The sequence below is a fragment of the Kineococcus anabasis genome, from assembly GCF_054590795.1.
This window is the reverse complement of the sequence record NZ_BAAIHU010000009.1, coordinates 286,583-337,373: the sequence shown is the minus strand read 5'-3', so window position 1 is coordinate 337,373 and position 50,791 is coordinate 286,583. Positions and strand designations below refer to the sequence as shown.

The following is a 50,791-nucleotide window of genomic DNA, read 5'->3' as shown; positions in this document are numbered from 1 at the left end:
GGGGGGGGGGGCCCCCGCCCCCAGTGCGTGCGGCTCCGGTGACGGCGGATTTCTCCCCGGCCGCCGCGCTCGTGCATACTGGTGCTGCCGAAGACCGCCGGTCGTCACCCTCGGGTGGCAGAAGGTCCCGTTCTCAGGGCGACCCGCGCAGGCACGATGCTCCAGGCAGGCTTCCAGTCCTGCCCGACGCCCCGTGCGCATGCGCCGGGGCGTTCTCTGCGTCCCGGGGCCGGCCGGCTTCCCCCGAGAAGCGGAAGGAGGGCCCATGGCACGGCCCGACAAGGCAGCCGCCGTCAAGGAGATCGCAGACCTGCTGCGCGCCTCCAACGCGGCTGTGCTCACCGAGTACCGGGGGTTGACCGTCTCGCAGCTCACCTCGCTGCGGCGCTCGCTGGGTGTCACCACCACCTACGCGGTGCTCAAGAACACGCTGACCACCATCGCGGCCAAGGAGGCCGGCGTCACGGCCTTCGAAGGCCAGCTCGTCGGACCGACCGCCATCGCCTTCGTCAAGGGCGACCCGGTCGAGGCGGCGAAGGGTCTGCGTGACTTCGCGAAGACCAACCCCCAGCTGGTCGTCAAGGGCGGGATGCTCGAGGGGCGCGCGATCAGCGCCTCCGACGTCGCCGCCCTCGCCGACCTGGAGTCCCGCGAGGTGCTGCTCGCCAAGGTCGCAGGCGTCCTCAAGGCGTCGCAGAGCAAGGCCGCAGCACTGTTCAACGCTCCGCTCTCCAAGGCCGTCCGCACCGTGGACGCGCTGCGCGAGAAGGTCGCGGCCGGTGCTCCTGCCGCCCCGGCCGCCGGGGAGCCCGCGGACGCCTGACGGCGCCCGCCCGGGCTGCTCACCGAGCACCCGGATCCGCAGCCGTGCGCAGCACGGTGGCGGGGTGGCTGCGCGGAGCGCAGTCGCACACGGCCGTGCGGAGCACAGCTGTGACCAGGACTGGACCGTGGCGCGACGCCACGGGACGACGATGAGGAAGGACGCCACCATGGCGAAGCTCAGCACCGCGGAGCTGCTCGACGCGTTCAAGGAGATGACGCTGATCGAGCTCTCCGAGTTCGTGAAGCAGTTCGAGGAGACCTTCGACGTCACCGCCGCCGTCGCCGTGGCGGCCGCCGCCCCCGGTGGCGCCGGTGGCGGCGCCGCCGCCGAGGCCGAGGAGGAGAAGGACGAGTTCGACGTCGTCCTCGAGGCCGCCGGCGACAAGAAGATCGGCGTCATCAAGGAGGTGCGCGCCCTCACCAACCTCGGCCTGAAGGAGGCCAAGGACCTGGTGGACGGCGCCCCCAAGCCGGTCCTGGAGAAGGTCAACAAGGAGGCCGCCGAGAAGGCGAAGGCGGCCCTCGAGGGCGCCGGCGCCACCGTCACCCTCAAGTGACCTCCCGGCACGGCACCCGCGGGTGCCGTGCCGTCGGGCACTGCTCCCCGCGAGGGGCGCGCGGGCACGACGCCCGGGCGCCCCTCGCGGCGTTCCGGCCGCCACCCCGGCCGGGGCCGTCGCAGCCGGTGCTCCGCGGCGGGTGCCGCGACCCGCGCGGCAGCGGGCGCCGGGGCCGGCACGGCGGCCGGCGCGGGAGGTCGCCCGCGTCCCGCGCCGTGATCCGCCGGGGAGGCCCGAGCCGTAGCGTGCGCGCACCGGACGGCGGGTCCACCTTGACGGCGGCGCGTGCGGCGGTCATTCTCGTCACCGGCTCGACAGCCACCCCGGCAGTGCCGCCGGCGGGGGAGCGGAGCCGGGCGACCACCCCGGCAGCAGGGGTGTGGACAACCATGTCTTCCGCGGGTATGCTGCTGTTTTGCGCTGCCCAGAGCCATATGGCCGGTCGTCTTCGACCGAGTGGGGCCGGGACAGTGCTCAAACGTTCGCAGGCCCGTGGAAGGACCCCTCTTTGGCCGCCTCGCGCACAGCGTCCGCATCCGGCACCACTTCGGCCCTGACCACCTCCGGTCGCTACTCCTTCGGCAAGATCCGCGAGCCCCTCGAGGTTCCCGACCTGCTGGCTCTGCAGACCGAGAGCTTCGACTGGCTCCTCGGCAACGAGCGCTGGCAGCAGCGGGTCGAGGCCGCCCGCTCCGGCGGGCTCGACGTGCCGACCACCTCCGGTCTGGAGGAGATCTTCGAGGAGATCTCCCCGATCGAGGACTTCTCCGGCTCCATGTCCCTCTCGTTCCGCGACCACCGGTTCGAGCCGCCCAAGTACTCGCTCGACGAGTGCAAGGAGCGGGACATGACCTACGCGGCTCCGCTGTTCGTCACCGCGGAGTTCATGAACACGACCACCGGCGAGATCAAGAGCCAGACCGTCTTCATGGGCGACTTCCCGCTCATGACCGAGCGCGGCACCTTCGTGATCAACGGCACCGAGCGCGTCGTCGTCTCGCAGCTGGTCCGCTCGCCCGGCATCTACTTCGAGCGCGTCGCCGACAAGACGTCCGACCGGGACGTCTACACCGCGAAGATCATCCCCTCGCGCGGTGCCTGGCTCGAGTTCGAGATCGACAAGCGCGACATGGTCGGCGTCCGCATCGACCGCAAGCGCAAGCAGTCGGTGACGGTGCTGCTCAAGGCGCTGGGCTGGAGCGAGTCGCAGATCCGCGAGGAGTTCGCCGACTACGAGTCGATGATCTCCACGCTGGAGAAGGACCACACCGCCGGCGTCGAGGACGCGCTGCTCGACATCTACCGCAAGCTGCGCCCCGGTGAGCCGCCGACGCAGGAGGCCGCGCGCAACCTGCTCGACAACCTCTACTTCAACCCCAAGCGCTACGACCTCGCCAAGGTCGGCCGCTACAAGGTGAACAAGAAGCTGGGGCAGGAGCGGCCGCTGTCCAACAGCGTGCTCTCCGTCGACGACATCGTCTCGACGATCAAGTTCCTCGTGCGCCTGCACGCGGGTGAGATCTCCATGCCGGGCACCCGCAGCGGTGAGCCGGTCGAGGTCCGCGTCGAGGTCGACGACATCGACCACTTCGGCAACCGCCGCCTGCGCAGCGTCGGGGAGCTCATCCAGAACCAGGTCCGCACCGGCCTGTCCCGGATGGAGCGCGTCGTGCGCGAGCGCATGACGACCCAGGACGTCGAGGCGATCACGCCGCAGACGCTGATCAACATCCGTCCCGTCGTGGCCTCCATCAAGGAGTTCTTCGGGACGAGCCAGCTGTCGCAGTTCATGGACCAGACCAACCCCCTGGCCGGGCTGACGCACAAGCGCCGCCTGTCCGCGCTGGGCCCCGGTGGTCTCTCCCGCGAGCGCGCCGGCATGGAGGTCCGCGACGTCCACCCGTCGCACTACGGCCGCATGTGCCCGATCGAGACGCCCGAGGGCCCGAACATCGGCCTGATCGGCTCGCTGTCCTCCTACGGGCGCATCAACCCGTTCGGGTTCATCGAGACGCCGTACCGCAAGGTCGTCGACGGCATCGTCAGCGACGATGTGGACTACCTCACCGCGGACGAGGAGGACGGCTTCGTCATCGCCCAGGCCAACGCGCCGCTCGCCGCGGACGGCAGCTTCGCCGAGGCGCGCGTCCTGGTGCGCGCCAAGGGCGGGGAGGCGGAGTTCGTCCCGCGCGAGGACGTCGACTACATGGACGTCGCCGCCCGGCAGATGGTCTCCGTCGCCACCGCGATGATCCCGTTCCTCGAGCACGACGACGCCAACCGCGCGCTCATGGGCTCCAACATGCAGCGCCAGGCCGTGCCGCTGGTGCGTTCCGAGGCCCCGCTCGTCGGCACCGGCATGGAGTTCCGCGCCGCCGTCGACGCCGGGGACGTCATGACCGCGACGAAGGCCGGCGTGGCCACCGAGGTCTCGGCGGACTCGGTGACGGTGTCCAACGACGACGGCACCTCCACCACGTACCGCGTGGCGAAGTTCCGCCGCTCCAACCAGGGCACCGCCTACAACCAGCGCGTGCTCGTGGACGAGGGCGCCCGCATCGAGGTCGGCACCGTCCTGGCGGACGGGCCGAGCACCGACGGCGGGGAGATGGCGCTCGGGCGCAACCTGCTCGTGGCGTTCATGCCCTGGGAGGGCCACAACTACGAGGACGCGATCATCCTGTCGCAGCGCCTCGTGCAGGACGACGTCCTGTCCTCGATCCACATCGAGGAGCACGAGGTCGACGCCCGCGACACCAAGCTGGGCCCGGAGGAGATCACCCGCGACATCCCCAACGTCGCGGAGGAGGTCCTCGCCGACCTGGACGAGCGCGGCATCATCCGCATCGGCGCCGAGGTCGTGCCCGGCGACATCCTCGTGGGCAAGGTGACGCCCAAGGGCGAGACCGAGCTCACCCCGGAGGAGCGCCTCCTGCGCGCGATCTTCGGCGAGAAGGCCCGCGAGGTGCGCGACACCTCCCTCAAGGTGCCGCACGGCGAGACGGGCACCGTCATCGGCGTCAAGGTCTTCGACCGCGACGAGGGTGACGAGCTGCCCCCGGGCGTCAACCAGCTCGTGCGGGTCTACGTCGCCCAGAAGCGCAAGATCACCGACGGTGACAAGCTCGCGGGCCGGCACGGCAACAAGGGCGTCATCTCCAAGATCCTCCCGGTGGAGGACATGCCGTTCCTCGAGGACGGCACCGCGGTCGACGTCATCCTGAACCCGCTCGGCGTGCCGAGCCGGATGAACGTCGGCCAGGTCCTGGAGCTGCACCTGGGCTGGGTGGCCTCACAGGGCTGGGAGATCGAGGGCGCCCCGGACTGGGCGAGCCTCATCCCCGAGGAGATCCGCCAGGCTCCGGGCGGCACGCGTGTCGCCTCGCCCGTCTTCGACGGTGCGCGTGAGCAGGAGATCACCGGTCTGCTCGCCTCGACCCGTCCCACGCGGGACGGTGAGCGCCTGGTCGGGGGCGACGGCAAGGCGCGGCTGTTCGACGGCCGCAGCGGCGAGCCGTTCCCGGACCCGGTGTCCGTGGGCTACATGTACATCCTGAAGCTGCACCACCTGGTCGACGACAAGATCCACGCGCGCTCGACCGGCCCCTACTCCATGATCACGCAGCAGCCGCTGGGTGGTAAGGCGCAGTTCGGCGGCCAGCGGTTCGGCGAGATGGAGGTCTGGGCCCTCGAGGCGTACGGCGCGGCCTACGCCCTGCAGGAGCTCCTGACCATCAAGTCGGACGACGTGCTGGGCCGGGTGAAGGTCTACGAGGCGATCGTCAAGGGCGAGAACATCCCCGAGCCGGGCATCCCCGAGTCCTTCAAGGTGCTCATCAAGGAGATGCAGTCGCTGTGCCTGAACGTCGAGGTGCTCTCCAGCGACGGCATGTCCATCGAGATGCGTGACAGCGACGAGGACGTCTTCCGGGCGGCCGAGGAGCTGGGCATCGACCTGTCCCGGCGGGAGCCGAGCAGCGTCGAAGAGGTCTGACGGACCGCGGGGGGCCGCACACGCGGCGGCCCCCCGCACCGCCGGCCAACGGATCGATCCCGTCAGACCCACGGACACTGAAGAGAGAGAAGGGCACGTTGCTCGACGTCAACTTCTTCGACGAGCTGCGCATCGGGCTGGCCACGGCGGAGGACATCCGCACCTGGTCGCACGGTGAGGTCAAGAAGCCCGAGACCATCAACTACCGCACCCTCAAGCCCGAGAAGGACGGCCTCTTCTGCGAGAAGATCTTCGGGCCGACCCGGGACTGGGAGTGCTACTGCGGTAAGTACAAGCGCGTCCGCTTCAAGGGCATCATCTGCGAGCGCTGCGGCGTCGAGGTCACCCGCGCCAAGGTGCGCCGCGAGCGGATGGGCCACATCGAGCTCGCCGCGCCCGTGACGCACATCTGGTACTTCAAGGGCGTCCCGAGCCGTCTGGGGTACCTGCTCGATCTCGCGCCGAAGGACCTGGAGAAGGTCATCTACTTCGCCGCCTACATGATCACGTGGGTCGACGAGGAGGGCCGCCACCGCGACATGTCGTCGCTGGAGGCCCAGATCGAGGTCGAGAAGAAGGAGATCGAGAACCGCCGCGACGCGGACGTCGACGCGCGCGCCAAGTCCCTCGAGGCAGACCTGGCCGAGCTGGAGGCGGAGGGCGCCAAGTCCGACGTCCGCCGCAAGGTGCGCGAGTCCGCCGAGCGGGAGATGGCGCAGATCCGCCGGCGCGCCGACACGGAGATCGACCGCCTCACGACGGTCTGGGACCGCTTCCGCAACCTCAAGGTCCAGGACCTCGAGGGTGACGAGGTGCTCTACCGCGCCATGCGCGAGCGCTTCGGCATGTACTTCGAGGGCGGGATGGGTGCCGCGGCCCTGCAGAAGCGGCTGCAGAGCTTCGACCTCGAGGCCGAGGCCGAGAGCCTGCGCGAGACCATCGCCACCGGCAAGGGCCAGCGCAAGACCCGCGCCCTGAAGCGGCTGAAGGTGGTCTCCGCGTTCCTGACCACGCGCAACTCCCCGCAGGGCATGGTCCTGGACTGCATCCCGGTCATCCCGCCGGACCTGCGCCCGATGGTGCAGCTCGACGGCGGCCGGTTCGCGACGTCCGACCTGAACGACCTGTACCGCCGCGTGATCAACCGCAACAACCGCCTCAAGCGGCTCCTCGACCTCGGTGCGCCCGAGATCATCGTGAACAACGAGAAGCGGATGCTCCAGGAGGCCGTCGACGCGCTGTTCGACAACGGCCGCCGCGGTCGTCCGGTCACCGGCCCGGGCAACCGGCCGCTGAAGTCGCTGTCCGACATGCTCAAGGGCAAGCAGGGGCGCTTCCGGCAGAACCTGCTCGGCAAGCGCGTCGACTACTCGGGCCGCTCGGTCATCGTCGTCGGCCCGCAGCTGAAGCTGCACCAGTGCGGTCTGCCCAAGCAGATGGCGCTGGAGCTCTTCAAGCCGTTCGTGATGAAGCGCCTGGTCGACCTGAGCCACGCGCAGAACATCAAGTCGGCCAAGCGCATGGTCGAGCGCGCCCGCCCGGTGGTCTGGGACGTCCTGTCCGAGGTCATCACCGAGCACCCGGTGCTGCTCAACCGCGCGCCCACGCTGCACCGCCTGGGCATCCAGGCCTTCGAGCCGCAGCTCGTCGAGGGCAAGGCCATCCAGATCCACCCGCTCGTCTGCACCGCGTTCAACGCGGACTTCGACGGTGACCAGATGGCCGTGCACGTGCCGCTGTCGGCGGAGGCGCAGGCCGAGGCCCGCATCCTCATGCTGTCCAGCAACAACATCCTCAAGCCGGCCGACGGGCGGCCCGTGACCATGCCCACCCAGGACATGATCATCGGTCTGTACCACCTGACCAGCGACCGCGACGACGTCGCGGGCACGGGGCGCAGCTTCTCCTCCGTCGCCGAGGCGATCATGGCGTTCGACGCCCGGTCCCTCGACCTGGCGGCGAAGGTCCGCATCAAGCTCTCCGACGTCGTGCCCGACGAGAGGATGTCGGCGTCCCTGCCCGAGGGCTGGCAGCAGGGCGACGACCTGGTCGTCGAGACGACCCTGGGCCGCGCCCTGTTCAACGAGGCCCTGCCGGCGGACTACCGCTTCGTCGACGCGGTCGTGGACAAGAAGCGGCTCTCGGCGATCGTCAACGACCTCGCCGAGCGCTACCCGAAGGTCCAGGTGGCCGCGACGCTGGACGCCCTCAAGGAGGCCGGGTTCCACTGGGCCACCCGCTCCGGCACCACGGTCTCCATCGCGGACGTGGTCTCCCCGCCGAACAAGCAGGAGATCCTGGAGCGCTACGAGGCCAAGGCGGAGAAGGTCCAGCAGCAGTACGAGCGCGGCCTGATCACCGACGACGAGCGCCGCCAGGAGCTCATCGAGATCTGGACCCAGGCCACCAACGAGGTCGCCCGCGACCTCGAGCAGGCGATGCCGACGCACAACACCATCCACCGCATGGTGTCCTCCGGGGCCCGTGGTAACTGGATGCAGATGCGCCAGCTCGCCGGCATGCGCGGCCTGATGGCCAACCCGAAGGGCGAGATCATCCCGCGCCCGGTCAAGGCCAGCTTCCGCGAGGGGCTGACCGTGCTGGAGTTCTTCATCACCACCCACGGTGCGCGCAAGGGTCTGGCCGACACCGCGCTGCGCACCGCGGACTCCGGCTACCTGACGCGTCGCCTCGTCGACGTCTCCCAGGACGTCATCGTCCGCGAGGAGGACTGCGGCACCGAGCGCGGTCTGGTCATGCCGATCGCCGTCAAGGGTGCCGACGGCAGCCTGCGGCGCCACGACGACGTCGAGACCAGCGTGTACGCGCGGGTCCTGGCCTCCGACGTGGCCGTCGACGGCGAGGTGGTGCTCGCCGGCGGCGAGGACCTCGGCGACGTCGTGATCGACCGCCTGGTCGCCCTCGGCGTGCAGCAGCTGAAGGTGCGCTCGGTCCTGACGTGCGAGTCGCGCGTCGGCACGTGCGCCAAGTGCTACGGCCGCTCCCTGGCCAGCGGCAAGCTCGTCGACATCGGCGAGGCGGTGGGCATCGTGGCGGCCCAGTCGATCGGTGAGCCGGGCACGCAGCTGACGATGCGCACCTTCCACACCGGTGGTGCGGCGTCCGAGTCCGGCGACATCACGCACGGTCTGCCGCGTGTGGTCGAGCTGTTCGAGGCGCGCACCCCCAAGGGTGTCGCCCCGATCTCGGAGGTCGCCGGCCGGGTGACCATCGAGGACACCGACAAGGGCCGCCGCGTCCTCATCACCCCGGACGACGGGGCCGAGGAGGTCGCCTACCCGGTGAGCAAGCGCTCGCGCCTGCTCGTGGCGGACGGCCAGCACGTGGAGGTGGGGGAGAAGCTCATCCAGGGCGCCATCGACCCCAAGCAGGTGCTGCGCATCCTCGGTCCGCGCCAGGTGCAGATCCACCTCGTGGACGAGGTCCAGGAGGTGTACCGCAGCCAGGGTGTGTCGATCCACGACAAGCACATCGAGGTCATCGTCCGCCAGATGCTCAAGCGGGTGACGATCATCGAGTCCGGCGACGCGGAGCTGCTGCCGGGCGAGCTCGCGGAGCGGGCCCGCTTCGAGGAGGAGAACCGGCGCGTCGTGGCCGAGGGCGGTCAGCCCGCCTCCGGGCGCCCGGAGCTCATGGGGATCACGAAGGCGTCCCTGGCGACGGACTCGTGGCTGTCGGCGGCCTCCTTCCAGGAGACGACGAGGGTCCTGACGAACGCCGCCATGGAGGGCCGCAGCGACCCCCTGCTGGGCCTGAAGGAGAACGTCATCATCGGCAAGCTCATCCCGGCCGGTACGGGCCTGCCCCGCTACCGCAACGTCCGGGTGGAGCCCACCGAGGAGGCCAAGGCGACGATGTACTCGGTGCCCGGCTACGACGACGTCGACTACGCGCAGTTCGGGTTGGGCAACGGCCAGGCCGTCCCGCTCGAGGAGTTCGACTACGGCAGCAGCGACTACCGCTGACGCCGGCGCGGGTGCGGCGGGGACCCTCCCACGGGGTCCCCGCCGCGTCACGCGCAGCACAGGGGGCCGTTTTGACCCCCTTCACCACAACGGGTAGCCTCGTTTGCGCTTGGGCCCACCGCGCCCGCTGCGCCCATCGTGGAGATGTGGCACAGAGGGCACAGGTCCGGGCGACACGCCCGACCTCGTGGGTCGGCGCTGGCTACCGCAGCCGCCACCCAGGACGGGTGGCGCTAGCCGAAGATCCCGCACAGAGAACACGGAGACAGGGTGCCCACGATCCAGCAGCTGGTCCGCAAGGGCCGGGAGGACAAGGTCGTCAAGACCAAGACGCCCGCGCTCAAGGGCAGCCCGCAACGGCGCGGCGTGTGCACCCGCGTCTACACGACGACGCCGAAGAAGCCGAACTCGGCGCTGCGCAAGGTCGCGCGCGTGCGCCTGACGAGCGGCATCGAGGTGACCGCCTACATCCCGGGCGTCGGCCACAACCTGCAGGAGCACTCCATCGTGCTCGTCCGCGGCGGCCGCGTGAAGGACCTCCCCGGTGTGCGCTACAAGATCGTCCGCGGCTCGCTCGACACCCAGGGCGTGAAGAACCGCAAGCAGGCTCGCAGCCGCTACGGCGCGAAGAAGGAGAAGAGCTGATGCCGCGCAAGGGCCCCGCCCCCAAGCGTCCCCTCGTGGTGGACCCCGTCTACCAGTCGCCGCTGGTGACGCAGCTCGTCAACAAGGTGCTCCTGGACGGGAAGAAGTCCGTCGCCGAGAGCATCGTGTACGGCGCCCTCGAGGGTGCCCGCACCAAGTCCGGTGCGGACCCCGTCGTGACGCTCAAGCGTGCGCTCGACAACGTGAAGCCGGCCCTGGAGGTCCGCTCCCGCCGCGTCGGCGGCTCGACCTACCAGGTGCCGATCGAGGTCCGCCCCAGCCGCTCCACGACCCTGGCGCTGCGCTGGCTCGTCAGCTACTCCCGCCAGCGCCGGGAGAAGACGATGACCGAGCGGCTCATGAACGAGATCCTCGACGCCAGCAACGGCCTCGGTGCCGCGGTCAAGCGCCGTGAGGACACCCACAAGATGGCCGAGTCGAACAAGGCCTTCGCGCACTACCGCTGGTGACCCAGCGCTGAGCGCGCACTGTGGTCCGGACGCCCCGGACGCGACCCCGCCGAGCCCAGGGAAGAGGCAGTAGAACGTGGCACTCGACGTGCTGACGGACCTCAACAAGGTCCGCAACATCGGCATCATGGCGCACATCGACGCCGGCAAGACGACGACGACCGAGCGGATCCTGTTCTACACGGGCATCAACTACAAGATCGGCGAGGTCCACGAGGGCGCCGCCACGATGGACTGGATGGAGCAGGAGCAGGAGCGGGGGATCACCATCACCTCCGCCGCCACCACCTGCTTCTGGAACAACAACCAGATCAACATCATCGACACCCCCGGCCACGTCGACTTCACCGTCGAGGTCGAGCGCTCGCTGCGCGTCCTCGACGGCGCGGTCGCCGTCTTCGACGGCAAGGAGGGTGTCGAGCCGCAGTCCGAGACGGTGTGGCGCCAGGCCGACAAGTACGACGTGCCGCGCATCTGCTTCGTCAACAAGATGGACAAGCTCGGCGCCGACTTCTTCTTCACGGTCAACACGATCGTCGACCGCCTCGGTGCGGAGCCGCTGGTCATGCAGCTGCCCATCGGCGCGGAGAACACCTTCATCGGTGTCGTGGACCTCGTCCGCAACAAGGCCCTGACCTGGCGCGGCGAGGTGCAGAAGGGCGAGGACTACACGGTCGAGGAGGTCCCGGCCGAGCTCGCCGAGCAGGTCGAGGAGTACCGGCACAAGCTCGTCGAGCGCATCGCCGAGTCCGACGAGACCCTGCTGGAGAAGTACCTCGGTGGCGAGGAGCTGACGGAGGCCGAGATCAAGGCGGCCGTCCGCAAGCTGACGATCGCCAGCGAGGTCTACCCGATCTTCTGCGGCTCCGCGTTCAAGAACAAGGGCGTGCAGCCCATGCTCGACGCGGTCATCGACTACCTGCCCTCGCCGCTGGACGTCAAGCCGATGGTCGGGCACAAGGTCGGTGACGAGGACACGGAGATCATCCGTCGCCCCGAGGCCTCTGAGCCCTTCTCCGCCCTGGCGTTCAAGATCGCCTCGCACCCGTTCTTCGGCAAGCTGACCTACGTCCGGGTGTACTCGGGCAGGGTCGCCTCCGGCTCGCAGGTCGTGAACTCGACCAAGGGCAAGAAGGAGCGCATCGGGAAGCTCTTCCAGATGCACTCCAACAAGGAGAACCCGGTCGAGGACGCCAGCGCGGGTCACATCTACGCGATGATCGGCCTGAAGGACACCACCACCGGCGACACGCTCTGCGACCCGCAGGCGCAGGTCGTGCTGGAGTCCATGACCTTCCCCGCGCCGGTCATCTCGGTGGCCATCGAGCCGAAGACCAAGGGTGACCAGGAGAAGCTGGGCACGGCGATCCAGAAGCTCGCCGAGGAGGACCCGACCTTCCAGGTCCACCACGACGAGGAGACCGGCCAGACGATCATCGCCGGCATGGGCGAGCTCCACCTGGACATCCTGGTGGACCGCATGCGCCGCGAGTTCAAGGTCGAGGCGAACGTCGGAAAGCCGCAGGTGGCCTACCGCGAGACGATCCGCCGGGCGGTCGAGAAGCTGGACTACACCCACAAGAAGCAGACCGGTGGGTCCGGCCAGTTCGCCAAGGTGCAGGTCAGCATCGAGCCCCTGGACACCGCCGACGGCGAGATGTACGAGTTCCAGAACAAGGTCACCGGTGGCCGCGTTCCGCGCGAGTACATCCCCAGCGTCGACGCGGGCATCCAGGACGCCATGCAGATGGGTGTCATCGCCGGCTACCCCCTCGTGGGCATCCGGGCCACCCTCCTCGACGGTGCGGCGCACGACGTCGACTCCTCCGAGATGGCGTTCAAGATCGCCGGCTCGATGGTGCTGAAGGAGGCCGTCCGCAGGGCGGACCCCGTGCTCCTGGAGCCGGTCATGGCGGTCGAGGTGCGCACCCCGGAGTCCTACATGGGTGACGTCATCGGCGACCTGAACTCCCGCCGCGGGCAGATCCAGTCCATGGAGGACGCCAGCGGCGCCAAGGTCGTCCGCGCCCAGGTCCCGCTGTCCGAGATGTTCGGGTACGTCGGTGACCTGCGCTCCAAGACCCAGGGCCGCGCGGTCTACTCCATGCAGTTCGACTCCTACGCCGAGGTTCCCCGGAACGTGGCGGAGGAGATCATCAAGAAGGTCCGCGGGGAGTAGTCCCCCGACCGAGCCGTACGACGGCCCGTCTGGCAAGCTGGAGTCCAGCGTCTGTTCAGACGGGCCCACCGGCCACCCGCCCGATCCACCGGGTCGGGGAAGACATCCAGTCCCGAGGAGGACCCCCAGTGGCGAAGGCGAAGTTCGAGCGGACTAAGCCGCACGTCAACATCGGCACCATCGGTCACATCGACCACGGGAAGACGACGCTGACTGCGGCCATCACCCGGGTGCTGCACGACAAGTACCCGAACCTGAACCAGGCTTCGGCGTTCGACCAGATCGACAAGGCTCCCGAGGAGCGTCAGCGCGGTATCACCATCTCCATCGCGCACGTCGAGTACCAGACCGAGGCGCGCCACTACGCGCACGTCGACTGCCCTGGTCACGCCGACTACATCAAGAACATGATCACGGGTGCTGCGCAGATGGACGGCGCCATCCTGGTCGTGGCGGCGACCGACGGCCCGATGCCGCAGACGAAGGAGCACGTCATCCTGGCCCGCCAGGTCGGCGTCCCCTACATCGTCGTGGCGCTCAACAAGGCCGACATGGTCGAGGACGAGGAGCTCCTCGAGCTCGTCGAGATGGAGGTGCGCGAGCTCCTCTCCAGCTACGAGTTCCCGGGCGACGACGTCCCGGTCGTGCGCGTCTCGGCGCTGAAGGCGCTCGAGGGCGACGCCGAGTGGGGCGCCAAGCTGCTCGAGCTCATGGACGCGGTCGACACCGCCATCCCGGAGCCGGCGCGCGAGGTCGACCTCCCGTTCCTCATGCCGATCGAGGACGTCTTCACGATCACCGGGCGCGGCACCGTCGTGACCGGCCGCATCGAGCGCGGCATCCTCAAGGTCAACGAGACCGTGGAGATCGTCGGCATCCGCGAGAAGTCGCAGTCGACGACCGTCACCGGCATCGAGATGTTCCGCAAGCTGCTCGACGAGGGCCAGGCCGGCGAGAACGTGGGTCTGCTGCTGCGCGGTCTCAAGCGCGAGGACGTCGAGCGCGGGCAGGTCGTCTGCAAGGCCGGCTCGATCACGCCGCACACGGAGTTCGAGGCGAACTCCTACATCCTGTCCAAGGACGAGGGTGGCCGTCACACGCCGTTCTACAACAACTACCGTCCGCAGTTCTACTTCCGGACCACGGACGTGACCGGCGTCGTGTCGCTGCCCGAGGGCACCGAGATGGTCATGCCCGGTGACAACACCGAGATGATCGTCAACCTCATCCAGCCGATCGCGATGGAGGAGGGCCTCAAGTTCGCGATCCGCGAGGGCGGCCGCACCGTCGGCGCCGGCCGGGTGACGAAGATCCTGAAGTGACCTGAGCGGCGTCAGCCGCTCCGGACGCTCGACAGAACGGGGTGGGCCGAGCAACACGGTCCACCCCGTTCTGCTGGGGCCTGGAAAGCCCTGGATTAGCCAAGGGACACCCGTCTCTGGCAGACTGTTCACGTTGCTGCGCGCCGTTGATGCGGTGGGTTCTGCCCAACGCCAGGTGAGCGGGTGCCGAGAGGTCCTCCTCAGGGAGTGGCTCTGCGGTCAGGACCAGGACAAGACCACACCAGGTAACCGACGTGGGCGTAGTGCGCTCGCAGAGCGCGACACGCCCGACCTCGGGGGTCGGGGTAGGGGAACCAGCCCCGCGCCGCACACGAGTCAGTAGCGGTACGAAGAGAGAGAGTCAGACGACGCCATGGCGGGACAGAAGATCCGCATTCGGCTCAAGGCCTACGACCACGAGGTCATCGACAGCTCGGCGCGCAAGATCGTCGACACGGTGACCCGTACTGGCGCCTCCGTCGCCGGGCCCGTGCCGCTGCCGACCGAGAAGAACGTCTACTGCGTGATCCGCTCGCCGCACAAGTACAAGGACAGCCGCGAGCACTTCGAGATGCGCACGCACAAGCGCCTCATCGACATCATCGACCCCACGCCGAAGACGGTCGACTCGCTCATGCGTCTCGACCTCCCCGCGGGTGTCGACATCGAGATCAAGCTCTGAGGGACTGCACACGATGAGCGACAGGCAAGTGCGAGGGGTGCTCGGCACCAAGCTCGGTATGACCCAGGTGTGGGACGAGGCCAACCGCCTCGTGCCGGTCACCGTGGTCCAGGCCGCGCCGAACGTCGTCACCCAGGTCCGCACCACCGAGAGCGACGGCTACGAGGCCGTCCAGCTGGCCTTCGGGGCCATCGACCCGCGCAAGGCCAACAAGCCGGCCGCCGGGCACTTCGCCAAGGCGGGCGTCGCGCCGCGCCGGCACCTGGTCGAGCTGCGCACGACCGATGCGTCGGGCTACACCGCGGGCCAGGAGGTCACGGTGGAGATCTTCTCCGCCGGGCAGGTCGTCGACGTCGTGGGCACCACCCGCGGCAAGGGCACCGCCGGCGTGATGAAGCGTCACGGCTTCGCGGGTGTGAGCGCCTCCCACGGCGCGCACCGCAACCACCGCAAGCCGGGCTCCATCGGCGGTTGCTCGACGCCGGGCCGCGTGTTCAAGGGTCTGCGCATGGCCGGCCGCATGGGCGCCGAGCGTCAGACCACCCAGAACCTGAAGGTGCACGCCGTCGACGTGGAGAAGGGTCTGCTGCTGATCGCGGGCGCCGTCCCCGGTCCCCGCGGTGGCGTGGTGCTCGTCAAGAACGCCGCCAAGGCGCGCGTCAAGGAGGCCTGAGCTCATGACCGCGACGACCGAGGCCACTGCGCCCCTCACCGTGGACGTGCGGACCGCCGGTGGCGGCACCGCCGGCACCGTGGAGCTGCCGGCCGAGCACTTCGGCGTGCAGACCAACATCCCGCTGATCCACCAGGTCGTGGTGGCGCAGCTCGCCGCCGCCCGCCAGGGCACGCACGACACCAAGAACCGCGGCGAGGTCCGGGGTGGTGGCAAGAAGCCCTACAAGCAGAAGGGCACCGGCCGCGCCCGCCAGGGCTCGCTGCGTGCGCCGCAGTTCACCGGCGGTGGCGTCGTGCACGGCCCGACCCCGCGCAGCTACGTGCAGCGCACCCCGAAGAAGATGAAGGCGGCCGCCCTGCGCGGGGCCCTCTCGGACCGGGCGCGCCACGGGCGCATCCACGTGGTCGACAGCCTCGTCGGCGGGGACGCCCCCTCGACCAAGGCCGCCGTGAACCTCCTCGCCGGGGTCACCGACCGCCGGCACGTGCTCGTCGTCATCGCCCGTGGCGACGACGTGGCGAGCAAGAGCCTGCGCAACGTCGACCGGGTGCACCTGCTGCCCGCCGACCAGCTCAACACGTACGACGTCCTCGTCTCCGACGACGTGGTCTTCACGCGCGCCGCGCTCGAGGCCTTCGTGGCCGGGGCCCCCAGGGGCCGCGGTGCGACCGCGGTGGCGACCGAGTCCGAGGCCGCCGCGCTCGCGGCCTCCGAGGGGAGTGCCCAGTGAGCAACGTCGGCAACGCGCACAAGGACCCGCGCGACATCCTCCTCGCTCCGGTCGTCTCGGAGAAGAGCTACGGCCTGATCGACGAGGGCAAGTACACGTTCATCGTGGACCCCGCGGCGAACAAGACCGAGATCAAGATCGCGGTCGAGCGGATCTTCGGTGTGAAGGTGGCTTCGGTGAACACCGCCAACCGCCAGGGCAAGACCCGGCGCACCAAGTTCGGCACCGGCAAGCGCAAGGACACCAAGCGCGCCATCGTGACGCTGCGCGAAGGCACCATCGACATCTTCGGCGGCTCGGCCGCCTGAGGCGACCGGACCGCAGAAACTATCGAGTCGAGGACGAACTCACATGGGAATCCGCAAGTACAAGCCGACGACGCCTGGCCGGCGCGGCGCCAGCGTCGCCGACTTCGTCGAGGTGACGCGCACGCAGCCGGAGAAGTCGCTCGTCCGCCCGCTCTCCAAGAGCGGCGGCCGCAACAACACCGGCCGGGTGACCACCCGTCACCACGGTGGGGGGCACAAGCGCGCCTACCGGGTCATCGACTTCCGTCGCAACGACAAGGACGGCGTGCCGGCGAAGGTCGCGCACATCGAGTACGACCCCAACCGCACCGCCCGCATCGCGCTGCTGCACTACGTGGACGGCGAGAAGCGCTACATCATCGCGCCGAACCGCCTGAAGCAGGGTGACCAGGTCGAGAACGGGCCCGGTGCCGACATCAAGCCCGGCAACAACCTGCCGCTGCGCAACATCCCCGTCGGCACCGTGATCCACGCCATCGAGCTGCGTCCGGGCGGTGGCGCCAAGATCGCCCGCTCGGCCGGCGCGAGCGTGCAGCTCGTGGCCCGTGAGGGTGCCTTCGCCCAGCTGCGCATGCCCTCCGGCGAGATCCGCAACGTCGACGTGCGCTGCCGCGCCACCGTCGGCGAGGTCGGCAACGCCGAGCAGTCGAACATCAACTGGGGCAAGGCCGGGCGCATGCGCTGGAAGGGCCGCCGCCCCACCGTCCGCGGTGTCGCCATGAACCCGATCGACCACCCGCACGGTGGTGGTGAGGGCAAGACGTCCGGTGGTCGTCACCCCGTGAGCCCCTGGGGCCAGCCTGAGGGCCGCACCCGGCGTCCGGGCAAGGAGAGCGACAAGCTCATCGTCCGTCGCCGTCGTACCGGCAAGAAGCGCTGATAGGAGCACCGGCCACCATGCCTCGCAGCCTGAAGAAGGGTCCCTTCGTCGACGACCACCTCCAGAAGAAGGTGGACGACCAGAACGAGAAGGGCACCCACAACGTCATCCGCACGTGGTCGCGTCGTTCGATGATCACGCCGGAGTTCCTCGGACACACCATCGCGGTGCACGACGGCCGCAAGCACGTCCCCGTCTTCGTGACCGAATCCATGGTGGGGCACAAGCTCGGTGAGTTCGCCCCCACGCGGACCTTCAAGGGCCACGAGAAGGACGACCGCAAGGGTCGTCGCCGCTGACGGCAGCCGCCCCGCCCCCAGGGCGGGGCGCTGGCGCCGAGCGCCCACCACGCAGTGACGAGATCTGAGACAGAAGGCAGGACAGGATGGAAGCCAAGGCGCAGACGCGGTACCTCCGCGTCACGCCCCAGAAGGCGCGCCGAGTCGTCGACCTGATCCGGGGCAAGCAGGCCACCGAGGCGGTCGCCGTGCTGCAGTTCGCCCCCCAGGCGGCGGCGGAGCCGGTCCGCAAGCTCGTGCAGAGCGCGATCGCGAACGCCCGGTTCCTGGCGGACAAGCACTCGCAGGCCTTCGATGAGCGTGACCTCGTCGTGCAGACGGCCTACGTGGACGAGGGGCCGACCATGAAGCGGTTCCGTCCGCGTGCGCAGGGGCGCGCCGGCCGGATCCTGAAGCGCACCAGCCACATCACGGTGGTCGTCGCCCCGCCGGCCGACGGCGCCAAGAAGACGAGGAGGACCCGCTAGTGGGACAGAAGGTCAACCCGCACGGGTTCCGGCTGGGCATCACGACCGACCACAAGAGCCGGTGGTTCGCCGACTCCACGCGTCCCGGTCAGCGCTATGCCGACTACGTGAAGGAGGACGTGGCGATCCGCCGCCTCATGTCCAAGGGCATGGAGCGCGCCGGCATCTCCCGCGTAGAGATCGAGCGCACCCGCGACCGCGTGCGCGTCGACATCCACACCGCCCGGCCGGGCATCGTCATCGGCCGTCGTGGCGCGGAGGCCGACCGCATCCGCGGTGAGCTCGAGAAGCTCACCGGCAAGCAGGTGCAGCTGAACATCCTCGAGGTGAAGAACCCCGAGGTCGACTCCCAGCTCGTCGCCCAGGGCATCGCCGAGCAGCTCGCCAGCCGCGTCTCCTTCCGGCGCGCCATGCGCAAGGGCATGCAGACGTCCCTGCGCTCCGGCGCCAAGGGCATCCGCGTGCAGTGCTCCGGCCGCCTCGGCGGCGCCGAGATGAGCCGCTCGGAGTTCTACCGCGAGGGTCGCGTGCCGCTGCACACCCTGCGCGCGAACATCGACTACGGCTTCTACGAGGCCCGCACCACCTTCGGCCGCATCGGCGTGAAGGTGTGGATCTACCACGGCGACGTGACCAGCCGAGAGCTGGCCCAGTCCCAGGCGACCGCGCCGGGCCGTGCGCCCCGTCGCGGCGAGGGCGGCCCCCGCGGGGCGGGCGCCCGTCGTCCCCGCACCCAGGCGCCCGAGACGTCCACCGCTCCCGCTGCCGAGGCGACCGCGCCGGGTGGCGACGCGGGGGTCGTCACGGAGCAGCCGGCCACCGGCAAGAGCCCGAACGCAACGGAGGCCTGACCGTGCTGATCCCACGTCGTGTCAAGCACCGCAAGCAGCACCACCCGCGTCGTACCGGCGCCGCCACCGGCGGCACCCGGGTGACGTTCGGTGAGTACGGCATCCAGGCGGTCGAGGGCGGCTACATCACCAACCGGCAGATCGAGTCGGCCCGTATCGCGATCACGCGTCACATCCGCCGTGGCGGCAAGGTGTGGATCAACATCTACCCCGACCGCCCGCTGACCAAGAAGCCGGCCGAGACCCGCATGGGTTCCGGCAAGGGCTCGCCGGAGTGGTGGATCGCGAACATCAAGCCCGGACGCGTCATGTTCGAGCTGTCGTTCCCCAACGAGAAGGTCGCTTCGGAGGCGCTGACCCGCGCCATCCACAAGCTGCCGGTGAAGTGCCGGATCGTCCGGCGCGAGGGTGGTGAGGCGTGATGGCAGTCGGGACCAAGGACCTGGCGCCGGAGAAGCTGCGCGATCTGGACGACGCGCAGCTGCTCGAGGAGCTCCGGAAGGCGAAGGAGGAGCTCTTCAACCTGCGCTTCCAGTCCGCCACCGGGCAGCTGGAGAACAACAGCCGGCTGCGGGCCGTCAAGCGTGACATCGCGCGCATCTACACCACCATGCGGGAGCGCGAGCTCGGGATCACCGAGGCGCCCGCCACCAAGGACGCCGAGGAGGCCAAGTGAGCGAGAGCACCGCGCAGGGCCCCGCGACCGGCGAGGCACGTGGCTACCGCAAGACGCGCCGCGGCTACGTCGTGAGCGACAAGATGCAGAAAACCGTGGTCGTCGAGGTCGAGGACCGCGTCAAGCACCCGCTGTACGCCAAGGTCATCCGCCGGACCACCAAGGTCAAGGCGCACGACGAGGTCAACACCGCCGGTGTGGGGGACCTCGTGCTGATCGCCGAGACGCGCCCGCTGTCCGCCACCAAGCGCTGGCGGGTCGTCGAGGTGCTCGAGCGCGCCAAGTGACCGACGGTGGCCCCCGGGCCGCCGTCACGACGTCCACATCAGTTCGGCCAGGCTCGCTCCCCGGCCCCCGGGCCGGGGAGCGAGAACCAGCACGACGAAGGAGTAGAGAGTGATTCAGCAGGAGTCGCGGCTCAAGGTCGCCGACAACACGGGTGCCAAGGAGATCCTCTGCATCCGCGTGCTCGGCGGCTCGGGCCGCCGCTACGCGGGTATCGGCGACGTGATCGTCGCCACCGTGAAGGACGCCATCCCCGGTGGCAACGTGAAGAAGGGCGACGTGGTCAAGGCCGTCATCGTCCGCACCAAGAAGGAGAACCGTCGTGCGGACGGCTCCTACATCCGCTTCGACGAGAACGCCGCGGTGATCCTCCGCAACGACGGCGACCCGCGCGGTACCCGCATCTTCGGGCCGGTCGGCCGGGAGCTGCGCGAGAAGCGCTTCATGCGGATCATCTCGCTGGCTCCGGAGGTGCTCTGACCATGGGGAAGATGCGGATCAAGAAGGGTGACCTCGTGCAGGTCATCACCCGCGTCCGCGGCCGCCGCGACGCGGACGGCAACAAGACGTCGGACCTCGGCAAGCAGGGCAAGGTGCTCGACGTCTTCCCGGACACGCAGCGCGTCCTGGTCGAGGGTGTCAACCAGATCAAGCGCCACACCAAGGCCGGGCCGGGCACCGACGGTGCTGGCGGCATCGTGGTGCGCGAGGCCCCGATCCACGTCAGCAACGTGCAGCTGGTCGACCCGGAGACGAACAAGCCCACCCGCGTGGGCATCCGGACGGAGACGGTGGACAAGAACGGCGTGAGCCGGGTCCAGCGGATCCGCGTCGCCAAGCGCTCGGGTAAGGACATCTGAGATGACTGAGACCATCGAGACCGCGCGCCCGCTGCCGCGCCTGAAGCAGCGCTACCGCGAGGAGATCCGCGGCTCGCTGCAGGAGCAGTTCGGGTACCCGAACGTCATGCTCATCCCCGGCCTGACCAAGGTCGTGGTGAACATGGGTGTCGGCGAGGCCGCCCGCGACTCCAAGCTCATCGACGGCGCGGTCCGCGACCTCACGATCATCACGGGCCAGAAGCCGCAGGTCACCAAGGCACGCAAGTCCATCGCGCAGTTCAAGCTGCGCGAGGGCATGCCCATCGGTGCCCACGTGACGCTGCGCGGGGACCGGATGTGGGAGTTCCTGGACCGCCTGCTCGCGCTGGCGCTCCCGCGCATCCGCGACTTCCGCGGCCTCTCGCCGAAGCAGTTCGACGGCAACGGCAACTACACCTTCGGTCTCACGGAGCAGTCGATGTTCCACGAGATCGACCAGGACCGCATCGACCGCGTGCGTGGCATGGACATCACGGTCGTGACCACAGCGAAGAACGACGAGGAGGGCCGGGCGCTGCTGCGTCTCCTGGGCTTCCCGTTCAAGGAGGCCTGACCGTGGCGAAGACGGCTCTTGTCAACAAGGCGGCGCGCAAGCCCAAGTTCGCGGTGCGCGCCTACACCCGGTGCCAGCGCTGCGGCCGGCCGCACTCGGTCTTCCGCAAGTTCGGCATCTGCCGGATCTGCCTGAGGGAGATGGCCCACCGCGGCGAGCTGCCCGGTGTGACCAAGAGCAGCTGGTGAGTCCCGTGCGGCTCCCGGTGAACGATCTCGTAGTGACGACGCCGCAGGTCCGCTCCGCTGTCCGCGGTGCGGAAACCCCGGCGAGGAAGGGCGGGCGAGCCCGATGACGATGACCGACCCCATCGCGGACATGCTGACGCGTCTGCGCAACGCCAACTCGGCGTACCACGACAGCGTCTCCATGCCGTACAGCAAGCTGAAGTCGCACATCGCGGAGATCCTCCAGCAGGAGGGCTACATCGAGAACTGGAAGGTCGAGGACGCGGAGGTCGGCAAGAAGCTGACCATCGGTCTGAAGTTCGGCCCCAACCGGGAGCGCTCCATCGCGGGCGTGCGCCGGGTCTCGAAGCCGGGTCTGCGCGTGTACGCGAAGTCGACGAACCTGCCGCGGGTGCTCGGCGGCCTGGGCGTGGCGATCCTGTCCACGTCGTCGGGCCTGCTCACCGACAAGCAGGCTTCCAAGAAGGGCGTGGGTGGGGAAGTCCTCGCCTACGTCTGGTGAGAGGGGAGGACAGCTCATGTCTCGCATCGGTCGACTCCCCGTGCCCGTGCCCGCCGGCGTGGATGTGACCATCGACGGTCGCACGGTCACGGTCAAGGGCCCCAAGGGGACCCTCACGCACGACGTCGTGGAGCCCATCGCCGTGGACCGTGCCGAGGACGGCACGATCCAGGTCAGCCGGCCCAACGACGAGCGCGCCGCCAAGGAGCGCCACGGCCTCACCCGCACCCTGATCAGCAACATGGTCGTGGGTGTGACGGAGGGCTACACCAAGCGCCTGGAGATCCACGGCACCGGCTACCGCGTCACCGCGCGGGGCTCGGACCTGGAGTTCGCGCTCGGCTTCAGCCACCCCGTGGTCATCGCGCCCCCGGCGGGCATCACCTTCGCGGTGGAGAACCCGACCCGCTTCTCGGTGCAGGGCATCGACAAGCAGCTGGTCGGCGAGGTCGCCGCCAACATCCGCAAGCTGCGCAAGCCCGACCCGTACAAGGGCAAGGGCGTGCGTCTCGCCGGCGAGGTCATCCGCCGCAAGGTCGGGAAGGCTGGTAAGTAGTCATGTCCCTTGCTACGAAGCGGACCCAGAAGGGCAGCGCGGCCGCCCGTGCGCGTCGCCACACCCGCGTGCGCAAGAAGGTCGTCGGCACCGCCGAGCGGCCCCGCCTGGTCGTGACCCGTTCCGCGCGTCACGTCTTCGTCCAGGTCGTCGACGACAGCGCCGGCAGGACCGTCGCGTCGGCCTCGACCATGGAGGCGGACCTGCGCGCGTCCGGCGACGACAAGTCGGCCAAGGCCCGTCGCGTCGGCGAGCTCGTCGCCGAGCGCGCCAGGGCTGCCGGCATCGAGGCCGTGGTCTTCGACCGCGGCGGCAACCGCTACGCCGGCCGCGTGGCGGCCATCGCCGACGGCGCCCGCGGCGCCGGGCTGGCACTGTGAGCACCGAGCGAGAGATGAGGAACGCCTGATGCCTGGACCCCAGCGCCGCGGCGCCGGCGCCGGTGCGGCCGGTGGCGGCGACAACAACCGTCGTGACGGTCGCCGTGACGGCGGCCGTGACAACCGTCGCGGTGAGAGCGCGGAGCGCAGCAACTTCGTCGAGCGCGTGGTGACCATCAACCGCGTCGCCAAGGTCGTCAAGGGCGGCCGTCGCTTCAGCTTCACCGCCCTCGTGGTCGTGGGCGACTCCGACGGCACCGTCGGTGTCGGCTACGGCAAGGCCAAGGAGGTGCCCGCGGCGATCGCCAAGGGCGTCGAGGAGGCCAAGAAGAACTTCTTCAAGGTGCCGCGCATCCAGGGCACCATCCCGCACCCCATCCAGGGGGAGAAGGCGGCCGGCGTGGTCATGCTGCGTCCCGCCTCCCCGGGTACCGGTGTGATCGCCGGTGGCCCGGTGCGCGCGGTGCTCGAGTGCGCGGGGATCCACGACGTGCTCAGCAAGTCCCTGGGCAGCGACAACGCCATCAACATCGTCCACGCGACGATCGCGGCGCTGCGCGGCCTGGAGCGGCCCGAGCAGGTCGCGGCCCGCCGTGGGCTGCCCGTGGACGCCGTGGCCCCGGCCGCGCTGCTGCGGGCCCGCGCGGAGGGGGCGTCCTGATGGCTCAGCTGAAGGTCACCCAGATCCGCTCGGAGATCGGCGGCAAGCAGAACCAGCGCGACACCCTGCGCAGCCTCGGGCTGCACCGCATCGGGGACGTCGTCGTCAAGGAGGACCGCCCCGAGTTCCGCGGGATGGTCCGCACGGTGGCCCACCTGGTCACCGTCGAGGAGGTTGACTGACCATGGCGAACGAGCACGTGCTCAAGGTGCACCACCTGCGCCCGGCACCGGGCGCCAAGACGGCGAAGACCCGCGTCGGCCGCGGTGAGGCCAGCAAGGGCAAGACCGCCGGGCGCGGCACCAAGGGCACCAAGGCCCGCTACCAGGTGCCCGAGGCCTTCGAGGGCGGGCAGATGCCGCTGCACATGCGGCTGCCCAAGCTCCGCGGCTTCAAGAACCCGTTCCGCGTCGAGTACCAGGTTGTCAACCTGGACAAGCTCGCCTCGCTCTTCCCGGACGGGGGGACGGTGACCGTGGAGGACCTCGTCGCCAAGGGCGCCGTCCGTGCGGGCCACCTCGTCAAGGTGCTCGGCACCGGCGAGGTCGGCGTGGCGCTGCAGGTGAGCGCGCACCGCTTCTCGGCCAGCGCCGAGCAGAAGATCACCGCGGCGGGTGGCAGCACCACCCAGCTCTGACGGCCGGCCGGACGCGGCGGCAACGGACAGCACGACGCAACGGTCCGTTGCCGCCGCGTTCCCGTTCCCGCACGGGGTAGGGTCGATGCGCCGGAGGCGGGGTCGTCACCGGCGGGGTCAGTCCCCGCACCACCGACAGGCACCACCCATCAGCGTCAGCACTCCGCCCTCACGGCGGTGCAGGAGGTCACGTGCTCACCGCTTTGGCTCGGGCGTTCCGGACGCCGGACCTGCGCCGGAAGCTCCTCTTCACGCTCGGCATCATCGTGATCTTCCGGGTGGGCTCCTTCATCCCCACTCCCGGGGTCAGCTACACCGCCGTGCAGGAGTGTCTGGAGCAGGCCAGGACCAGCAGCAGCCTCCTCGGGCTGGTCAACCTCTTCAGCGGCGGAGCGCTCCTCCAGCTGTCCGTCTTCGCGCTCGGGATCATGCCGTACATCACGGCGAGCATCATCGTGCAGCTGCTCACCGTGGTCATCCCGCGCTTCGAGGAGCTGAAGAAGGAGGGGCAGACGGGCACCGCGAAGCTGACGCAGTACACGCGGTACCTCACCATCGCCCTGGCCATCCTGCAGTCGACGACGTACGTGTCCATCGCGCGCGAGCCCTCGCGGCTCTTCGGCGCGCAGTGCACGGCGCAGGTGGTGCCCGACCAGAGCGTCCACATCCTGGCGCTGATGGTGCTCGTGATGACCGCCGGTACCGGCCTGATCATGTGGATGGGCGAGCTGATCACCGAGCGCGGTGTCGGCAACGGCATGTCGCTGCTCATCTTCACGTCCATCGCCGCGACCTTCCCGACCTCGATCTGGGCGATCGGCCGGGAGAACGGCTACGGGATCATGGCGGCCGTCATCTTCATCGGCCTCTTCGTGGTGGCCGCGGTCGTGGCCGTGGAGCAGTCGCAGCGCCGCGTGCCGGTGCAGTACGCCAAGCGCATGATCGGCCGGCGGATGTACGGCGGGACGAGCACGTACATCCCGCTGAAGGTCAACATGGCCGGCGTCATCCCGATCATCTTCGCCTCCTCCCTGCTGTACCTGCCCGCGCTGGTGGCGCAGTTCAACGACCCGCGCGCGGAGTGGGTGCTGTGGATCGACCGGTACCTGGTGCGCGGCGACCACCCGCTCTACATGGCCCTGTACTTCCTGCTCATCATCTTCTTCGCGTACTTCTACGTGGCGATCACGTTCAACCCGGACGAGGTCGCGGAGAACATGCGCAAGTACGGCGGCTTCATCCCCGGGGTGCGGGCCGGGCGGCCGACGGCCGAGTACCTTGACTACATCCTCACTCGCATCACGCTTCCCGGCGCGCTCTACCTGGGTCTGGTCTCCCTGATCCCGCTGATCGCACTGGTGCTCTTCAACGCCAACCAGAACTTCCCCTTCGGGGGTACGTCGATCCTCATCGTGGTCGGCGTGGGTCTGGAGACGGTGAAGCAGATCGAGTCCCAGTTGCAGCAGCGGAACTACGAAGGATTCTTGCGATGACCCGTCTCGTCCTCCTGGGCCCGCCCGGCGCGGGCAAGGGCACGCAGGCCGCGCGGCTCGCCGCGCGCCTCGGCGTGCCGGCCATCTCCACCGGCGACATCTTCCGGGCCAACGTCGCCCAGGGGACAGAACTGGGGGTGACCGCCAAGGAGTACATCGACGCGGGCAAGTACGTCCCCGACGAGGTCACCAACGCGATGGTGCGCAGCCGGCTGGCCGAGGCGGACGTGGTGGACGGCTTCATCCTCGACGGCTACCCGCGGACCACCGACCAGGTGCGCGAGCTCGACACGATGCTCTCGGAGGCGGGGCTGCAGCTCGCCGCGGTCGTGGAGATCACGGCCGATCGCGACGAGCTGGTGCGCCGGCTGCTGGCGCGCGCCGGCGAGCAGGGCCGCAGCGACGACACCGAGGACGTCATCCGCGAGCGGCAGCGCGTCTACGCCGAGCAGACGGCCCCGCTGGTGGAGGTGTACGCCGAGCGCGCCCTGCTGCGCCGGGTCGACGGCCTCGGGCCGATCGACGAGGTGACCGCGCGCATGCTGGCCGCTCTCGGGCAGGAGCCCTCCTGAGGGCAGCGGCCGCCCGGGTCCCGGTGTGAGCGTCTTCTCCCGGGACCGGATCGAGTGGAAGACCCCGGAGCAGGTGCGCCGCATGCGCCGCGCCGGGGTCCTCACCGCAGGCGCCCTGGAGCGGGTCCGCGCGGAGCTGCGGCCGGGCGTGACGACGGCGGACCTGGACGCGGTGGCGGCGGAGGTGATCCGCTCCGGTGGCGGCACCTCCTCCTTCCTGGGCTACCACGGCTACCCGGCGACGCTGTGCGTGTCCGTCAACGAGGTCGTCGTCCACGGCATCCCCGGGGACCGGGTGCTCCGCGAGGGGGACGTCGTCTCGGTGGACTGCGGCGCGGTCGTGGACGGCTGGCACGGGGACTCCGCGTTCACCGCCGTCGTGGGCGAGCCCGCCGACCCAGGTGACGCGGAGCTGGTCGAGGTGACCCGCCGCGCGCTCTGGGCGGGCATCGCGGCGCTGGACGGCCGCGGCCGCCTCGGGGACGTGGGGGCGGCGGTCGAGGACTGCGTCGACGGGCGCCTCGGCATCGTGGACGGCTACACGGGACACGGCATCGGCACCCAGATGCACCAGGCGCCGGAGGTGCTGAACTACCGGGTGCGCGAGCGCGGGCCGAAGGTGCGGCCCGGGCTGTGCGTGGCCGTGGAGCCCATGTGCACCCGTGGTGGCGAGGACACCGCCGTGCTCGAGGACGAGTGGACCGTCGTCACGACCGACGGCTCCCGCGCGGCGCACTGGGAGCACACGGTGGCGGTGCTGGAGGACGGGCTGTGGGTCCTGACGGCACCCGACGGGGGAGCGGCCGAGCTGCGCGAGCGCGGCGCGCGGCTGTCGGCGCTGGCGGCGCAGGGTTGAGACCCGCCGGCCCGGTTCCCGCGGCGTTCCCGCGATTTCGTTCCACGTCCACAGTCCACTAGAATCGATCCTCGGTCCGCCCTGCCTACCGTTCGATCGGTACGCCTGCTCCTCGGCGCAGGGGTGTGTCCGGCCCACAGCACCTCGAGAGCCCTGACGGAAAAGCGGAGGACATGCCGAAGAAGGACGGCGTCATCGAGATCGAAGGCACCGTGATCGAGGCCCTGCCGAACGCGATGTTCCGCGTCGAGCTGAGCAACGGTCACAAGGTGCTCGCCCACATCTCGGGGAAGATGCGGCAGCACTACATCCGCATCCTCCCCGAGGACCGGGTCGTCGTCGAGCTCAGCCCCTACGACCTGTCCCGCGGGCGCATCGTCTACCGCTACAAGTGACAGCCGCCGCAGGTCCCGCACGTCCACCCGGGCGCATGCGGGTGCCCGCACGACCGGAGACGTGATGAAGGTCAAGCCCAGCGTCAAGAAGATCTGCGACAAGTGCAAGGTGATCCGCCGCCACGGGCGCGTGATGGTCATCTGCGACAACCTGCGCCACAAGCAGCGCCAGGGCTGAGCCACCGGCGGACCGCGGTAGCGGACCGCTGACGGTCCAGCACCCCAGAGCGCAGCACCTCCCCGGCCGCCGAGCCGGGGGACACCCCCGGTCGGAGGCCGGGGACCCGCCCCACGGGGCGGGAGCGGTGCTGCGGCAGACCTCCGTGATGGAAGAGGAACAACCACATGGCACGTCTCGTCGGCGTGGACCTGCCCCGCGAGAAGCGGGCGGAGATCGCGCTCACCTACATCTTCGGCGTCGGCCGCACCCGTGCGAAGGAGACGCTGGCCGCGACCGGCGTCAGCCCGGACACGCGGGTGCGCGACCTCTCGGACGACGAGCTCGTCCGGCTGCGCGACCACATCGAGGGCAACTACCGGGTCGAGGGTGACCTGCGCCGCGAGGTGGCCGCCGACATCCGCCGCAAGGTGGAGATCGGGAGCTACGAGGGCCTGCGTCACCGCCGGGGCCTGCCCGTGCGCGGGCAGCGCACGAAGACCAACGCGCGCACCCGCAAGGGACCGAAGCGCACCGTCGCCGGCAAGAAGAAGCCGGGCCGCAAGTAACACCCGGCGGCCTCGCCGCCTCTCCCGCGAGCGCCCCGCTCGCAGCGCCCCGAGGTCACGCCGCCGGTGCGGACCTGCCACGTCGTTCCCTGGAGTTCACCGCATGCCCCCCAAGAGCCGCACGGCCACCGGCGCGCGCAAGCCGCGCCGCAAGGAGAAGAAGAACGTCTCCCACGGCCACGCCCACATCAAGAGCACGTTCAACAACACGATCGTGTCGATCACCGACCCGACGGGCGCCGTCATCGCCTGGGCCTCCGCCGGCCAGGTCGGCTTCAAGGGCTCCCGCAAGTCGACGCCCTTCGCCGCGCAGATGGCGGCCGAGGCCGCTGCCCGTCGTGCGCAGGAGCACGGCATGCGCAAGGTCGACGTGTTCGTCAAGGGTCCGGGTTCCGGCCGTGAGACGGCCATCCGCTCGCTCCAGGCCACCGGCTTGGAGGTCGGCGCGATCCAGGACGTGACCCCCAGCCCGCACAACGGCTGCCGTCCGCCCAAGCGCCGCCGCGTCTGACGCCGCCGGCGTGCTCCGCGCCGCGCCGGGCCCCTGGTCACACCGGGGGCCCGGCACCGGTGCGAGAACACGCGGGAGCCCTCCACCGAGGAGGCCGGCTCCCAGCAGTCGTGAAGGACCCCGCCGGTGGACCGATGCCGACGGGTTCGCGGGACGTCATATGGCGGACGTCCGCGGGAAGGAGATGCAGTGCTCATCGCACAGCGCCCCACGCTCACCGAGGACGTCATCGGTGACTACCGCTCCCGGTTCGTGATCGAGCCGCTGGAGCCGGGCTTCGGCTACACCCTGGGCAACTCGCTGCGCCGCACGCTGCTCTCGTCCATCCCCGGCGCGGCGGTCACGAGCATCCGCATCGACGGCGTGCTGCACGAGTTCACGAGCGTGCCGGGCGTCAAGGAGGACGTGACCGAGCTCGTCCTCAACATCAAGAACCTCGTCGTCTCCAGCGAGCACGACGAGCCGGTCGTGATGTACCTGCGCAAGCAGGGACCCGGCGTCGTCACCGCCGCCGACATCGCCCCGCCCGCCGGGGTGGAGGTCCACAACCCCGAGCTGCACATCGCCACGCTCAACGCCAAGGGCAAGCTCGAGCTGGAGCTGACCGTCGAGCGCGGTCGCGGCTACGTCTCGGCGCAGCAGAACAAGACCGGTGAGCAGGAGATCGGCCGCATCCCGGTCGACTCCATCTACTCGCCGGTGCTGAAGGTGACCTACAAGGTCGAGGCCACGCGCGTGGAGCAGCGCACGGACTTCGACCGGCTGGTCGTGGACGTCGAGACGAAGCGCTCGATCCCCCCGCGCGACGCCGTCGCCTCCGCCGGCAAGACGCTGACGGAGCTGTTCGGCCTGGCCCGGGAGCTCAACGTCGACGCCGAGGGCATCGACATGGGCCCCTCGCCCACCGACGCCGCCCTGGCGGCCGACCTCGCGCTGGAGATCGAGGCGCTGGACCTCACCGTCCGCTCCTACAACTGCCTCAAGCGCGAGGGCATCCACAGCGTCGGGGAGCTGGTCTCGCGCAGCGAGGCCGACCTCCTCGACATCCGCAACTTCGGGCAGAAGTCCATCGACGAGGTCAAGGCGAAGCTCGCCGGGATGGGTCTGCACCTGAAGGACAGCCCGCCCGGGTTCGACCCGAGCGCCGTCGTCAACGACTTCGAGGAGGACGACACGTCCTTCGCCGAGGACGAGCAGCTCTGACCGACCGGCCGTGGCGCCCCTGACCCGGGCGCCACGGCGACCACCCCGAGGAGATCGACAACCATGCCCACCCCCACCAAGGGTCCGCGGCTCGGCGGCGGGCCGGCGCACGAGCGGCTCATCCTCGCGAACCTCGCGACCCAGCTCTTCGAGCACCGCAGCATCACCACCACCGAGGCCAAGGCCAAGCGCCTGCGCCCGCTGGCGGAGCACCTCATCACCAAGGCCAAGCGCGGTGACCTCGCCAACCGTCGCCGGGTCATGCAGACCATCCGCGACAAGAGCGTCGTGCACTTCCTCTTCACCGAGATCGCCCCGGCCATGTCGGAGCGCCAGGGTGGCTACACCCGCATCGTGAAGATCGGCCCGCGCAAGGGCGACAACGCCCCCATGGCGGTCATCCAGCTCGTCATGGAGCCGGTGAGCGCCAAGCAGGCCACCGTCCGCGAGGCGGAGCGGGCCGCGGCCGCCGCCGCGCCGGTCGCGACCACCGGTGAGCTGGCGGCCGAGGGCACGACCGAGGCGACGCAGCCCAGCGCCGCCACGCACGAGGGCGACGCGATCGCCGAGGACACCGGCACCCTCACCACCGCCGACGTCGAGCCGGGCGTGGAGGGCGGCGAGACCGCCCAGCAGGCCGACGGCGGCGAGGCCGACCAGCCCGCCGACGGCGAGGGCAAGGCCTGAGCGACCTCAGGCCCGTGCGCGGTCCCGAGCCCGCCCTCCCCGACCAGGGGAGCGGCGGGCTCGGCCGCGTCCCGGCGCAGGAGACGCTGCGCGTACGCCTGGACCTGGGCTACGACGGCACCGGCTTCTCCGGCTGGGCCGCCCAGCCCGGCCTGCGCACCGTCGAGCAGACCCTGGCCGAGGGGCTGCAGCGCGTGCTGCGCCTCCCGGCGCCCCCGCGGCTCGTCGTGGCCGGGCGCACCGACGCCGGGGTGCACGCCCGCGGGCAGGTCGCCCACGCCGACGTGCCCGCCGCGGCGTGGAGCGCGCTGCCGGGCCGCTCCGACCGGCCCCCGGCCCAGGCCCTCGTGCGGCGCCTGGCGGGGGTGCTGCCGCCCGACGTGCGGGTGCACGCCGCGTCGCAGGCCCCCGCGGGTTTCGACGCGCGCTTCTCCGCCGTGCAGCGCCGCTACGCCTACCGCGTCAGCGACCACCCCGCCGGGGCGGAGCCGCTGAGGCGCCACGACGTGCTCGCGTGGCGGCGCCCCCTCGACGCGGGCGCCATGGACGCCGCGGCGGCGCGGCTGGTGGGACTGCACGACTTCGCGGCCTTCTGCCGGCCCCGCGAGGGGGCCACCACCATCCGCACGCTGCTGCGCTACTCCTGGCGGCGCGCGGAGGACGGGCTGCTCGTGGCCGACGTGCAGGCGGACGCCTTCTGCCACTCCATGGTGCGCGCGCTCGTCGGGGCGCTGCTGCCCGTGGGGGAGGGCCGTCGCGAGGAGGCCTGGCCCGCGCAGGTCCTGGGCGCACGCCGCCGCGACGGGGCGGTCGCGGTGGTCCCGCCGCACGGGCTGACCCTGGAGGAGGTGTCCTACCCGCCGCCGCAGGAGCTGGCGCTGCGGGCACGCCAGGCCCGCGCCGTGCGGGAGCTGCCGGCACCCTGAGGCGCGGGCGGCGCGGTGAACCCGGCGAGCGGGCCACGGCGGGCGGCCGGTTCGGGCAGTCTGTGCGGATGCCCACGCTCGTCGTCGTCCGTCACGCCAAGGCCGCCAGCCCCGCAGGCCTCCCCGACTTCGACCGCCCCCTGTCGCCCCGGGGCAGGCGGGACGCGGTCGCCGCGGCGCAGTGGCTGCGGGAGAACGTGCCCGCCCCGGGACTGGTGGTGACCTCCCCGGCCCGGCGCGCCGAGGAGACCACCAACGCCCTGCTCACCGCGTGGGACCCCGCGCCGCCGGTGGTGACCGAGGAGCGGGTGTACGAGGCGTCCCTGGGCGACCTGCTGCTGGTGGTGCGCGGCCTCGACGAGCCGGGGGCGGTCGTGCTCGTCGGGCACAACCCCGGCCTCAGCGTCCTCGTGGAGGACCTCGCCACCGAGGTCCTGGAGCTGGCCACGACGGGGATCGCGGTGGTGGAGGTGCCGGGGGACTGGGCGGACGCCGGCCCGCACGGGTGCACCGTCACCCGCGTGCACACCGCGCGCGCCCCGCACGACCCCGACGAGCTGTTCTGAGGCGCGCCCCCGTCGCGTGCGCGCGGGGCGGGGACGGGGTGCGTCAGCGTCCCCGCTCGCCGCGCAGCCGCCGCTGCTCGCGGGCGATGGTCTTCCACCGGCGCAGCTGCTCCGTCCGCAGCCGCTGGTCGGTGCGCGCAGCGGTGTGCGCCTCCTCCCGCTGCAGCCGGCGGTAGCTGTCGAGCCGGCGCTGCGGCAGGCCCCCGTCCGCGACGGCCTCCAGCACCGCGCAGCCGGGCTCGACGGTGTGCCCGCAGTCCGCGAAACGGCAGCCGGCGACGAGATCCGTGACGTCGGAGAAGGTCCGCGCCAGGCCGTCGGCGCCCTCGGGCACCCCGACGGCCCGCAGCCCGGGGGTGTCGACGAGGACGCCCCCGCCCGGCAGCGGCAGCAGCTCCCGGCGCACGCTGGTGTGCCGGCCCTTGCCGTCGACGCCGCGCACGGCCCCGACGGCCACGGCGTCGTACCCGAGGAGGGCGTTGGCGACGCTGGACTTGCCGGCGCCGGAGGGCCCGACGAGCACGGCGGTGCCCGTCACGGCCGCGGCGAGCCCGGCCAGGCCCTGGCCGGTCAGCGTGCTCACCGCGACGACGTCCGCACCGGGCGCGGCGGCCGCGACCTCCTCCACCTCCGGGGCGGGGTCGTCCACGAGGTCCGTCTTCGTCAGGACCACGACGGGCCGCGCGCCGCTGTCCCACGCCAGGGTGAGCAGGCGCTCCACCCGGCCCAGGCGCAGCCGCACGTCGAGGGGGACGGTGACCAGCACGACGTCGACGTTGGCGGCGAGGACCTGCGGCAGCGAGCGCCCGCCCGTGTCGGGGCGCAGGAGCGCGCTGCGGCGGGGCAGCACCGCCTCCAGCCGGGGCCCGCTGCCGGCGCCGTCGCCGAGCGCGACCCAGTCGCCGGTGGCGGGAGCGGTGGAGGGGTCGGCGGCCAGCGCGGCCGGGACCGCCGCGCGCACGGTGCCGGAGGCGGTCAGGACGTCGCACGCGTCCCGGTCCCGGCGGGCGACGCGGCCGGGGACCCGGCGGGGGAGGCCGGCGCCGGGGGCAGAGGCGCAGGTGGCCTCCCAGACGGCCGCCCACGTCCCGTCCCAGCCGTAGCGGGCCAGGACGGTGTCCGGCTGCCCGGAGGTGCCCCCGGGCTCCTGGAGGGCCTCCAGCGGCGCCGGGGGGCCCGGTGGCGGGGTCTGCGGGGTGGCCCCCGGGGTGGTCTGCGGGGTGGGCCGGGACGTGGTCTGCGGGGTGGGGCTGGACTGCTGGTGCACTTCGGGCTCCTGGCGGGTTGCCCCGCCGGGCTCTCAGCGGCGGCGGGTGCGGGGGAGGGGGCTCAGGACGTGCTGCACGACGGTCACGGTCCCCACCTCCTCCTCGTCCCGCCGGTGGCACCGGCGCTGTGCCGGGAACGCTAGTCCCCGGCGGCCGGGCGCGGCACGGGGTTTTCCGCGGGTGCGGGTGGAGCCGGCGGGCGGGGGAATGCCGGTGCGCGCGGCGGCGCGGGGGCGGCACACTCCGTGCGTGGGCTTCCTCGACCTCCAGGACGTCGGCTACGAGCTGCCCGACGGGCGGCCGCTGCTCGACGCGGTGTCCTTCCGCGTGCCCGAGGGGGTGACCACGGCCCTCGTCGGACCCAACGGGACCGGCAAGACGACGCTGCTGCGGCTCGTCGCGGGGGACCTGCCCTCCCAGGCGGGGTCGGTCGCCCGCACCGGCTCCCTGGGCGTGATGCGGCAGTTCGTCGGGTCGGTGCGCGACGACACCACGGTGCGGGAGCTGCTGGCCTCCGTGGCGCCCCCGGCGCTGCGCGCGGCCGCCGCGGCCGTGGACGCCGCGGAGACGGCGATGCTGGAGCGCGACGAGGAGCGCGAGCAGATGCGCTACGCGCAGGCCCTGGCCGACTTCGCCGACGCGGGCGGCTACGAGGCGGAGGTCGTGTGGGACGAGTGCACCACCGCCGCGCTCGGCGTCGCGTTCGACCGCTGCCAGCACCGCCTCGTGCGCACCCTCTCCGGCGGCGAGCAGAAGCGCCTGGTGCTGGAGGCCCTGCTGCGCGGCGACGACGAGGTGCTGCTGCTCGACGAGCCGGACAACTACCTCGACGTGCCGGGCAAGCGGTGGCTGGAGGAGCAGCTGCGCGCCACCACCAAGGCCGTGCTGCTGGTCAGCCACGACCGGGAGCTGCTGGCGTCGGCGGCGGACCGCATCGTGACGCTGGAGCCGGGTCCGCTCGGGGCGGTGGCGTGGGTGCACGGCGGCTCCTTCGCCACGTACGCCGCGGCGCGCGCGGCGCGCACCGAGCGGCTGGAGGAGCTGCGCAGGCGCTGGGACGAGGAGCGGGTGAAGCTGCGCACCCTGGTGGTCACGCTGCGGGAGAAGTCGAAGTTCAACGACGGCATGGCCTCGCGCTACGCCGCGGCGCAGACCCGGCTGCAGCGCTTCGAGGAGGCCGGCCCGCCGCAGGCCCCGCCCGTGCCGCAGCAGGTGCGGATGCGGCTGCGCGGTGGGCGGACCGGCAAGCGGGCGGTGGTCTGCGAGCGGCTGGAGCTGACCGGCCTGATGCGCCCGTTCGACGCGGAGGTCTGGCTCGGGGACCGCCTCGCGGTGCTGGGGTCCAACGGCTCGGGCAAGTCGCACTTCCTGCGCCTGCTCGCGGCGGGCGGCTCGGACCCCTCCCCGGAGCACCGGCCGGTCTCGGAGGCGCCGGTGTCGCCGGTGGAGCACTCGGGGACGGCGCGGCTGGGGGCGCGGGTGCGGCCGGGCTGGTTCGCGCAGACCCACGAGCAGCCCCGGCTGGTGGGCCGCACGCTGCTGGACGTGCTGCACCGCGGGGACGAGCACCGCGGCGGCCTGGAGCGGGAGGCCGCCTCCCGGGCGCTGGACCGCTACGGCCTGGCCGGGGCGGCGGAGCAGCGCTTCGAGCAGCTCTCCGGGGGGCAGCAGGCGCGGCTGCAGATCCTGCTGCTGGAGCTGTCCGGCGCGACGCTGCTGCTGCTCGACGAGCCGACGGACAACCTGGACCTGTACTCGGCCGAGGCGCTGGAGCAGGCGCTGGCCGCGTTCGAGGGGACGGTGGTGGCGGTCACGCACGACCGCTGGTTCGCCCGCGGCTTCGACCGCTTCCTCGTCTTCGGCGCGGACGGGCGGGTGCGGGAGGAACCGGAGCCGGTGTGGGAGGAGACGAGGGTCGCGCGGGCCCGCTGAGGCGCCGGCGCGTCGTGCGCCGTTCGCCCGCGGTGCACCGCGTTTTGACCCCCGAGGTGCACGCCCGGTATCGTCGTGTGCCGTTGTGCCCTCATGTGCGGAACCGTCCAGGTCCCCGCGGGCGCGCCCCCCGATGACCACATCGAGAACGAAGGCCAGGCCTGTGCGCACGTACACCCCGAAGCCCGGCGACGTCGAGCGTCGCTGGCACGTCATCGACGCGGAAGACGTCGTGCTCGGCCGCCTCGCGTCCCAGAGCGCCATCCTCCTGCGCGGCAAGCACAAGCCGACGTTCGCGCCGCACGTCGACGGCGGTGACTACGTCATCATCGTCAACGCCGCGAAGGTCGCCCTGACGGGCTCCAAGCGCGACCAGAAGATCGCCTACCGGCACTCCCAGTACCCCGGCGGCCTCAAGGCCACGAAGTACACGGACCTGCTGGAGAAGAGCCCGGAGAAGGCCGTGGAGAAGGCGATCCGCGGCATGCTCCCCAAGAACACGCTGGGCCGCCAGATCCTGAAGAACCTGAAGGTCTACGCCGGTCCCGAGCACCCGCACGCGGCGCAGCAGCCGCAGCCGTACCAGCTGACCCAGGTCGCGCAGTGAGCCACTCCGCGCCCGCTGCGAACTGACTGAGGAGAACAGTGTCCGAGATCACGACCGACGACGTCGAGGACGTCACCGAGTCCGACGACTTCACCGGCACGTACACCACCGAGTCGACCCAGCCGCGCACCGGCGGGTCGAGCATCATCGCCCCCGGTGCGGCCACCGGCCGCCGTAAGGAGGCCGTCGCCCGCGTGCGCATCGTCCCCGGCTCCGGCCGCTGGACGATCAACGGGCGCGACCTGGAGTCGTACTTCCCGAACAAGGTGCACCAGCAGCTGGTCGCCGAGCCGTTCCGCGTCACCGAGCTCGAGGGCTCCTTCGACGTCATCGCCCGCATCCACGGCGGCGGTGTCTCCGGCCAGGCCGGCGCGCTGCGCCTCGGGGTGGCCCGCGCGCTGAACGGGATCGACGCCGAGGCCAACCGCCCCGCGCTGAAGAAGGCCGGGTTCCTCACCCGTGACGCCCGGGTCATCGAGCGCAAGAAGGCCGGTCTGAAGAAGGCCCGCAAGGCGCCTCAGTACAGCAAGCGCTGATCCCACCGCACCGGCTGCCCGGTCCCGCCGGGACCGGGCACCCGCCCACCCGGGCAGGTGCCGCCGGTGTGCGTGCAGACGACGAACGGCCCCGGGGGACCCCGGGGCCGTTCGTCGTGCGGGACACCATCGAGGGAGGACGAGAGTGGGACGACTCTTCGGGACCGACGGCGTGCGGGGACTGGCCAACGTGGACCTGACCGCGGAGACGGCCCTGGGCCTGGCCGTCGCCGGCGCGGAGGTCCTCGGCGCCGGCTCCGGCCCCCGGCCCCGGGCCGTCGTGGGACGCGACCCGCGGGCCTCCGGGGAGTTCCTCACCGCCGCCGTCGTCGCAGGGCTCGCCAGCGCCGGGGTGGACGTGGAGGACGTGGGGGTCCTGCCCACCCCGGCGCTCGCGCACCTCGTCGCGGCCCGTGGCGCCGCCTTCGGCGTCATGCTCTCCGCCTCCCACAACCCCATGCCCGACAACGGCATCAAGTTCTTCGCCCGCGGCGGCGCCAAGCTCGGCGACGACGTCGAGGACGAGATCGAACAGCACCTCGCCGCCGGGCCCGCGCACCGGCCCACCGGTGCCGGTGTCGGTCGGGTGATCCGGGGCCCGCAGGTCGAGGAGGACGCCGCCGCGGAGTACGTGCGGCACGTCCTGGCCGCCGTCCCCACCCGCCTGGAGGGCCTGCACGTCGTCGTCGACTGCGCCAACGGTGCCGCCAGCTCCGTCGCCCCGCGCGTGCTGGAGGCCGCCGGTGCCCGCGTCACGGCGATCTGCGCCGAGCCGGACGGGCTGAACATCAACGACGGCTGCGGCTCCACCCACCTGGGGCCCCTGCGCGCCGCGGTGCGCGAGCTCGGGGCGGACGCCGGGATCGCCCACGACGGCGACGCCGACCGCTGTCTCGCCGTCGACGCCGCCGGGGAGGTCGTGGACGGCGACCAGATCATGGCGGTGCTCACGCTGGCGATGCTGGAGTCCGGCACCCTCACCGACCGCACCCTCGTCGCGACGGTCATGAGCAACCTCGGCCTGCGCCTGGCGATGGAGCGCGAGGGCGTCCGGCTGGTCGAGACGGCCGTGGGGGACCGCTACGTCCTGGAGGCGCTCAACGCCGGCGGCTACAGCATCGGCGGGGAGCAGTCCGGGCACGTCGTGCTGCCCGCGCACGCCACCACCGGCGACGGGGTGCTCACCGCGCTGCTGCTGCTGGCCCGGATGGCGGCCACCGGGCGCAGCCTCGCCGACCTCGCCGGGGTCGTGCAGCGCCTGCCGCAGGTCCTGGTGAACGTGCGCGGGGTGGACAAGTCGCGTGCCGCTTCCGACGAGGCCGTCGCCGCGGCCGTCGCCGCGGCGGAGGAGGAGCTGGGCGGCACCGGGCGCGTCCTGCTGCGCCCCTCGGGCACCGAGCCGCTGGTGCGGGTCATGGTGGAGGCGGCCGGCTCCGAGCACGCCCAGCAGGTCGCCGACCGCCTCGCCGACGTCGTGCGCGAACGCCTCGCCCTGGACCGCGTGGGCTGAACCTCCGCCCCGGCGCGGGCGGCGCCGTGCGCGAGGCGGTGCGGCTCAGAGCTTGCGCAGCATGACCTTGCGCACGGAGTGGTCGGGCCCCTTGCCGAGCACGAGGGTGGCGCGGCTGCGCGTGGGCAGCACGTTCTCCAGCAGGTTCGGCTCGTTGATGTCGTGCCACACGCGGTGCGCGAACTGCACCGCCTCCTCGTCCGTCAGGCCCGCGTAGCGGTGGAAGTACGACTCCGGCCGGCTGAACGCCGTCTGCCGCAGGCGCAGGAACCGCTCGGCGTACCACTGCCGGACGTCCTCGGTGCGGGCGTCGACGTAGACGGAGAAGTCGAAGAAGTCGCTCACCGAGAGCCCCTGGGTGCCGTCGGCCCGCGCGCGGGAGGGCTGCAGCACGTTGAGGCCCTCCACGATGAGGACGTCCGGGCGGCGCACCACGATCTGCTCGCCCGGCACGATGTCGTACACCAGGTGCGAGTAGACCGGCGCGCGCACCTCCGGGGCACCGGACTTCACCGCGGTGAGGAACCGCAGCAGCGCCCGGCGGTCGTAGGACTCGGGGAACCCCTTGCGCCCCATCAGCCCGCGGCGCTCCAGCTCGGCGTTGGGCAGCAGGAAACCGTCGGTGGTGACCAGCTCCACGCGCGGGGTCTCGGGCCAGTGCGACAGCAGTTCCCGCAGGACGCGCGCCGTGGTGGACTTGCCCACCGCCACGGACCCGGCGATGCCGATGACGAACGGGGTCCGCGCGCCGCTGTCCCCGAGGAACGTGGACGTCGCCGCGTGCAGGCGCCCCACCGCCCGGACGTACAGGGTGAGCAGGCGGGAGAGCGGCAGGTAGACCTGCTCCACCTCGCGCAGGTCCATCCGCTCGCCCAGGCCCTGCAGGCGCGCCAGGTCCGCGGCCGTCAGCGTCATCGGCGTCGAGGCCCGCAGCTGGCTCCACGCCTCCCGGTCCAGCACCACGTACGGCGACAGCGGCCCGGCCGCCTCCCTGGCGGGGGCGGGGCGTGGCGGGGACGGCCACGGAGCGGTCGCGCGAACCGGGTTCACGTCGGAACGGTACCCGTTGCCCCGGGCGCCAACCGTGGCGCCGGGGAGCAGGCGCCCTCCCGGCCGGGCGCGAGCGGGAGGGCGGGCCCCGGCACCCGGGCCGCGGCGGCCCGGCGGGCACGTACCCTCGGTGTCCATGTGCGGCATCGTCGGATTCGTCGGGACCAGCCCGGGCACCACCGCGGGAGGACACGCGGGTGGACCTGCGGGGGGACACGCGGGTGGACGTGGGACGGGGGAGGGGGCGGACGGCACCGCCGTCGTCCTGGCCGGGCTGCGGCGCCTGGAGTACCGCGGCTACGACTCCGCCGGCATCGCCGTGCTGGAGAGCGCCGCCGACGGCGTCTCCGGCGGCGCCGTCAAGGGGGCCGTCGCCGTCCGCAAGCGCGCCGGCAAGCTCGCCAACCTCGTCCAGGCCCTCACCGACGAGCCGCTGCCGGCCTCCGGCACCGCCATCGGCCACACCCGCTGGGCGACGCACGGTGGCCCCACCGACGCCAACGCCCACCCCCACCTCGACGCCACGGGCCGCGTCGCCGTGATCCACAACGGCATCGTGGAGAACTTCGCGGTGCTCAAGGCGCAGCTGCTCGAGGACGGCGTGACCTTCGCCAGCGAGACCGACACCGAGGTCGTCGCGCACCTGCTGGGGCGGGCGTACCAGCAGGCGGGGGACCTCACCGAGGCGATGCTGCAGGTGTGCGGCCGCCTGGAGGGGGCCTTCACGCTGCTGGCCGTCCACGCCGACGTCCCCGGCACCATCGTCGGTGCCCGCCGCAACTCCCCCCTCGTCGTGGGCCTCGGCTCCGGGGCCAACTACCTCGGCTCCGACGTGGCCGCGTTCATCGAGCACACCCGCGACGCGCTGGAGCTCGGCCAGGACCAGGTCGTCACCATCACCGCCGACGAGGTGTCGGTGCGCTCCTTCGACGGCTCGCCCGTCCAGGGCCGCCGCTTCCACGTCGACTGGGACGCCGCCGCCGCCGAGAAGGGCGGCTACCCCTCCTTCATGGCCAAGGAGATCCACGACCAGCCCAAGGCGGTCGCCGACACCCTGCTCGGCCGCACGGACGCGGCCGGGCGGCTCGTGCTCGACGAGATGAAGCTCGACGAGTCGGAGCTGCGCAGCATCGACAAGATCGTGGTGGTGGCCTGCGGGACCGCCGCCTACGCCGGGCAGGTCGCCAAGTACGCCGTCGAGCACTGGTGCCGCATCCCGGTGGAGGTGGAGCTCGCCCACGAGTTCCGCTACCGCGACCCGGTGGTGAACCGGCGCACCCTCGTCGTGGCGATCTCCCAGTCCGGGGAGACCATGGACACGATCATGGCGGTGCGGCACGCCCGGGAGCAGGGCGCGCGGGTGCTGGCCATCTGCAACACCCACGGCTCCACCATCCCGCGCGAGTCCGACGCCGCCCTGTACACCCACGCCGGCCCGGAGATCGCCGTCGCCTCCACCAAGGCGTTCCTCGCCCAGATCACCGCCTGCTACCTCCTGGGGCTCTACCTGGCCCAGATCCGCGGCAACAAGTTCGCCGACGAGATCGCCGCCGTCCTGGCGCAGCTGCAGGAGATCCCCGACAAGCTCCGGCAGGTCCTCGACGGGCTGGAGCAGGTGCGCGCCATCGCCCGGTACATGTCCGACACCCGCTCGGTGCTGTTCCTCGGCCGCCACGTCGGCTACCCCGTGGCGATGGAGGGGGCGCTGAAGCTCAAGGAGCTGGCCTACATCCACGCCGAGGGCTTCGCCGCGGGGGAGCTCAAGCACGGGCCGATCGCGCTCATCGAGCCCGGCCAGCCGGTGTTCGTCGTCGTGCCCTCCCCGCGGGGGCGGGACTCCCTGCACGCCAAGGTCGTCTCCAACATCCAGGAGATCCGGGCCCGCGGCGCGCGCACCCTCGTCATCGCCGAGGAGGGCGACACCGACGTCGAGCCGTACGCCGACACCGTCATCCGGGTCCCGCAGACGTCCACGCTGCTCTCGCCGCTGCTGACGGTCGTGCCGCTGCAGGTGTTCGCGTGCGAGCTGGCCACCGCCAAGGGCCTGGACGTGGACCAGCCGCGGAACCTGGCCAAGTCCGTCACCGTCGAGTGAGGCACCGTGGGACGGGGCACCGCCCAGGGAGCCACCCCCGCTGACCGGCCCCGGGAGCCGCGTGCCACGCTGGCGGCGCCCGGGTGCCGTGCGGAGGGGTGGCCAGTGATCGTCGGAGTGGGGATCGACGTCGTCGACATCGCGCGTTTCGTGCGGCAGGTCGAGCGGACCCCGCGGCTGCTGGACCGCCTCTTCGGCGACGGGGAGCGCGGCCTGCCCGCGGCCTCCCTCGCCGCGCGGTTCGCCGCGAAGGAGGCCGTCGCCAAGGCCCTCGGCGCGCCGGTGGGGCTGCGCTGGACGGACGTGGTGGTGGTGCGCGAGGACGGCGGGCGCCCGCGCGTGGAGGTCTCCGGCAGCGTCGCCGCGCGTGCCGCGGAGCTGGGCGTGGAGCGCTTCCACCTCTCCCTGTCCCACGACGCCGGGATCGCCTCCGCGATGGTCGTCGCCGAGGGCGCCTGAGCACCGCCGAGGGCGCCTGAGCACCGCCGAGGGCGCCTGAGCACCGCCGAGGGCGCCTGAGCACCGCCGAGGGCGCCTGAGCACCGCACCGCCCGTCCCGCCGAGCAGCGCAGGGAGCCGCAGCCGTGATCGAGTCGCACCTGGTCGCCGACGTCCGTGCCGCCGAGGCCGCCGCCCTGGCGGGGCTGCCGGAGGGCACCCTCATGCAGCGGGCCGCCGCGGCCCTGGTCACCGCCTGCGCCGAGGAGCTGCGCCGGGCCACCGGCGGGCTCTACGGGCGCTCGGCCGTCGTCCTGGCCGGCTCCGGCGACAACGGCGGGGACGCGCTGCTGGCCGGGGCGCTGCTGGCCCGCCGGGGCGTGCAGGTCCTCGCGCTCACCACGGCCGCCACCGCCCACGCCGCCGGTCTCGCCGCGCTGCGCGCCGCGGGCGGGCGGGTGCGTCCCTGGGACGGGTACGGCCCGGCGTACTGCCTCGCGGCCGACCTGCTCCTCGACGGCGTGGTGGGCATCGGCGGGAGCGGCGGGCTGCGCGCGCCCCTGGACGTGCTGCCCGCGCGGCTCGCCGCCGCGGGCGCGGCCCGGCCCGTCGTGGTCGCCGTGGACCTGCCCAGCGGGATCGACGCCGACACCGGTGTCGTCGACGGGCCGGTCATCGCGGCGGACCGCACCCTGACGTTCGGCACCGCCAAGCCGGGTCTGCTGCTGCCCCCGGCGTGCTCGCGCACCGGCCGCCTCGACGTCGTCGACATCGGGATCGGCGGGCACCTCCCCGCCCCGGCGGTGCTGCGCGTGGAGGAGCCCGACGTGGCCGCCCGGTGGCGCCGCCCCGGTCCGGGGGACGACAAGTACTCCCGCGGCGTGGTGGGCGTCGTCGCCGGTGGGCCGTCCTACACCGGTGCCGCGCTGCTCGCGGTGGAGGGCGCCGTGCGGGCCGGTGCCGGCATGGTCCGCTACCTCGGCCCGGAGCACCCCACCGAGCTCGTGCGCCAGCGCCGTCCCGAGGTGGTGCCCGGCGCGGGCAGGGTGCAGGCGTGGGTCCTCGGCCCGGGGGTCGACCCGGACGACGAGGCGCAGGGCCGCCGGATCCGCGAGGCGCTGGAGTCCGGGGAGCCGGCAGTCGTCGACGCCGGGGCGCTGCCCGCGCTGCCCGCCCGCACCGACGGCACCCGCGTCCTCACCCCGCACGCGGGGGAGCTGGCCCGGCTCCTCACCGCCCGCGGCCGCGACACCGAGCGCACCGCCGTGGAGGCCCGTCCGCTGGAGCACGCCCGCGCGGCGGCCGGGCTGACCGGGGCGACGGTGCTCCTCAAGGGCGCCACCACCGTCGTCGTCGGCTGCGACGGCACCGTCCGCACCGCCGCCTCGGCCACGCCGTGGCTCGGCACCGCCGGGGCGGGGGACGTCCTGGCCGGGATCCTCGGCGCGCTCCTGGCCGCCCGCGCCGACGACGTGCAGGCCGAGCCGGGGATCGCGGGGGCGCTGGCGGCGGACGCGGCCGTGCTGCACGGCCGGGCGGCGACGCTGGCGAGCGCGGGCGGGCCCGTCGCGGCGCTCGACGTGGCCGAGGCCGTCCCCGCGGCGCTGACCAGCCTGCCGGGCTGGCACGAGACCGACGGCACCGGCGCCTGAGCCGCGGCGCCGCCCGCACCGGCGCCGTTCCGCCGCGGCGCTGCGCCGGTGGGCGCCGGGTAGGGTCGGACGGTGGACGCAGCGCCCGGAGCGGAACCCTTCGCGGAGGCGGTCGTCGACCTCGCGGCGGTGCGCGCCAACGCGGCGGCGCTGCGGGCGGCCGCCGGAGGCGCGGCCCTGATGGCCGTGGTCAAGGCGGACGCCTACGGGCACGGCCTCCTGCCCTGCGCGCGCGCCGCGCTGGCCGGCGGGGCCACGTGGCTCGGGGTCGCCCAGCCCGCCGAGGCCCTCCAGCTGCGTGCCGCCGGGATCACCGCGCCCCTGCTGGCGTGGCTGTTCCCGCCCGGGACCGACCTCGCGCCGCTCGTGGGGGCCGACGTCGACGTCTCGGTGTCCTCGCGGTGGGCGCTGCGGGACGCGGTGGCGGCCGCGCGCGCCACCGGCCGCACCGCCCGCGTGCACCTCAAGATCGACACGGGCCTGTCCCGCAACGGGTGCGCGCCCGCCGGCTGGCCGGACCTGCTGCGGGCGGTGGCCGAGCACGCCGCGGAGGGCGCCGTCCACGTGGCGGGGGTGTGGTCGCACTACGCCAGCGCCGACGTGCCGCAGGACCCCTCGAACGCGGCGCAGACCACCGCGTTCGAGGACGCGCTGCGCGTGGCCGCCGGGCACGGTGTCACCCCGGACGTGCGGCACCTGGCCAACTCCGCCGCGACCGTGACGAACCCGGCCGCCCGCTACGACCTCGTGCGCTGCGGCATCGCGCTGTACGGGCTGTCCCCGGCGCCGGACGTCGCCGGGCCGCGGGAGCTGGGGCTGCTGCCGGCGATGACGCTGAGCGCGCGACTGGCCCTGGTGAAGGACGTGCCCGCGGGCAGCGCCGTGTCCTACGGCGGCACGTACACCACCGCCCGGGACACCACTCTGGGCCTGGTGCCGCTGGGGTACGCCGACGGCATCCCGCGGCACGCCTCGGGCACCGGTCCCGTCCTGGTCGCCGGGCGGCGCACGACCGTCGCCGGGCGGGTGTGCATGGACCAGTTCGTCGTCGACCTCGGGCCCGCCGGGCCGGGCGCTGCGGCGGGGGAGCGGGTGGTCCTGTTCGGTGCCGGGGCCGCGGCCGGGCGCCCGGAGGAACCCACGGCGCAGGACTGGGCGGAGGCGGCGGGGACCATCTCCTACGAGATCGTCACGCGCCTCGGCTCCCGGGTGCCCCGGCGCTGGACCGGGGAAGCGGTCGGTCAGGTGCAGGCCGGGGGACCGGTCGGTCAGGTGCAGGCCGGGGGACCGGTCGGTCAGGTGCAGGCCGGGGAAGCGGTCGGTCAGGTGCAGGCCGGGGCGGCGCGGTGAGGCGGGTCGGTCTCGGCCTGGTGGTCGTCGGCGCGGGGGCGGCGGCGATGGCCGTCGACCGCGCCCTGAACCACGGCCTGCCTCCGGGCCTGCGCTCGGCGCGGCGGCGGGCCCGCGCCGACGACGACCGGGGCGGCCCCGACGAGTACGGCAGCCTGCGCGGGGAGCCGGTCGAGGTCCTCGCCTCCGACGGCACGCGCCTGCACGTGGAGGTCGACGGCCCGGCGGACGCCCCCGGCCCCACCGTCGTCCTGAGCCACGGCTACGGGCTGAACCTCGACGCCTGGCACTTCCAGCGAGCCGCGCTGCGCGAGCGGTACCGGACGGTGCTGTGGGACCACCGCGGGCACGGGCGCTCGGCGCGCGGGCCCGCGGGCTCGGGGAACATCCAGCAGGTGGGCGACGACCTGCACCGCGTCCTCGCCGCGGTGGCGCCGTCGGGACCGCTGGTCCTGGTGGGGCACTCGATGGGCGCGATGGCCGTCATGGCGCTGGCTGCGGCGCACCCCCGCCTGGTGGCGGAGCGGGTCCGCGGTGTCGCGTTCATCGCCACCAGCGCCGGCGACCTCGCCTCCGTCGACCACGGTCTCGGGGTCGTGGGGCCGTGGGTGGCGCGCGCCGCCCCGTACGCCCTGGCGGCGGCCGCCCGGCGCGCGGGCCTGGTGGAGCGGGGACGGCAGCTGACCAGCCAGGTGGAGCAGCGGCTGGTGCGGCACTGGTCCTACGCCTCCCCGGTCTCCGACGAGCTGGCGCGCTTCACCGCCCGCATGATCGCGAGCACCCACGTGGAGGTGATCTCCGACTTCCTGCCCGCGTTCAGCGCCCACGACGAGCGGGCCGCGCTGACGGCGCTGGCCGGGCGGGAGGTGCTGGTGCTGGCCGGGGAGCGTGACCTCATGACGCCGGCCTCGCACAGCGAGGAGATCGCGCGGCTGCTGCCGGGCTGCGAGCACGTCGTCGTCCGGCACGCGGGTCACCTCGTGATGCTGGAGCACCCGCGGGTCGTGACGCCGCGCCTGCTGGGGCTGCTGGAGCGGGCCTGCGCGGCGGGGGAGCCGTCGCCGGGGCCGCGGCCGGTGGAGGTCGTCACCCCGCCGCTGCCGTCCGCGCCCCGCAGGCGTGTCCCGCGGGCCGGGAGCAGGGCGGGGCGCTCCCCGCGGCGGGGGCACCGGTGAGCCCGGGCCGCGTGCGGCCGGGGGCGGCGGTCCTGCCCGGCGCCGAGCCGTTCGCGCACCCGTCGGGCCCCGGCCGCGGTGTCCTGCTGCGCCACGGGTTCACCTCGACGCCGCAGAGCCTGCGCGGGTGGGGCGGGGCGTTCGCCGCGTCGGCGGCCTCCGCGGACCGGGTCACGGGAGCGGGACGGGGGCAGGGATGACGGGTACGGGTGCGACGGGTGCGGGGACGGGGGTGGGTGTGGGCCCGGTGGAGTTCGAGGTGCCCACGGCGGAGGGCACGCGGGAGCTGGGGCGCAGCCTGGCGCGGCTGCTGCGGGCGGGGGACCTGGTGGTCCTCTCCGGTGGGCTCGGCGCCGGCAAGACCACCCTGGTGCAGGGGATCGCGGACGGCCTGGGGGTGCGCGGGCCCATCACGTCGCCGACGTTCGTCATCGCGCGCGTCCACCCCTCCCTCGTCGGCGGGCCGGTGCTCGTGCACGCCGACGCCTACCGCGTCGGGTCGCTGGGGGAGCTGGACGAGCTGGACCTGGACGCGGACCTCGCGGAGGCCGTGACGGTCGTGGAGTGGGGCTCCGGGCTGGTCGAGGACCTCGCCGAGGCGCGGCTGGAGGTGGCGCTGCAGCGGCGCACGGGCCACCCCCCGGCCGGCGGTCCCCAGCAGGACGGCGGCCAGGACGGCGGCCAGGACGGCGGGCACGGGAGCGCGGGCGAGCACGGCGACGTGGACGAGCCGCGCCGGGTGGTGCTGCGCGGCGTGGGCGGGCGCTGGGCCGGGGTGGAGCTGCCCGCCGGCGCGGCGGCGCCGCGGGCCTAGGCCTGCCTGCCGGGAGCCACGACCCGCGGCCTGGGCCCGCGCCGTCAGCCCAGGTCGGCGGAGGCGAAGGTGTCGCACCGCACGGGGTCGCCGGTCCGGAAGCCGGTGGTGAACCAGCGCTGCCGCTGCTCGGACGTGCCGTGGGTGAAGGTGCCGGGGTCCGCGCTGCCGTCGCCGAGCTGTGTCTGGATGAAGTCGTCGCCGATGCGGCCGGCGGTGTCCAGGGCGCGGGCGACGTCCTCGTCGGTGATCTCGCTGATGAGGGGGGCGCCGGAGTCGTCGGGCACCGTGGTGGCGTGGCGGGCCCACGTGCCCGCGTAGCAGTCGGCCTGCAGCTCCAGCCGCACGTTCCCGCTGTCGGGCCCGGTGACGCGGTGGTCCACCGCGCCCGCGGTGCCGAGCAGGTGCTGCACGTGGTGGCCGTACTCGTGGGCCAGGACGTAGGAGTTGGCGAAGGCGCCGCCCGCGGCCCCGAAGCGGGTGCGCAGGTCGTCGAAGAACGACAGGTCGATGTACACGAGCTGGTCGGCGGGGCAGTAGAAGGGCCCGGTGCCCGACGAGGCCGCGCCGCAGCCGGACTGCGTGCCACCGGAGAAGAACACCGTGTCGGCGGGGACGTAGCGGGAGCCGAGCGCGCCGGCCCAGTAGTCCTGGATGGACTCGATGTCGGCGACGACGGCGCACTCGGTGCGCGCGTTGGCGTCGGCCCCGGTGCGGCAGGAGGCGGCGAGCTCCCCGGTGCTCGCGGTCTGCCCCTGGCCGAGCTGGTCCAGGACGGGCCCGAACTGCGGTGCCGCGCCCGCGCCGCCCGTGCCGCCCCCGCCGCCGAGGACCTGCACCAGGAGCACGACGAGCAGCCCGACGACGCCGAGCCCGCCGCCGCCGAGGGCTACTGCCCGGCCCCCGCCGCCGCGCCGGTCCCGGACGTTGCCGGTGTCCAGGCTCGCGTCGTCCCGGTACCTCATGACCACCCCTCTCGTGCCGCGGGCGACCACCGCCCGGCGCACACCCTGCTGGTGATCGCGCGATGCCGCCCGTCGGGCCCGCGCGGGACGGGGCCGACCGGGGGAGGCCGGCTACCCGCGCCGGGCCGGGAGGGAGGTCCTCGTGCGGCGCCGCTCCCGCCGGGTGCGCAGCGCGTCCGTCGACCACAGCGCCCAGGCCACCAGCGCGGGCTGGAACACCAGGCGCACGGCCCGCGCCCGGTCGGTGTCGAGGCCGAAGGCGTCGGTGCCGGTGAGGTACTGCGAGACGTTGCCGGGGAAGACGGCCACGAAGAAGGCGGCCGTGACCGCGCCCGCCACGGCCCGCGCCGGCTGCCGCCACAGCACGAGCAGCGCCGCCCCGAGCCCGAGCTCGACGATCCCGGAGGCCACCACGACGAGGTCGGGGTCGAGGGGCAGCCACGGGGGCACCTGGGCCTGGAACTCCTGCCGCAGGGTCGTCAGGTGCCCGGTGCCGGCGCCGAGCAGGGCGAGGCCGAGGGCGGTCTGGCCGGTGGCGCGGGCCGCCTGCGGGAGAGTGCTCACGGGTCCTCCTGGGGTCGGGGGGCGTCGGCGCCTGGTCAGGCGGTGGTGGTCTCCAGGGTGACGGGGACGTTGCCCCGCACGGCGGCGGAGTACGGGCACATCCGGTGCGCGCCCTCCACCAGCTCCTCGGCGGTGCGCTGGTCCACGCCGCCGAGCTCGACGCGCAGGGTGACCTCCAGCCCGAAGCCGCCGTCGGCGCCCGGCCCGATGCCGACCTCGGCGGTGACCGCGGAGTCGGCGAAGCTCGTCCCGTGCCGGCGGGCCACGGCCTTGAGCGCGCTGTGGAAGCAGGCCGCGTAGCCGGCGGCGAAGAGCTGCTCCGGGTTGAGCGCACCGCCGGGGCCGCCCATCTCCGCCGGCACGGCGAGGTCGACGTCGAGCAGGCCGTCGGAGGTGCGGGTGCGGCCGTTGCGGCCCTCCCCGGTGGCGGTGGCGGTGGCGGTGTAGACGGCGGGCACGGGACCTCCGGAAAAGAAAGAACGTTCGTTCTGCTTGGCGGGGCCAGTCCACCGCAGGTGCGGCCCGCGGTCAAGCCGCCGGACGGGGTTACCGTGGCCCCGTGAGCGGGCAGGTCCAGCCCCCGGGGGCGACGGCGGAGCGGCCCTCCGCGGCCCGGGAGCGGCTGCTGCGCACCGCCTCGGCCCTCTTCTACGCCGAGGGCCTGCGCGCGGTCGGCGTCGACCGCGTCGTCAGCGAGGCCTCCGTCACCCGGGCCACCTTCTACCGGCACTTCCCCGGCAAGGAGGCCCTCGTCGTCGCCTACCTCCGCGACGTCGACCGCACCGTGCGCGAGCGCGCCGGCGACCCGCCGCCGGACGCCGCCGATGCCGCCGCGTGGCTGACCGGCCTGACCGCCGCGACCGGGGACCAGGTGTGCGGGCCGGGGTTCCGCGGCTGCCCCTTCCTCAACGCCGCCGTGGAGCACCCCGACCCGGACAGCCCCGTGCGCCGGGCGGTGCTGGAGCACCGGCGGTGGCTGGAGTCCGCGGTCGCCGGGGCGTTCGCCCGCACCGGCCACCCCGACCCCGCGGCCGCCGGGCGCCGCTGGATGGTGCTGCGCGACGGGGCGATGATGGCCGGCTACCTCACCTCGCCCGAGCAGGCCCGCGAGACGCTGGGCGCCGGGGTCGAGGACCTGCTCGGCGCGCACCGCGGCCCGCACGCCTCCACCGCCTAGGCTCGCACCGTGCTCCTGCTCGCCCTCGACACCGCCACCTCCGCCGCCGCCGTCGCCGTCGGCGGCCCCGACGGGGCGGCGGCCTCGCTGCGCGCCGACGACGCCCGCCGCCACGCCGAGTCCCTGGTGCCCGCCGTCGCGGAGGTCCTCCGGCGCGCCGGGCGCCGCCGGGACGAGATCACCGGCATCGCCGTCGGGGTCGGCCCCGGGCCGTTCACCGGCCTGCGCGTCGGCCTCGTGACGGCCGCCTCGCTGGGGCTCGCCCTCGGCGTCCCCGTGCACGGGGTGTGCTCCCTGGACGCCCTCGCCGCGGAGGCGCTCGCCACGGGCGCGGTCGCCCCGGGGGAGGAGTTCGTCGTCGCCACCGACGCCCGCCGCCGCGAGGTCCACTCCGCCCGCTACGGCGGCACCCCCCTGCGGCGGCTGACGGGACCGGACGTCGGTCCGGCCGCGGCGGTGGAGCGGGCCGGCGTGCGCGTCGTGGGCAGCGGGGCCGCGCTCTGGCCCGAGGCCCTGGGCCCCCTGCCCGGGCACGACGGCGACGGCCCGCGGGACGTGGACGCCGCCCACCTCCTGCGCATCGCCGCCGACGCCCTGGCGGGGCGGGGCGGGCTGGAGCTGCTGCCGCCGGAGCCGCTCTACCTGCGCCGCCCCGACGCGGTGGAACCCGGTGCCCGCAAGCGCGTCACGGCGTGAGCGGCCCCGGGGACGCCACAGCCCCCGGCGTGGTGCTGCGGCCGGTGCGCTGGTGGGACCTGGAGACGCTCCTGCCCCACGAGCAGGAGCTGTTCGGCGCCACCGCCTGGTCCGCGGAGACGTTCTGGGCGGAGCTCGCGCAGCCCAGCCGCCACTACCTCGTCGCCGAGCGGGACGGGCTGCTCGTGGGCTACGGCGGCGTCATGGTCAACGGTGCCGACGCGGACGTGCAGACCCTCGCGGTGGTGCCCGCCGGGCAGCGGCGGGGGACCGGCCGGGCGCTGCTGGAGGCGCTCGCCGCCGTCGCCGCCGGGCGCGGCGCCACCGTGCTGCTGCTGGAGGTCCGCTCGGACAACACCGCGGCGCTGCGGCTGTACGAGGGCGCGGGTTTCGAGCGGCTCGCGCTGCGGGCGCGCTACTACCCCGACGGCGGCGACGCGGTCGTGATGCGCCGCCGCCTGGGCCGGCCGGCAGGCTGAGCGGCCTCAGACGTGCAGGCCGCACTCCACCTTGTCGGTGCCCGACCAGCGGCCGGCGCGGGGGTCCTCACCGGGCTTGACGGCCCGCGTGCACGGGGCGCACCCGATGGACGGGTACCCCCTCAGGGTGAGCTCGTGCCGGGGCAGGTCCCGCGCGGTGATGTAGTCCTCGACGTCCTGCAGGCTCCAGCGCACCAGCGGGTTGACCTTGACGAGGAAGTTCTTCTCGTCCCACATCACGGCCGGGGTGCCGGCCCGCGTGGAGGCCTCGTCGCGGCGCACGCCCGTCACCCAGGCGGCGTAGCCGTCGAGGGAGTCCGCCAGCGGGAACACCTTGCGCATCGAGCAGCACAGC

General features: G+C 72.8%; 60 protein-coding genes (1 of these 60 only partly in view). 54 read left to right on the top strand and 6 right to left on the bottom strand.

The annotated features are described in order from the left end of the window. Positions 1-265: 265 nt before the first annotated feature. The 40 genes from rplJ to ACYQBY_RS15895 all read left to right on the top strand — a co-directional run bounded on the left by rplJ (position 266) and on the right by ACYQBY_RS15895 (position 32,128). A complete protein-coding gene (gene rplJ, locus ACYQBY_RS16090) occupies positions 266-823 on the top strand; it encodes a 50S ribosomal protein L10 (RefSeq protein WP_459644885.1) in 558 nt (185 codons plus the stop codon). 169 nt (positions 824-992) lie between these two features. Next, positions 993-1,382: a 50S ribosomal protein L7/L12 gene (gene rplL / locus ACYQBY_RS16085; protein WP_459644884.1), complete on the top strand. Its 390-nt coding sequence runs from the start codon at positions 993-995 to the stop codon at positions 1,380-1,382. Positions 1,383-1,893: 511 nt separating this feature from the next. Then, positions 1,894-5,379: a DNA-directed RNA polymerase subunit beta gene (rpoB, locus tag ACYQBY_RS16080; RefSeq protein ID WP_459644883.1), complete on the top strand. Its 3,486-nt coding sequence runs from the start codon at positions 1,894-1,896 to the stop codon at positions 5,377-5,379. Positions 5,380-5,477: 98 nt separating this feature from the next. Next, a complete protein-coding gene (locus ACYQBY_RS16075; protein ID WP_459644882.1) occupies positions 5,478-9,365 on the top strand; it encodes a DNA-directed RNA polymerase subunit beta' in 3,888 nt (1,295 codons plus the stop codon). 270 nt (positions 9,366-9,635) lie between these two features. Next, positions 9,636-10,010 carry a 30S ribosomal protein S12 gene (rpsL, locus tag ACYQBY_RS16070; RefSeq protein WP_459644881.1) on the top strand — a complete coding sequence of 125 codons (375 nt, stop codon included), beginning with the start codon at positions 9,636-9,638 and terminating at the stop codon, positions 10,008-10,010. Further along, the gene (gene rpsG / locus ACYQBY_RS16065) at positions 10,010-10,480 is read left to right on the top strand and encodes a 30S ribosomal protein S7 (protein ID WP_459644880.1); all 471 of its coding nucleotides are present in this window, start codon (positions 10,010-10,012) and stop codon (positions 10,478-10,480) included. Before rpsL ends, rpsG begins: the two co-directional genes overlap by 1 nt. A gap of 76 nt (positions 10,481-10,556) precedes the next feature. Beyond that, a complete protein-coding gene (fusA, locus tag ACYQBY_RS16060) occupies positions 10,557-12,659 on the top strand; it encodes an elongation factor G (protein ID WP_459644879.1) in 2,103 nt (700 codons plus the stop codon). A gap of 128 nt (positions 12,660-12,787) precedes the next feature. Next, positions 12,788-13,981 carry an elongation factor Tu gene (tuf, locus tag ACYQBY_RS16055; protein WP_459644878.1) on the top strand — a complete coding sequence of 398 codons (1,194 nt, stop codon included), beginning with the start codon at positions 12,788-12,790 and terminating at the stop codon, positions 13,979-13,981. A gap of 373 nt (positions 13,982-14,354) precedes the next feature. Further along, positions 14,355-14,663 carry a 30S ribosomal protein S10 gene (gene rpsJ / locus ACYQBY_RS16050; protein WP_012084982.1) on the top strand — a complete coding sequence of 103 codons (309 nt, stop codon included), beginning with the start codon at positions 14,355-14,357 and terminating at the stop codon, positions 14,661-14,663. A 13-nt stretch (positions 14,664-14,676) separates the two neighbouring features. Next, positions 14,677-15,336 carry a 50S ribosomal protein L3 gene (rplC, locus tag ACYQBY_RS16045; protein ID WP_459644877.1) on the top strand — a complete coding sequence of 220 codons (660 nt, stop codon included), beginning with the start codon at positions 14,677-14,679 and terminating at the stop codon, positions 15,334-15,336. A 4-nt stretch (positions 15,337-15,340) separates the two neighbouring features. Beyond that, positions 15,341-16,069 carry a 50S ribosomal protein L4 gene (gene rplD / locus ACYQBY_RS16040; protein ID WP_459644876.1) on the top strand — a complete coding sequence of 243 codons (729 nt, stop codon included), beginning with the start codon at positions 15,341-15,343 and terminating at the stop codon, positions 16,067-16,069. Continuing rightward, positions 16,066-16,377, top strand: a complete 312-nt coding sequence (gene rplW, locus ACYQBY_RS16035) for a 50S ribosomal protein L23 (protein ID WP_459644875.1) — start codon at positions 16,066-16,068, stop codon at positions 16,375-16,377. Before rplD ends, rplW begins: the two co-directional genes overlap by 4 nt. Before the next feature lie 43 nt (positions 16,378-16,420). Beyond that, entirely contained in the window at positions 16,421-17,257 is an 837-nt protein-coding gene (gene rplB, locus ACYQBY_RS16030; RefSeq protein WP_459644874.1) for a 50S ribosomal protein L2, read from the top strand. Positions 17,258-17,274: 17 nt separating this feature from the next. Then, positions 17,275-17,556 carry a 30S ribosomal protein S19 gene (rpsS, locus tag ACYQBY_RS16025; RefSeq protein ID WP_459644873.1) on the top strand — a complete coding sequence of 94 codons (282 nt, stop codon included), beginning with the start codon at positions 17,275-17,277 and terminating at the stop codon, positions 17,554-17,556. 86 nt (positions 17,557-17,642) lie between these two features. Further along, positions 17,643-18,023 (top strand): 50S ribosomal protein L22, encoded by a 381-nt coding sequence (gene rplV / locus ACYQBY_RS16020; protein WP_459644872.1) that lies wholly within the window; start codon positions 17,643-17,645, stop codon positions 18,021-18,023. Further along, on the top strand, positions 18,023-18,874 hold the full coding sequence (gene rpsC / locus ACYQBY_RS16015; protein WP_459644871.1) for a 30S ribosomal protein S3: 852 nt from the start codon (positions 18,023-18,025) through the stop codon (positions 18,872-18,874). The genes rplV and rpsC overlap by 1 nt, the downstream gene beginning before the upstream one ends. 2 nt (positions 18,875-18,876) lie before the next feature. After that, positions 18,877-19,296: a 50S ribosomal protein L16 gene (gene rplP / locus ACYQBY_RS16010; RefSeq protein ID WP_459644870.1), complete on the top strand. Its 420-nt coding sequence runs from the start codon at positions 18,877-18,879 to the stop codon at positions 19,294-19,296. After that, entirely contained in the window at positions 19,296-19,550 is a 255-nt protein-coding gene (gene rpmC / locus ACYQBY_RS16005) for a 50S ribosomal protein L29 (protein ID WP_459644869.1), read from the top strand. The genes rplP and rpmC overlap by 1 nt, the downstream gene beginning before the upstream one ends. After that, entirely contained in the window at positions 19,547-19,837 is a 291-nt protein-coding gene (gene rpsQ / locus ACYQBY_RS16000; protein WP_459644868.1) for a 30S ribosomal protein S17, read from the top strand. Before rpmC ends, rpsQ begins: the two co-directional genes overlap by 4 nt. A gap of 109 nt (positions 19,838-19,946) precedes the next feature. Beyond that, positions 19,947-20,315 carry a 50S ribosomal protein L14 gene (rplN, locus tag ACYQBY_RS15995; protein WP_459644867.1) on the top strand — a complete coding sequence of 123 codons (369 nt, stop codon included), beginning with the start codon at positions 19,947-19,949 and terminating at the stop codon, positions 20,313-20,315. A 2-nt stretch (positions 20,316-20,317) separates the two neighbouring features. Beyond that, entirely contained in the window at positions 20,318-20,695 is a 378-nt protein-coding gene (gene rplX / locus ACYQBY_RS15990; RefSeq protein WP_459644866.1) for a 50S ribosomal protein L24, read from the top strand. A 1-nt stretch (position 20,696) separates the two neighbouring features. Then, positions 20,697-21,269, top strand: a complete 573-nt coding sequence (gene rplE / locus ACYQBY_RS15985; protein WP_459644865.1) for a 50S ribosomal protein L5 — start codon at positions 20,697-20,699, stop codon at positions 21,267-21,269. Between the two features lie 2 nt (positions 21,270-21,271). Further along, entirely contained in the window at positions 21,272-21,457 is a 186-nt protein-coding gene (locus ACYQBY_RS15980; RefSeq protein ID WP_345710343.1) for a type Z 30S ribosomal protein S14, read from the top strand. A 103-nt stretch (positions 21,458-21,560) separates the two neighbouring features. Then, the gene (gene rpsH / locus ACYQBY_RS15975) at positions 21,561-21,959 is read left to right on the top strand and encodes a 30S ribosomal protein S8 (RefSeq protein WP_459644864.1); all 399 of its coding nucleotides are present in this window, start codon (positions 21,561-21,563) and stop codon (positions 21,957-21,959) included. Between the two features lie 16 nt (positions 21,960-21,975). Beyond that, complete coding sequence (rplF, locus tag ACYQBY_RS15970) at positions 21,976-22,515, top strand: 50S ribosomal protein L6 (RefSeq protein ID WP_459644863.1); 540 nt, start codon at positions 21,976-21,978, stop codon at positions 22,513-22,515. 2 nt (positions 22,516-22,517) lie between these two features. Further along, positions 22,518-22,895, top strand: coding sequence for a 50S ribosomal protein L18 (gene rplR / locus ACYQBY_RS15965; protein ID WP_459644862.1), 378 nt, complete (start codon positions 22,518-22,520; stop codon positions 22,893-22,895). Between the two features lie 28 nt (positions 22,896-22,923). Next, entirely contained in the window at positions 22,924-23,556 is a 633-nt protein-coding gene (gene rpsE, locus ACYQBY_RS15960) for a 30S ribosomal protein S5 (protein WP_459644861.1), read from the top strand. Continuing rightward, complete coding sequence (gene rpmD / locus ACYQBY_RS15955; RefSeq protein ID WP_459644860.1) at positions 23,556-23,738, top strand: 50S ribosomal protein L30; 183 nt, start codon at positions 23,556-23,558, stop codon at positions 23,736-23,738. Before rpsE ends, rpmD begins: the two co-directional genes overlap by 1 nt. A 2-nt stretch (positions 23,739-23,740) precedes the next feature. Next, positions 23,741-24,193, top strand: a complete 453-nt coding sequence (gene rplO / locus ACYQBY_RS15950; protein ID WP_459644859.1) for a 50S ribosomal protein L15 — start codon at positions 23,741-23,743, stop codon at positions 24,191-24,193. Positions 24,194-24,384: 191 nt separating this feature from the next. Next, positions 24,385-25,686, top strand: a complete 1,302-nt coding sequence (secY, locus tag ACYQBY_RS15945; protein ID WP_459644858.1) for a preprotein translocase subunit SecY — start codon at positions 24,385-24,387, stop codon at positions 25,684-25,686. Next, a complete protein-coding gene (locus ACYQBY_RS15940) occupies positions 25,683-26,258 on the top strand; it encodes an adenylate kinase (protein WP_459644857.1) in 576 nt (191 codons plus the stop codon). The genes secY and ACYQBY_RS15940 overlap by 4 nt, the downstream gene beginning before the upstream one ends. 25 nt (positions 26,259-26,283) lie before the next feature. Further along, positions 26,284-27,114 (top strand): type I methionyl aminopeptidase, encoded by an 831-nt coding sequence (gene map / locus ACYQBY_RS15935; protein WP_459644856.1) that lies wholly within the window; start codon positions 26,284-26,286, stop codon positions 27,112-27,114. A gap of 173 nt (positions 27,115-27,287) precedes the next feature. Beyond that, positions 27,288-27,509 (top strand): translation initiation factor IF-1, encoded by a 222-nt coding sequence (gene infA, locus ACYQBY_RS15930; RefSeq protein WP_012084955.1) that lies wholly within the window; start codon positions 27,288-27,290, stop codon positions 27,507-27,509. 64 nt (positions 27,510-27,573) lie between these two features. Beyond that, positions 27,574-27,687, top strand: coding sequence for a 50S ribosomal protein L36 (gene rpmJ, locus ACYQBY_RS15925; RefSeq protein WP_003956441.1), 114 nt, complete (start codon positions 27,574-27,576; stop codon positions 27,685-27,687). A 167-nt stretch (positions 27,688-27,854) separates the two neighbouring features. Then, positions 27,855-28,235, top strand: a complete 381-nt coding sequence (rpsM, locus tag ACYQBY_RS15920) for a 30S ribosomal protein S13 (protein ID WP_459644855.1) — start codon at positions 27,855-27,857, stop codon at positions 28,233-28,235. A gap of 103 nt (positions 28,236-28,338) precedes the next feature. Then, positions 28,339-28,746 carry a 30S ribosomal protein S11 gene (gene rpsK, locus ACYQBY_RS15915; protein ID WP_459644854.1) on the top strand — a complete coding sequence of 136 codons (408 nt, stop codon included), beginning with the start codon at positions 28,339-28,341 and terminating at the stop codon, positions 28,744-28,746. A 189-nt stretch (positions 28,747-28,935) separates the two neighbouring features. Then, positions 28,936-29,949, top strand: a complete 1,014-nt coding sequence (locus ACYQBY_RS15910; RefSeq protein WP_459644853.1) for a DNA-directed RNA polymerase subunit alpha — start codon at positions 28,936-28,938, stop codon at positions 29,947-29,949. Positions 29,950-30,012: 63 nt separating this feature from the next. Beyond that, positions 30,013-30,636 carry a 50S ribosomal protein L17 gene (gene rplQ, locus ACYQBY_RS15905; RefSeq protein WP_459644852.1) on the top strand — a complete coding sequence of 208 codons (624 nt, stop codon included), beginning with the start codon at positions 30,013-30,015 and terminating at the stop codon, positions 30,634-30,636. A gap of 86 nt (positions 30,637-30,722) precedes the next feature. Beyond that, on the top strand, positions 30,723-31,562 hold the full coding sequence (gene truA, locus ACYQBY_RS15900) for a tRNA pseudouridine(38-40) synthase TruA (protein WP_459645107.1): 840 nt from the start codon (positions 30,723-30,725) through the stop codon (positions 31,560-31,562). Between the two features lie 68 nt (positions 31,563-31,630). Further along, the gene (locus ACYQBY_RS15895; protein ID WP_459644851.1) at positions 31,631-32,128 is read left to right on the top strand and encodes a SixA phosphatase family protein; all 498 of its coding nucleotides are present in this window, start codon (positions 31,631-31,633) and stop codon (positions 32,126-32,128) included. Positions 32,129-32,171: 43 nt separating this feature from the next. Here the strand turns inward: ACYQBY_RS15895 and rsgA are convergent, their stop codons facing one another. Next, positions 32,172-33,290 (bottom strand): ribosome small subunit-dependent GTPase A, encoded by a 1,119-nt coding sequence (gene rsgA / locus ACYQBY_RS15890; protein ID WP_459645106.1) that lies wholly within the window; start codon positions 33,288-33,290, stop codon positions 32,172-32,174. A gap of 355 nt (positions 33,291-33,645) precedes the next feature. Between rsgA and ACYQBY_RS15885 the strand changes: the two genes are divergently transcribed. The 4 genes from ACYQBY_RS15885 to glmM all read left to right on the top strand — a co-directional run bounded on the left by ACYQBY_RS15885 (position 33,646) and on the right by glmM (position 37,981). After that, positions 33,646-35,328, top strand: a complete 1,683-nt coding sequence (locus ACYQBY_RS15885; protein WP_459644850.1) for an ATP-binding cassette domain-containing protein — start codon at positions 33,646-33,648, stop codon at positions 35,326-35,328. 163 nt (positions 35,329-35,491) lie between these two features. After that, positions 35,492-35,935 carry a 50S ribosomal protein L13 gene (rplM, locus tag ACYQBY_RS15880; RefSeq protein WP_459644849.1) on the top strand — a complete coding sequence of 148 codons (444 nt, stop codon included), beginning with the start codon at positions 35,492-35,494 and terminating at the stop codon, positions 35,933-35,935. Between the two features lie 38 nt (positions 35,936-35,973). Then, a complete protein-coding gene (gene rpsI, locus ACYQBY_RS15875; RefSeq protein WP_459644848.1) occupies positions 35,974-36,471 on the top strand; it encodes a 30S ribosomal protein S9 in 498 nt (165 codons plus the stop codon). A 145-nt stretch (positions 36,472-36,616) separates the two neighbouring features. Beyond that, positions 36,617-37,981: a phosphoglucosamine mutase gene (gene glmM / locus ACYQBY_RS15870; RefSeq protein ID WP_459644847.1), complete on the top strand. Its 1,365-nt coding sequence runs from the start codon at positions 36,617-36,619 to the stop codon at positions 37,979-37,981. Between the two features lie 45 nt (positions 37,982-38,026). Here glmM and coaA read toward each other — a convergent pair whose 3' ends face one another. Further along, positions 38,027-38,956, bottom strand: a complete 930-nt coding sequence (gene coaA / locus ACYQBY_RS15865) for a type I pantothenate kinase (protein WP_459645105.1) — start codon at positions 38,954-38,956, stop codon at positions 38,027-38,029. 211 nt (positions 38,957-39,167) lie between these two features. On the opposite strand from coaA, the gene glmS reads away from it, so the two are divergent. The 7 genes from glmS to tsaE all read left to right on the top strand — a co-directional run bounded on the left by glmS (position 39,168) and on the right by tsaE (position 46,555). Further along, complete coding sequence (gene glmS, locus ACYQBY_RS15860) at positions 39,168-41,126, top strand: glutamine--fructose-6-phosphate transaminase (isomerizing) (RefSeq protein ID WP_459644846.1); 1,959 nt, start codon at positions 39,168-39,170, stop codon at positions 41,124-41,126. A gap of 105 nt (positions 41,127-41,231) precedes the next feature. Beyond that, on the top strand, positions 41,232-41,585 hold the full coding sequence (locus ACYQBY_RS15855) for a holo-ACP synthase (RefSeq protein WP_459644845.1): 354 nt from the start codon (positions 41,232-41,234) through the stop codon (positions 41,583-41,585). 125 nt (positions 41,586-41,710) lie between these two features. Next, positions 41,711-43,216: an NAD(P)H-hydrate epimerase gene (locus tag ACYQBY_RS15850; RefSeq protein ID WP_459644844.1), complete on the top strand. Its 1,506-nt coding sequence runs from the start codon at positions 41,711-41,713 to the stop codon at positions 43,214-43,216. Positions 43,217-43,288: 72 nt separating this feature from the next. Beyond that, complete coding sequence (alr, locus tag ACYQBY_RS15845; RefSeq protein WP_459644843.1) at positions 43,289-44,566, top strand: alanine racemase; 1,278 nt, start codon at positions 43,289-43,291, stop codon at positions 44,564-44,566. Further along, positions 44,563-45,741: an alpha/beta fold hydrolase gene (locus ACYQBY_RS15840; protein WP_459644842.1), complete on the top strand. Its 1,179-nt coding sequence runs from the start codon at positions 44,563-44,565 to the stop codon at positions 45,739-45,741. Before alr ends, ACYQBY_RS15840 begins: the two co-directional genes overlap by 4 nt. Continuing rightward, entirely contained in the window at positions 45,738-45,941 is a 204-nt protein-coding gene (locus tag ACYQBY_RS15835) for a hypothetical protein (protein WP_459644841.1), read from the top strand. The genes ACYQBY_RS15840 and ACYQBY_RS15835 overlap by 4 nt, the downstream gene beginning before the upstream one ends. Then, a complete protein-coding gene (tsaE, locus tag ACYQBY_RS15830; RefSeq protein WP_459644840.1) occupies positions 45,938-46,555 on the top strand; it encodes a tRNA (adenosine(37)-N6)-threonylcarbamoyltransferase complex ATPase subunit type 1 TsaE in 618 nt (205 codons plus the stop codon). The genes ACYQBY_RS15835 and tsaE overlap by 4 nt, the downstream gene beginning before the upstream one ends. Before the next feature lie 44 nt (positions 46,556-46,599). Here the strand turns inward: tsaE and ypfJ are convergent, their stop codons facing one another. The 3 genes from ypfJ to ACYQBY_RS15815 all read right to left on the bottom strand — a co-directional run bounded on the left by ypfJ (position 46,600) and on the right by ACYQBY_RS15815 (position 48,542). After that, on the bottom strand, positions 46,600-47,520 hold the full coding sequence (ypfJ, locus tag ACYQBY_RS15825) for a KPN_02809 family neutral zinc metallopeptidase (protein WP_459644839.1): 921 nt from the start codon (positions 47,518-47,520) through the stop codon (positions 46,600-46,602). A 111-nt stretch (positions 47,521-47,631) separates the two neighbouring features. Beyond that, positions 47,632-48,084 carry a DoxX family protein gene (locus ACYQBY_RS15820; RefSeq protein ID WP_459644838.1) on the bottom strand — a complete coding sequence of 151 codons (453 nt, stop codon included), beginning with the start codon at positions 48,082-48,084 and terminating at the stop codon, positions 47,632-47,634. A 35-nt stretch (positions 48,085-48,119) separates the two neighbouring features. Then, entirely contained in the window at positions 48,120-48,542 is a 423-nt protein-coding gene (locus ACYQBY_RS15815) for an organic hydroperoxide resistance protein (protein WP_459644837.1), read from the bottom strand. Between the two features lie 101 nt (positions 48,543-48,643). Between ACYQBY_RS15815 and ACYQBY_RS15810 the strand changes: the two genes are divergently transcribed. Genes ACYQBY_RS15810 through rimI form a run of 3 tightly spaced genes read left to right on the top strand, consistent with a single transcriptional unit; the run spans position 48,644 to position 50,436 of the window. Then, complete coding sequence (locus tag ACYQBY_RS15810; protein WP_459644836.1) at positions 48,644-49,261, top strand: TetR/AcrR family transcriptional regulator; 618 nt, start codon at positions 48,644-48,646, stop codon at positions 49,259-49,261. Between the two features lie 9 nt (positions 49,262-49,270). Continuing rightward, positions 49,271-49,957, top strand: coding sequence for a tRNA (adenosine(37)-N6)-threonylcarbamoyltransferase complex dimerization subunit type 1 TsaB (gene tsaB, locus ACYQBY_RS15805; protein WP_459644835.1), 687 nt, complete (start codon positions 49,271-49,273; stop codon positions 49,955-49,957). Next, positions 49,954-50,436, top strand: a complete 483-nt coding sequence (gene rimI / locus ACYQBY_RS15800) for a ribosomal protein S18-alanine N-acetyltransferase (RefSeq protein ID WP_459644834.1) — start codon at positions 49,954-49,956, stop codon at positions 50,434-50,436. Before tsaB ends, rimI begins: the two co-directional genes overlap by 4 nt. Positions 50,437-50,442: 6 nt before the next feature. Here rimI and ACYQBY_RS15795 read toward each other — a convergent pair whose 3' ends face one another. After that, a protein-coding gene (locus ACYQBY_RS15795) for a phosphoadenylyl-sulfate reductase (RefSeq protein ID WP_459644833.1) crosses the window boundary here: on the bottom strand, positions 50,443-50,791 show its 3' end. 371 nt of this gene lie beyond the right edge of the window; the window shows 349 of its 720 coding nt (coding positions 372-720); its start codon lies off the right edge, out of view; the stop codon is at positions 50,443-50,445.

Coding starts and splice junctions, on each gene's coding strand:
- rplL (WP_459644884.1), top strand. CDS start 993: ATGGCGAAGCTCAGCACCGCGGAGCTGCTCGACGCGTTCAAGGAGATG.
- rplJ (WP_459644885.1), top strand. CDS start 266: ATGGCACGGCCCGACAAGGCAGCCGCCGTCAAGGAGATCGCAGACCTG.
- ypfJ (WP_459644839.1), bottom strand. CDS start 47,520: ATGAGGTACCGGGACGACGCGAGCCTGGACACCGGCAACGTCCGGGAC.
- rplX (WP_459644866.1), top strand. CDS start 20,318: ATGGGGAAGATGCGGATCAAGAAGGGTGACCTCGTGCAGGTCATCACC.
- rpsK (WP_459644854.1), top strand. CDS start 28,339: ATGCCCCCCAAGAGCCGCACGGCCACCGGCGCGCGCAAGCCGCGCCGC.
- infA (WP_012084955.1), top strand. CDS start 27,288: ATGCCGAAGAAGGACGGCGTCATCGAGATCGAAGGCACCGTGATCGAG.
- rpsS (WP_459644873.1), top strand. CDS start 17,275: ATGCCTCGCAGCCTGAAGAAGGGTCCCTTCGTCGACGACCACCTCCAG.
- ACYQBY_RS15940 (WP_459644857.1), top strand. CDS start 25,683: ATGACCCGTCTCGTCCTCCTGGGCCCGCCCGGCGCGGGCAAGGGCACG.
- rplE (WP_459644865.1), top strand. CDS start 20,697: ATGACTGAGACCATCGAGACCGCGCGCCCGCTGCCGCGCCTGAAGCAG.
- rpsJ (WP_012084982.1), top strand. CDS start 14,355: ATGGCGGGACAGAAGATCCGCATTCGGCTCAAGGCCTACGACCACGAG.
- rpsM (WP_459644855.1), top strand. CDS start 27,855: ATGGCACGTCTCGTCGGCGTGGACCTGCCCCGCGAGAAGCGGGCGGAG.
- rpsH (WP_459644864.1), top strand. CDS start 21,561: ATGACGATGACCGACCCCATCGCGGACATGCTGACGCGTCTGCGCAAC.
- rplC (WP_459644877.1), top strand. CDS start 14,677: ATGAGCGACAGGCAAGTGCGAGGGGTGCTCGGCACCAAGCTCGGTATG.
- rpmC (WP_459644869.1), top strand. CDS start 19,296: ATGGCAGTCGGGACCAAGGACCTGGCGCCGGAGAAGCTGCGCGATCTG.
- rpmD (WP_459644860.1), top strand. CDS start 23,556: ATGGCTCAGCTGAAGGTCACCCAGATCCGCTCGGAGATCGGCGGCAAG.
- rplF (WP_459644863.1), top strand. CDS start 21,976: ATGTCTCGCATCGGTCGACTCCCCGTGCCCGTGCCCGCCGGCGTGGAT.
- rplO (WP_459644859.1), top strand. CDS start 23,741: ATGGCGAACGAGCACGTGCTCAAGGTGCACCACCTGCGCCCGGCACCG.
- ACYQBY_RS15895 (WP_459644851.1), top strand. CDS start 31,631: ATGCCCACGCTCGTCGTCGTCCGTCACGCCAAGGCCGCCAGCCCCGCA.
- rpmJ (WP_003956441.1), top strand. CDS start 27,574: ATGAAGGTCAAGCCCAGCGTCAAGAAGATCTGCGACAAGTGCAAGGTG.
- rpsG (WP_459644880.1), top strand. CDS start 10,010: ATGCCGCGCAAGGGCCCCGCCCCCAAGCGTCCCCTCGTGGTGGACCCC.
- rplQ (WP_459644852.1), top strand. CDS start 30,013: ATGCCCACCCCCACCAAGGGTCCGCGGCTCGGCGGCGGGCCGGCGCAC.
- rpsE (WP_459644861.1), top strand. CDS start 22,924: ATGCCTGGACCCCAGCGCCGCGGCGCCGGCGCCGGTGCGGCCGGTGGC.
- rplD (WP_459644876.1), top strand. CDS start 15,341: ATGACCGCGACGACCGAGGCCACTGCGCCCCTCACCGTGGACGTGCGG.
- rplV (WP_459644872.1), top strand. CDS start 17,643: ATGGAAGCCAAGGCGCAGACGCGGTACCTCCGCGTCACGCCCCAGAAG.
- rplB (WP_459644874.1), top strand. CDS start 16,421: ATGGGAATCCGCAAGTACAAGCCGACGACGCCTGGCCGGCGCGGCGCC.
- tsaE (WP_459644840.1), top strand. CDS start 45,938: ATGACGGGTACGGGTGCGACGGGTGCGGGGACGGGGGTGGGTGTGGGC.
- glmS (WP_459644846.1), top strand. CDS start 39,168: ATGTGCGGCATCGTCGGATTCGTCGGGACCAGCCCGGGCACCACCGCG.
- rplR (WP_459644862.1), top strand. CDS start 22,518: ATGTCCCTTGCTACGAAGCGGACCCAGAAGGGCAGCGCGGCCGCCCGT.